The organism is Arthrobacter sp. LjRoot14, assembly GCF_964253905.1.
GTDB lineage: Bacteria > Actinomycetota > Actinomycetes > Actinomycetales > Micrococcaceae > Arthrobacter.
Genome location: NZ_CAXURL020000001.1, coordinates 2,447,411 through 2,503,830, shown reverse-complemented (window position 1 = coordinate 2,503,830; position 56,420 = coordinate 2,447,411). Strand labels below are relative to the sequence as shown.

The following is a 56,420-nucleotide window of genomic DNA, read 5'->3' as shown; positions in this document are numbered from 1 at the left end:
CCAACGCCACATGGGATCCGAAAACCGCTCCCATCTCCACATCAGTGCGGCCGTACGGGCCCGCAGTGGCGTCCCGGACGAGGAGGAGCAGGCCGTGGTGGGCTCCTTGGGTGCTGAGCGCCACTGCAAGCAGCGGACCGGCCACGGTCCCCTCCAGCACTCCCAGCACGTCGGCGGCGTTGTCCACGAGTAGCGGGTCCCCGCCGGCAAGCACCCCCTGGAGGACTTCCGAATCCAGGCACAGCGTCAGGCCGGCGAACAACTCCGAGCCTTCACCGTCAGCGCCGGCAACGACATATCCCACGCCGTCCGCGGCGGGTTCCACTATCAGGGCCAGTCGGGACCCGGACTCCCGCAGCGCCCTGCCTGCAATTGGATCAAGGCCGGCAGACGACGACGGTTCGGTCCCCAGCATCAGCCCGGAGACATCCATGCAGGCCTCAAGCCATTGTGCGCGCCGGCGGGCGTCATCATATAGCCGTGCGTTCTCGATGGCGACACCGGCAGCGGCCGCCAGGGCCACGGCCAGCTCCTCGTCCTCGACCGTGAAGTCGCCGCCGCCCTCCTTCTCCGTCAGATACAGGTTTCCGAAAACAACGTCCCGTACCCGGACGGGAACGCCAAGGAACGACTGCATGGGCGGGTGGTGCTCGGGAAAGCCGTACGCCTCGGGGTGGCTCCGCAGGTCATGGAGCCGCAGCGGCCTCGGATCGGTGATCAACAAGCCCAGCACCCCATGGCCGGTAGGGAGGGGGCCGATCCGTGTGGCCAGTTCGCCGTCAATCCCTACCGTGATGAAGTGACTGAGGGCCCGGTCATCGCCAATGACGCCCAATGCCCCGTAGCGGGCGCGCAGCAACTGGCAGGCGGACTGAACGACACGCTCCAGGACGGCGTCGAGACTCAAATCCTCCGCGACTGCCACGACCGCTTCAAGCAGGCCGCCCATTCGCTCCTGGAACTGGAGGAGTTCGCCGGCCCGGGCGACGAAATCCTTCAGCAGATCTTCAATCCTCGTACCGCTCGCAGCCGTGTACCGTTCGGGACTGTCGCCATCAGCATGCATATCCACAACCCAACTCCTGAGCGCGTACGGCCGCTCCGGCGGCGTGAGGCCAGAATACCGTTAAGCAGTTCGTCCCGGGGCAGAGGTCGTCGGTTTTCCGCGGCATGGGGACCTTGGGCCCTAGCTTTCCGAAGGTTCCCTGGCTTAGGCTCGGCGTCATGAGCACTGATCCGAAACCCGGCGCCGAGCACCCACACGAAGTCGAAAACCTCGACAATCACGAATGCTGGCGCTTGCTGCGCAGCGTCTCCGTGGGCCGGCTGGCCGTCTGGGTCGAAGACCACCCGGACATTTTCCCCATCAACTACAAGGTGGACCACGGGACACTGGTGTTCCGCACGGCCGACGGCACCAAGCTGCAGGCAGCCACCGGCGACACCCCTGTAGCCGTCGAGGCCGACGGTGTGGACGCGGACAGCGGCGTCGCCTGGAGTGTCGTCATCAAGGGGCAGGCAGCTCCCGTCAAGAACCAGCAGGAAGTTCTGGACACGGTGGGGCTACTGCTCTTCCCGTGGCAGGCCGGCAAGAAAGAGCACTTCGTGCGCATTACCCCGGATGTTGTCACCGGTCGGCGTTTCAAGGTCACTCCCCCGTTGACCTGGTGGACGCCGCTGGACGACGCCACCAGGTCCGGCTACGAGTAAAGCGTGCCGGCCTAAGCCAGACGGGTGATTTCCACGCTCACGTTCAACGCGGAACCGCCGCCGCCCGACAGGATGCCCTTAAGCGGCGGCACATCCCGGTAGTCGCGGCCACGTGCCACAGTGACGTGGAAGTCACCAGCGGGTTTGTGGTTGGTCGGATCCCAGCTGCGCCATTCACCGTCCCACCATTCCAGCCACGCATGCGACTGGCCGGCCACCGTCTCGCCGATGTCCGCCGTCGAACGCGGGTGAAGGTAACCGGAGACATACCTGGCGGGAATTCCGCAGCTGCGCAACGCACCGACGGCGAGGTGCGCCAGGTCCTGGCATACCCCCTGGCGCTGGCCCCAGGCCTGCGCCGCGTTGGTGGTGACCCCGGTGGAGCCCTTCATGTAGGTCATCTCTCCGCGCATCCATTCGAAGATGGCCATGGCGGACTCGTAAGGGTTCCTGCCTTTGACGATCCCCGGAATGATGCCGAGGACTTCATCCCCCGGACCACTCAGCCGGGACTGCGGGATCCAGTCGCTGAACTGGTTGAGCGTCTCAGGCGCCTGCAGCACCTCCCAGGAGACGATGTCACCGTCGGCCGGAACGCGCTCCACGCGGTGGACTTCCACCGTAGTGGTGGCGACCACCTCAAGGTACTCATGCGGCATCTGCATGTCGAAGGCAGTGACACGCGTGCCCCAGTAGTCGCGGTAGCTGCTTACTGCGGCCTGCGACGGCGCAACCTTCATGGACGATTCCAGCACCACCTGCTGCGGATCCGTCAGCGGTGTCATGCGGGCCTCGTTGTACGAGAGCGTGACGCGCTTGTTGTACTTGTAGCCGGTTTTGTGAATGATGCTCAGCCGGGTCATGAAACTTCTCCCACCCAGGCCAGTTCGTCCGCCTGATTGAAGTACTTACGGGAAATGGCGTCGGACGCCTGCGACACGGCCTTCTGTACGCGCTCCATGTGCTCCGGCAGTTCGGACATGAGGTCGTCCGTGCGGTGGAACTCCAGGAACGTGCGGGCCTGGCCCACAATCCGGCGTGCATCATTGATGAACCCCACGCGCTGTGCGGACGGGTCAAGCTTTGCCAGGCACTCGTCGGCGTCCCGCAGGGCGTAGACAATGGAGCGCGGAAACAGCCGGTCCAGCAGCAGGAATTCTGCGGCGTGCTGGTCGCCGAATGCAGCCCGGCGCGTCCGGAGGAACGACTCGTAGGCACCGGCACAACGGAGCATGTTGACCCATGACATGCCGGCGGAAAGCACATCGCGGGTGGAAAGCATGCGGGCCGTCATATCGGCGCGCTCCAGGGAGCGCCCCAGGGCGAGGAACAGCCAGCTGTCATCGTGGCTGACGGTAGTATCCGCCAGGCCGCTCACCATGGCCGTGCGCTCCAGCACCCAGTGGCAGAACCGGTAGGTGCCCACCACATCCTTGCGGTGCTGGTTCAGGCCGTAGTAGGTCGTGTTCAGGCTCTCCCAGAGTCCGGAGGAAACCGTTTCGCGGGCGCGGCGGGCGTTTTCACGGGCAGCACCGAGCGAACCGGCGATCGACGTTGCACTTTGTTTGTCGTAGGCGAGGGCGTGCAGCAGTTCCTCAAGGCCGAACTCATCGCTCTCGGGCCGGGCTCCCATGACAGCCAGGAGTTCCCGGGCAACGTTGTCCCGCTCTTCCGTGGGCAGGTGGTTGAGGCGCTCAAGGTGGACATCCAGGATGCGCGCGGTGCCGTCCGCGCGCTCCACATAGCGGCCGATCCAAAATAGGGACTCGGCAATACGGCTAAGCATTTGCGGCTACCTCCTGCGGGTCCGAAATCTGCATGAACATAAAGGGGCAAACTGATGCGGGCTGCACCGGCGGGCGGCGGCTCACTGCTGCTGCTCCGTCTGGCGGTCGCGCCAGTTGCTTTCGACCGGCCACACTGAAACGCGTTCCCGGACGGTGACGGACGGCCTTGGCAGGGCTTCCACCGGAACCTCCGGAGAGTCAGAGAGCACCCAGGTGTCCTTGGACCCGCCGCCCTGGCTGGAATTGACGATCAGCGAACCCTCCTTGAGGGCCACGCGTGTCAGTCCGCCGGGGAGCACCCAGACGTCGTCGCCGTCGTTGACGGCAAACGGCCGCAGGTCAACGTGCCGAGGGCCAAACTTATCACCGCTGAGGGTGGGAACCGTAGACAGCTGCAGGACCGGCTGGGCAATCCAGCCCCGGGGGTCGGCGATGACGCGCTTGCGCAGCGCGTCGAGTTCCTCCTTGGACGCATCGGGCCCGATGACCAGGCCCTTGCCGCCGGACCCGTCCACCGGCTTGACCACCAGTTCATCCAGCCTGTCCAGGACGTGCTCGCGCGCCTCCTTCTCCTCCAGCCGGAACGTGTCCACGTTGGCGATCACGGGTTCTTCGTTGAGGTAGTAGCGGATGAGGTCCGGCACGTAGCTGTAGACGAGCTTGTCGTCAGCCACGCCGTTGCCCACGGCATTGGCGATGGTCACGCCTCCGGCACGGGCCGCATTCACCAGGCCCGGGCAGCCCAGCATGGAATCGGCCCGGAACTGCAGCGGATCGAGGAAGTCGTCGTCGATCCGCTTGTAGATGACGTCAACGCGCTGTTCGCCGGCGGTGGTCCGCATGTACACCCTGTTGCCACGGCAGATCAGGTCACGGCCCTCCACAAGTTCAACGCCCATGAGACCGGCAAGCAGCGTGTGCTCGAAATATGCGCTGTTGAACACGCCGGGGGTAAGGACCACTACCGTGGGGTCGTCGACGCCGGAGGGCGCCGTCTTGCGCAGGGCGGAAAGCAGCCGGCGCGGGTACTCCTCCACCGGACGGATCAGCTGTTGGCCGAAAGCCTCAGGCAAGCCCTTGGCCATGGCCCGGCGGTTTTCCAGCACATAGCTGACGCCGGACGGGACGCGCACGTTGTCTTCGAGCACCCGGAATGTTCCTGCAGCGTCGCGGACGACGTCGATGCCGGAGATGTGCACGCGGACGCCGCCGGCCGGCTCGAAGCCGTGGACCTGGCGGTGGAAGTGGGCACTCGTGGTGACGAGCTGGCGCGGAATGACGCCGTCAGCCACCACGGTCATCTTGTCGTAGACATCGTTGAGGAAGGCCTCCAGGGCGCGGACCCGCTGGGCCACACCCTTCTCCAGGACGGTCCATTCGTCGGCCGGGATCACGCGGGGGACGATATCCAGCGGAAACGGGCGTTCCTCCCCTGCGAAGTCGAAGGTGACACCGCGGTCCAGGAAAGTCCTGGCCATCGAATCGGCCCGGGCGGTCACATCGGTGAGGGAAAGCTCACGGAGAGCCCCGGCGACCTGCCCGTAGGACTTCCTGGCTTCTTGGCCGGGGGTGAACATCTCGTCGTAGGCACCGGTGCGGCCGGCGGCCTCGGAGTAATCCTGGAATAGGTCAGACATGGTCATTAGCCAACCACCTTTTTGTTTCGAATTCATTACTGATGCCCATTGTGGCGTGTTGGCGCCACCCCCGCCGGTTCGTGTTTTTCCGCACTGTTCCGGCAGAGTATGTGAGTGCCCTTGCCCAGATTCCCCGCCGCCCCTGAGGGACGGATCTCCGCACGGATCCCACCCCTGGTGCCGGGACTGCTCGCTGCCGTTCTCGCCGTCGGGGTGGCCTTTACCGTACACGCAATGGTGCCGGTCCTGCCCGCCATGACCGCCGCCGTCGTCCTCGGCCTGCTCGCCGCGAATCTCCCCGGCACGGGAACGTGGACGGCGGGACGTGGGCGCGCCGGGCTCGACTTCGCCGGCAAGCACCTGATGAGGGCCGGAATTGTGTTCCTGGGGCTAAAAGTCAGCGTGATGGATGTCCTGGGCCTCGGCTGGCAGTCGCTGCTGCTGATCACGGGCGTGGTTCTGGCAAGCTTCGCCGGAACCTACGGGATATCGCGGGCGTCCCGGCTGACCCGCGACACCTCCCTGCTCATCGCCACCGGCTTCTCAATCTGCGGGGCCTCGGCTATTGGTGCGATGGCGGCGGTCCGCAGGATCCGCCACGTGGACACAGTCCTCCCGGTAGCTCTGGTCACGCTGTGCGGCACGCTCGCCATCGGCGTCCTGCCGCTCCTGCTGCACCCCTTGGATCTAACTCCTGAGGTTTTCGGTGCCTGGACCGGGGCGTCGGTGCATGACGTCGGCCAGGTGGTGGCCACCGCGCAGACCGCCGGAACCGGGGCCCTGGCCATCGCCGTCGTGGTCAAGCTGACACGGGTGATCCTCCTGGCCCCCATTGTGGCGGCAGCGGGCATCCACCAGAGGGCGGCCCTCAGCCGCGGAGCGAACGCAGCCGCCCGGAACGGAGCCGCCCGGAACGGAGCCGAGCCTGCCCGTGCAGCCGAGCCCTTATCCGACATCGACGGCGCGGACGTCAGGATGCCGCCGATTGTTCCGCTGTTCGTCATCGGCTTTGTGGCCATGGTGGGTTTGCGGTCAACCGGCTGGCTGTCCCCCGGCTGGCTGGAAGCGGGGGCCGCCCTGCAGGACGTTCTGCTGGGCATGGCACTCTTCGGCCTGGGCTCTGCGGTTCGAGTGCAAACCCTGCTCCACACCGGTGCCAGGGCGCTGCTGGCAGCCCTGTCGGCATGGCTTCTTATTGCCGCACTGGGCCTTGGGGCAGCCGTGCTCATCATTCAGCCGCACTGATCGCCCGGCCGCAGGGACGGTCGGGCCCGGCCCATGATTCAATAGCGTGGTGTCGAATGAGAACCTGCAACGCGATGAAGCGGCAAACCGCTCAGCCCTGATCACTACCCACAGCTATGACGTGTCCCTTGACGTCCGCCAGGCGCAGGATCCGGGGGTCACGGGTTACACGAGCCGCAGCATCATCACGTTTTCGGCCCGGGAACCCGGCGGGTCCACTTTCCTGGACTTCATCAGCAGCGAGGTGCACAGCGTCTTCCTGAACGGCAAGGGGCTTTCGGTCACCGACGTGGTGGACGGCTCCCGCATCCGGCTGGACAACCTGCAGGCAGAAAACCAGGTGACCGTCACGGGAACAGCCCTCTACAGCACCTCCGGCGAAGGCATGCACCGTTTCTTCGATCCGGCCGACGGCCAGTGCTACCTCTATACCCAGTACGAACCGGCCGACGCCCGGAGGGTGTTCGCAAACTTTGAACAGCCGGACCTCAAAGCTGAGTTCACCTTCCACGTGATGGCTCCGTCCGACTGGCAGGTGGTCTCGAACGGCGCCGAGGCCGGCCGCACGCAACTCACGAGCGACCCCGCAACGAGCCGCTGGGACTTCGCGCCGACGCAGCGGATGTCCACATACATCACCACGGTGCTGGCGGGACCGTACTTCAAGGCGGAGGACCACTGGAGCGGAACACTGGAGGACGGCACCGCACTCGAGGTCCCGCTGGCCCTGTACTGCCGCGCCTCCATGGCCGGATCCTTTGACACCGGGCACCTCTTCCAGCTCACCAAGCAGGGGCTCGGCTTCTTCAACGGCCTCTTCGACTATCCGTATCCGTGGGGCAAATACGACCAGGCCTTTGTGCCGGAGTACAACCTCGGCGCCATGGAGAACCCCGGGCTGGTCACCTTCACCGAAAACTACGTCTTCACGTCCCGGGCAGCCGATTCCCAGTACCAGGCCCGCGCCAACACCCTGATGCACGAAATGGCGCACATGTGGTTCGGCGACCTCGTCACCATGCAATGGTGGAACGACCTCTGGCTCAAGGAGTCCTTTGCCGACTACATGGGCACCCTCGGCGTTGACCGCGCCACGGACTGGGATACGGCCTGGGTGAACTTCGCCAACAACCGCAAGGCCTGGGCCTATGTCCAGGACCAGCTGCCCACCACCCACCCGATCGTGGCCGACATTCCGGACCTCGAGGCGGCCAAGCAGAACTTCGACGGCATCACTTACGCCAAGGGTGCGTCCGTTCTGAAGCAACTGGTGGCCTACGTCGGCTTCGAAGCATTCATAGCCGGCTCGCGCCGGTACTTCCGGGACCATGCGTACGGCAACACCACGCTCACCGACCTGCTGGCGGCCCTGGGCGAGGCGTCAGGCCGCGACCTGGCACTCTGGGCCCGGCAGTGGCTCCAGACCTCGGGGATTTCCACCGTATCTGCCGAGATCAAGGAGCACGACGGCGTGCTGGGCCCGGTAACCCTCGTCCAGGACGCGGTGGACCCCGCCACGGGACGCCAGGAACTGCGCCCGCACCGGCTCCGCGTCGGCCTCTACGATTTCGATGCCGACGGCCTGCTGGTCCGCGTGGACAGCGTGGAAACTGACCTGACCGGCCGGAGCACGGTCGTCCCGGAGCTTGAGGGCAAGCCGGTGCCGGCGCTCCTCCTGGTCAACGACGACGACCTCAGCTACGTGAAGGTGCGGTTTGATCCGCGCTCCGAGGCGACGGCGCGCGCGTCCCTGGGCGCCCTGCAGGATCCGATGGCGCGGGCGCTGTGCTGGACGGCACTCTGGGACGCGGCACGCGACGCTGTGGCACCGGCGGACCGCTACGTTGCAGCCGTGGAAGCCTTTGGTCCTGCCGAAACGGGCATCGGTGTCCTGCTGAACGTGCTGGGCAACGCTTCAACCGCCATCGACCGGTATGTCCCCGCGTCCCGGCGGGCTGCCGTCAGGGACGGTTTCCTGGAGGTGGCTGCCTGGGAACTCAGCGCAGCCCGGCCCGGTTCGGACCACCAGCTGGCCTGGGCAAGGAGCCTCGCCAGTACAAGCAGGAAGGCAGCAGGGCGGCTTGACCTCGTAAGGGGAATCCTGGACGGCACAACCGTGCTCGAAGGCCTTGCCGTCGACCCGGAGCTGCGCTGGAGCCTGTGGCACGCCCTGGCAGCGAACGGACAGGCAACCGAGGCCGAACTGGACGCCGAACTTGGCCGTGACACGACCGCCTCCGGCCGTGCCGGCCATGCCACTGCGCTGGCAGCCCGCCCCGAGGCCGCGGTCAAAGCCGCTGCGTGGGACGCCGCCGTCAGGGGCACCGCGCTCTCCAACCAGCTGCTCAGCGCCACGATCGCAGGCTTCAACACGGCACCTGACGGCCTGCTGGAGCCGTTCGTGGAACCCTACTTCGAATGCCTGGAAGGCGTCTGGGCGGAGCGCAGCATAGAGATCGCCAGCCGGATTGTCCGCGGGCTCTACCCGGCAGGACAAGACCTCGACGGCGGCAGTCCGGACACGAATGCCGTGATTGTCCTGACGGACGGCTGGCTCGCGGGGCATCCGGATGCCCCGCGCGCGCTGCGCCGGATCATCATTGAGCAGCGGAGCCACCTGCACCGTGCCCTTTCGGCACAGGCAGCCGCGCCGCACGCCTCCTAGTTCTTCCGGATCCGGAGAGCTCTAAGGCACCCGGTGCAGCCACTCCTCGGTGCCGAACTTGGCCGCCACGCGCTCATGGGCGGCGGCAAGTTCGGCCTCCGTCAGGACTGATGGCGTTGCCCCGTACCGGCCGCTGAAGACATCCATCATGGCCTCCACGATGTCAGCCCGGGCCAGGCCGGTCTGACGGCGCAGCGGATCCACCCGCTTCTTGGCACTGGTGGTGCCTTTATCCGAAAGCTTTTCCTTGCCGATCCGCAGCACCTCCACCATCTTGTCGGCATCGATGTCGTAGCTCATGGTCACGTGGTGCAGCATGCCACCGTTTGCGAGGCGCTTCTGGGCCGCACCGCCGATCTTGCCCTGCTCCGTGGCAATATCGTTAAGCGGTACATAGAAGGCGTTGATGCCCAGTTTCTCCAGTGCAGCCATGACCCACGCGTCCAGGAACGCGTAGGAATCGGCGAAGCTGATGCCGTCCACCAGGGTCTGCGGAAGGTACAGCGAGTAGGTAATGCAGTTGCCTGCTTCCATGAACATGGCTCCCCCGCCGCTGATGCGGCGGACCACGCTGATGCCGTGACGTGCCACGCCGTCGGGGTGGACCTCATTCCGGACCGACTGGAAACTGCCGATCACCACGGACGGCTCCTCCCAGTCCCAGAAGCGGAGCGTGGGATTCCGGCGCCCTGCGCCCACTTCCTCGGTGAGGACCTCGTCCAGGGCGACATTGACGTGCGTCGGCAGCACGGACGGGGCAATGACGTTCCAGTGGTGGTCCCCCCAGCCTGTCGCCTTCGCCAGCGCACGGCGTACGGCGATGGACACGGCATCGGCGGAGAAACCAAAAAGGACGGCATCCTCGGGCAGGGCCGCGGTCACAGCGGCCGAGATATCCGCGACCGTGGCCGTTTCCGGTAGGCCCGTCAGGGCACGGTTGATGTCGAGCAGCGCTTCGTCGGGTTCCAGGAAGAAGTCACCACTGACGGAAACATGTGAGAAGTGTCCGCCCACGACGTCGAAATCCACCACCACAAGCTTCCCGCCAGGAACCTTGTACTCACCATGGCGACGGCCGCCGTCGTCGTGCGTGCCGTCCGCCGGACGGGTCTCAAAAGGAGGAATTGTCATGCAACCCATCCTGCCCCAACAACGCAAAAGCCCGCATCTTCCAGAAGTTCCGGAAGATGCGGGCTTTCCAATTGACCTTGGGGAGAAGTTGTTACTTCTTGCCGCCGAAGCCCTTGAAGCGAGCGTTGAAGCGCTCGACGCGGCCTGCAGAGTCCATGATGCGCTGCTTGCCCGTGTAGAACGGGTGGGACTCGGAGGAGATTTCGACGTCGATGACCGGGTAGGTGTTTCCGTCTTCCCACTCGATGGTCTTCTTGGAAGACACGGTGGACTTGGTCAGGAACTTGACGCCGGAAGCCAGGTCGTTGAATACAACAGCTTCGTACTTCGGGTGGGTATTGGACTTCATAATTGGACCTTTGTTCGCACAACTGGATTTTGCCAGTTGCCAGGTATGAATGGGATGGGGCCGCAGGACAACGATGAATGCCACAAGCTTGCAAACACCGGGAGTCCGGACCAACACTCAATCCTAGCCTAAACAGGCTCCCGGCACGAAACGGGTGGAAAGCGCGGGCGGGCGGCGTCAGTCCTTCGGGCGCAGTTCCCAGAACGCGACGGCGGAAGCAGCCGCAACGTTGAGCGAGTCAACCCCGGCCCGCATGGGAATCCTGACGGCGAGGTCCACGGCGGAAAGCGTCTCCGGGCTCATGCCCGCCCCTTCCGTGCCGAGAACCAGGGCTAGCTTGTCCAGATTCCGGGCGGCAAGTTCGTCGACGTCCACGGCGTCGTCGGTGAGCTCCATGGCCGCCACGGTGAAACCCTGTTCCTGAAGCACGGCAAGGTCGCCCGGCCACGACTCCAGCCGGGCCCACGGGACCTGGAACACCGTGCCCATGCTCACGCGGACACTGCGCCGGTACAGGGGGTCGCCGCACCGCGGCGAGACCAGAACTGCGTCCACGCCCAAGGCGGCCGCGGACCGGAAGATGGCACCGACATTCGTGTGGTCCACGATGTCCTCGAGGACAGCCACCCGGCGCGCGCCGGCCAGCAGTTCGGGCAGCGGCACGGGCGACGGACGGTGCATGGCCGCCATGGCCCCGCGGTGCAGGTGGAATCCGGTGATGTCTTCCAGCAGGGCGGCGCTGCCTATATAGACCGGAACGTCCGGGAACCGGTCGAAGACGTCGGTGAGGTCCTCAAGCCATTTCTCCGCAAGAAAGAAGGACCGCGGCTGGTGGCCGGCCGCCAGGGCACGCCGGAGCACACGCGACGATTCCGCGATGTACATGCCTTCAGCGGGCTCCCGGAGCTTGCGGAGGTGCACGTCCGTCAGCCGGGTGTAGTCGGAGACACGCGGATCGTCAGCGGATTGGAGATGGTGGAAAGTCACTGGACATCATTTCGGCCGGTCATTTGAGCAGGTTTGCGATCATGAAGCCCAGCGCCACAAGGCCGAGCGCAAAGATGACGCCACGCAGCACCGGCGGTGACAGCCTTCGGCCCACTTTGGATCCGACAACGCCTCCGATCAGGGAGCTTACCGCGATGATTCCCACGACGGCCCAGTTGATGCGGCCAAAAGCGAAGAGCAAGTAGGACGCTGCGGCCACAATGTTCACGCCCAGCACAAGGATGTTCTTCATGGCATTGGCGTTCTGGATGGTTCCGGTCATGAATACACCCAGAATCCCCACCAGCAGGATGCCCTGTGCGGCCACGAAATAGCCGCCGTAGACGCCTGCCAGATAAACCAGCACGATCAGCAGCACGCCGTGGCGTTTGTCCCTGATGGCGTGCTCCGGGTTGGCTTCCCGGTTCCTTACCCACTGCTGGAGCCGGGGCTGGAAGACCACCATGAGGAGGGCGAGCACAATCAAGGCAGGGGCGGCGTAGTGGAACACCTTTTCCGGGAGGTGCAGGAGCAGCCAGGCGCCACTGATGCCGCCCAGCAGCGATGCAGGCAGCAGGCGGAGCAGCTGCTTGCCCCGGCCCGCGAGTTCCTTCCGGTAGCCCCAGGCGCCCGCGGCGTTTCCTGCCACCAGGCCCATGGCATTGCTGATGGAGGCTGTTACCGGGGCAATTCCCAGGGCAATAAGGACAGGAAACGTGACAAGGGTGCCGGAACCCACAACACTGTTGATGGTTCCGGCCCACAGCCCCGCAAAGAAAATGAAGACGCCGTTGAGTAACTCCACGCTCGGATGCCCGCCGGGTTAGCGGCGTGCGGTGGCGGCGTAGCGTCCCGCGTTGACCGTGACGTCGAGGGGCAGCCCGAAGGTGTCACTCAGGTGTTCGGACGTCAGGACGTCGGCGATGGGCCCTGCGGCCACCACCTGGGCGTCCCGCATCAGCATTGCGTGGGTGAAGCCGGGCGGAACTTCCTCCAGGTGGTGCGTCACCAGCACAATAGCCGGGGCAGTTTCGTCGCGCGCCAGTTCGCTGAGGCGGTGCACCAGGTCTTCGCGGCCGCCAAGGTCCAGGCCCGCGGCGGGTTCGTCCAGGAGGAGCAGTTCGGGGTCGGTCATCAGGGCCCGGGCAATCTGGACCCGTTTCCGTTCGCCTTCGGAGAGGGACGCGAACGAACGGTTGAGGAGCGGACCCATCCCCCAGTCGTTCAGGAGCCGGAACGCACGGCGTTCGTCGTCCTTTTCATAGCCTTCGCGCCAGCGTCCGGTCACTCCGTAGGCGGCTGTCACCACAACGTTGAGCACTTTCTCGTGCTCGGGAATCTGGTTGGCCAGCGCGGCGGAGGACAGGCCGATGCGGGGCCGGAGTTCAAAAACGTCAACAGCCCCCAGCATTTCTTCCAGGATGCCGGCCATGCCGCTTGTGGGGTGGAGCCGTGCCGCCGCAATCTGGAGCAGAGTGGTCTTGCCGGCGCCGTTGGGTCCGAGGATTACCCAGCGTTCGCCTTCCTTGACCTGCCAGTCCACTTTGTTGAGGAGCGTTTTGGCTCCGCGGACAACGCTGACGCCAGCCATTTCAAGAACATCACTCATAGGAGTAGACACTAGGACAAAACAGGGCGCGACTGATAACTGATACACCGCCTGACCGATCGCCGTCGGCGACGCCGCACCGGCCGCGATGAAACGAATTCGGGCGCCGCGAAAGCGCTGGCTAAGATTGCAGCCATGAGTTCGAACGTGACTGCGGTCAGCTACGGCGTGAAATTGTCCCCTTCGGAACTGGAACACCTCCGGTCCCTGCTGACCGGATCAGGCGCTTCCTTCTCTGCCGAATCCCGCACCGGCGACCACCGATTTGAGGTGTACACGGTGGATTTCTCGGTGGAATCCTGCACGGCTGCCGAGATCGCCGCACTGCGCCATGAGGTGGCCTCTGCCGGCTTCACCGGAATGGACACGGCAATCGTCCCCGCGTCCCTCCGCGAGGCGCCCCGCAAGTTCCTCATCATGGACGTCGATTCCACGCTGATCCAGCAGGAGGTCATTGAGCTCCTGGCCGCCTACGCCGGCAAGAAGGAAGAGGTCACGGCGGTCACCGAGGCGGCAATGCGCGGCGAACTCGACTTCGCCCAGAGCCTGCATGCGCGTGTGGCGGTCCTCGCCGGGCTGCCGGCCGACGTCGTCGATTCAGTGCGTGCCGAGGTGGAACTCAGCGAAGGCGCCGCGGACCTCGTGGCGGCGTTCCAGGCTGCCGGCCACGCTGTTGCCGTGGTATCGGGAGGGTTCAACCAGATCCTGCGCCCGATCGCGGAGGACCTCGGGATGAATTACTGGATCGCCAACGAACTGGAAATCGTCGACGGCGCACTGACGGGCAAGGTCCTCGGCGCGGTGATCGACCGCGCGGCCAAGGAGAAGTACCTCCGCGAGTGGGCTGCCGCCGAGGGCATCCCCATGGAGCACACCATAGCCGTGGGTGACGGCGCCAACGACCTGGACATGCTCAGTGCCGCCGGGATCGGCGTCGCTTTCAACGCCAAACCGGCCGTGCGCGCAGCCGCCGATGCGGCGGTCAACCTGCCCTACCTGGACGCCGTACGGCACATCGCCGGGGTCTGAGGGAGCGGCGGAGCACCGTCATCAGCGGGGCTCCCGCTTCGACGAAGAGCTTGACGCGACACAAAACTTGCCATGACACAAAGAAGGCCGGGCATCTGCCCGGCCTTCTTTCATGCTTCCACTGGCGGCTGTCTCAGCCTTCCTGGCCGGTGCTCTTGCCGAAGTAATCGGCTCCGCCGGCGTACTCGGTGTGGCCGGTCTCGACGTCGGCGGTGACCATCTTGGCGATCTCCGCGGCGAACTCCGCCACTGAATACAGTTTGCCGGCCTCGGCCCTGCGGGCTTCGATGGCGCCCGGGTTGGACCGGTCAAGCAGCGTGGCGGTGACGGTCCCTTCGATCATGTCCCCCGAAACCACCACGAAGGAAATGCCCTTGTCCGCAAGGTTCGGGATGAGGGCGCGCAGGGCGTCCTCGCCTGCGCGCTTGCTGCGTGCCACCGGTTCGTACTCCGGCATCGTGGGCACGGTATCGATGAAGTGCGCCTGGTGGCTGGTGACGAACACCACGCGGGAACCTTCGCGCATCAGCGGCACTGCTGCATTCAGCATGTTGACCTGGGCATCACGGTTCAGCTTCAGGGCGTAGCCCTCTTCCATGCCCGATTCCATGCCGCCGGAGGCGTTGAGGACCAGGACGTCGAGCGAGCCGAAGTTTTCCATGGCCGCGCTGGCCAGTGCCTGGACACCTTCCTGCGTGGTGAGGTCGGCGCCTACCGCTGCGGCCCGGCCGCCGGCGGCCTCGATTTCAACCACGACCTTGTTGGCCCGCGGGGCCTTCTGGCGGTAGTTCACTACGACGGCGGCACCTTCGGCCGCGAGGAGCTTGGCGACGTCAGCGCCGATCCCCCTTGACGAACCGGTCACAATGGCAGTCTTGTTGTCCAGCAATCCCATTCGAGCTCCTTTGTTCCAAACGTCCAAAATCTGTGGGTCTGCCATCCATCATGCCAGCGGACGGGGAGATTTCAGTTGTTTGACGTCAACAAAGAAGCTGACCCCGGCTAGTTCCGGCCGGTCGCCGGTCATTGCCGGGGCGACGGGCCAGGCCTTTCCGGCCGGCCCGCTGCGCCTCGCTTTAGACGGGGTTCTGCGGTGGTTCGTCGGAGCGGGTTCCCGGCTCAGTGGTGATCTGGATCTTGCGTGTCCCGGCGGCCGGTGGCGCCTGCTCGGGCGCCGGCGCCCGGACTTCGAGAACGCCGTCCTTGTAGGAGGCCGTCACGTCTTCCTCCCGGGCACCCGGGGGCAGCGAGACACTTCGTGCGAACGAGCCGTAACGGAACTCCGAACGGTAGCCGGCCTTGCTCTTATGCTCGGTTTTTTCCTCGCGCTCCGCTTTGATGTGCAACATGCCGTCTGCCACGGAGACGTCCACGTCCTTCTCGGGATCGAGGCCGGGCACCTCAGCCCGCACCACGAGCGTGTTTCCGTCCAGAAACTGTTCCACGCGGATTGACGTCATTGTCAGGTCTCCGTCGAGGAAGCGCCGGATGGGTTCCAGGACGTCCGACGGCGTCCATTTGTTGAGATCGGCCATGATAGCTCCCTAGTCTTGTTCCCCGTGATCTGTGGCCGGTCCGGGTGCGGGTCCGGCCGGTATGCCCATTACACACCCGGCGGCGGGGTGTGTAATGGGCAAAAGGTCCCCTTCATGGCCAGGGGTTTGGAGCGGGTCGGGGTGGCGCGCGTAGGGTTAGTGGCCCATGCCAAGGCCGCCGTCAACGGGGATGACGGCGCCGGAGATGTAGGACGCTTCATCACTGGAAATCCAGCGCACCACGTTCGCCACTTCGGCGGCTTCCGCGAAGCGTCCCGCCGGTACCTTGGACAGGTAGTCCTTCTGCGTGGCCTCCGGCAACTCCGCCGTCATGTCGGTGTTGATGAAGCCCGGTGCCACCACGTTGGCCGTGATGCCGCGGCCGCCGAGTTCGCGGGTCAGCGAGCGGGCAATTCCCACCAGCCCTGCCTTGGAGGCGGAGTAATTGATCTGGCCCGGCGCGCCGTAGAGCCCCGAAACGGAGGAAATCAGCACAACCCGGCCTTTGCGCATCCGGATCATGCCCTTGGACGCCCGCTTGATGACACGGAATGCTCCGGTGAGGTTGGTGTCGATGACCGAGGTGAAGTCGTCTTCGCTCATCCGCATCAGCAGCGTGTCCTTGGTGATTCCGGCGTTGGCGACCAGCACCTCCACCGGCCCGTGCGCAGCCTCGACGGCTGCGAAGGCGGCGTCGACGGAGGCCTCATCAGTGACGTCGGCCTTGACGCCCAGGATTCCCTCCGGGAGCGCCGACTCGCTGCGGTACGTCACGGCAACCTTGTCACCGTTGGCCAGGAATGCCTCGGCAATGGCGAGGCCGATGCCGCGGTTGCCGCCGGTGATCAGGACGCTGCGGCCGGTCGATGCTGCTTCAGTCATAGTTTGCTCCGGGATTCTGCGGCATGGGGCACCGCGGTAAGGGGCGGGATTTTTACTGCCTCCGATCTTAGCCTCCGTTTGGGCGGCACTGGCGAGGGTGAGAGAATTGGGTTAAGCCTTGGGAGCGTGATCAAACAGCCGTGACACTTGCAAAACGACCCGGACCTTCGACGTCCGGTGAACCGGACGTTGTCTCCGGCGATGCCCAGGTGCACAGCATCACGGATGCGGCCAGTGCCCACTCGGAAGAGATGCGCGTACGGATGATCAAGTACGCGGTGGCCATGGGCATCCGCATGGTATGCCTGATCCTGGTGTTCGTTGTTGATGGCTGGTTCAAGGTCCTGCCGATTGCCGGTGCGGTGTTTCTTCCGTGGATTGCGGTGGTCATAGCCAACGGCAGCGACAAAGCTGAGATCCACAGCGATTACCTGTTGGACGCCGCACCGCTTGCAGAGCTCGAAGCACCGGACTCGCCGGCTGCCGTCGCGGACGACGGGCCCACGGTTCTCCAGGGCGAACTCATCGAGGACGAAGACGATATCGACGGCCAGGAACGGGCAGCTTCATGAACATTTTTGACCTGGCCGGCGGCGACGCCGGGCCTGCGGAAACCGCTGCACCGATGTGCTCGCGGAAGGCCTGCCGGGCGGGGGCAACCTGGCAACTGCTGTGGAACAACCCGAAGATCCACACGCCCGAACGCCGCAAGACCTGGCTGGCCTGCGATGACCACCGGCCCTGGCTCGAAGACTACCTCCAGACCCGGGGCCTCTGGAAAGAGACCCTGCCGCTGGATCTTGCCACTGCCTCAGGCAGGGACAGCTGAATGTACCGTTTCCTCTTCTCCAGCAAATGGCTGGGTTATCTGTTGCTGGCTGCGATCTTCGCCACTGCCTGCGTGTTCCTTGGCCGCTGGCAGATGGACCGCAGGGCCGAAACCCTGGCCGAGATTAACCGGGTCACGTCCAATTACTCGGCAACTCCCCTGCCCTTCGCAGCTGCGGAAGCCCAGTTTTCCCGGCTGGATGCCGACAAGGAATGGACCCAGGTGGAGTTGATGGGCCGCTACGACGTCAGCGGCCAACGCGTGGTGCGTAACCGGCCACTCAACGGCCAGCCCGGCTACGAAGTGGTGGTCCCCTTCACACTCACCACAGGACAGACGGTTATTGTGGACCGCGGCTGGCTCCCGATCGGAAACAACACCCCCGGCCGCCCGGATTCCGTGCCGGAACCGCCTGCGGGCGAAGTCACCGTCGTAGTGCGCCTGAAACCAGGCGAGCCGGAGCTTCAGCGTGGCGCTCCCGACGGGCAGCTTGCCTCCATCGATCTCCCGGCCTACGCCGCCCAGCTTGGGTACCCCGTGCTGACCGGCGCTTACGGGCAGCTTGCCTCCGAAACGCCTGCCGCCGCCACCATGCCGTACCCGTTCCCGAAGCCCTCCGTGGAAGAAGGCACACACTTGTCCTATTCCCTGCAGTGGTTCGCTTTCGGCGTCCTGATGTTTGTTGGCTTCGGCTACGCGGCGCGGCAGCAGGCGCGCAATGCGGAGATCGATGCCCAGGACGCCGCCGAGGATGGCGCGCCCGAGTACGCCGTGGCTGCGAACCGGCGCCGCCCGGCTCCCCGGAAGCGCAAGAATCCGACGGCGGAGGAAGAGGAAGACGCCATCCTGGATGCCCAGGGGTACTGACCGATGGGTTTTGACACGATTCCGGAACCGGTGGCCAACGTCAAGCGCACCCTCACCGCGCTTGGCGCCGACGACACCGTGACGGTGTTCGACTCGAAGGTCCCGACGGCGGCAGCTGCCGCCGCCACGCTGGGCTGCGACGTCGCGGCTATCACCAACAGCCTGGTGTTCGACGTCGACGGCGCCCCGCTGCTCATCCTGGCCAGCGGCGCCGCCAGGGTAGACGTCCGCAAGGTCGCCGAACAACTGGGCACGGGCAAGATCCGCCGGGCCTCCCCCGAGTTCGTCTTGCAGCACACAGGGCAGGAAGTCGGAGGCGTGGCCCCGGTTGGCCACCCGGAGAAGATCAAAACCCTGCTGGACGAGTCGCTCAAAACCCATGAGCTTCTCTGGGCAGGAGCGGGAGACCACAACTCGATGTTCTCCATCACCTACCAGGACCTGCGCAGGATCACCGGCGCAGAAGAAATGCCCGTCCGCTAAGCAGCGACGAAGGCAGCCTAAGCCAGCGTAATGAGGTCCAGGTAGTCTTCGTTCCAGTGGTCCTCGACGCCGTCGGGCAGCAGGACAACGCGCTCGGGGTTGAGGGCTTCGACGGCACCCTCATCGTGGCTCACCAGGACGACGGCGCCGGTGTAGTTGCGCAGGGCGCCCAGGATCTCGGAGCGGCTGGCGGGGTCGAGGTTGTTCGTGGGCTCATCGAGAAGCAGCACGTTCGCGCTCGACGCCACGATCGTGGCCAGCGCAAGGCGCGTCTTCTCGCCGCCGGAGAGCACGCCGGCGGGCTTGTCGACGTCGTCGCCGGAGAACAGGAACGAACCCAGGATGCCACGCACCTCGGAGTCGTTCATGTCCGGCGCGGAAGAGCGCATGTTCTGCAGCACGGTTCGGTCGACGTCGAGCGTCTCGTGCTCCTGGGCGTAGTAGCCCACCTTGAGCCCGTGGCCGGCGATCACTTCGCCGGTGTCCGGCTTGTCAACGCCGGCAAGCATCCGCAGCAGCGTGGTCTTACCGGCACCGTTGAGGCCCAGGATGACCACCTTGGAACCGCGGTCGATGGCCAGGTCCACGTCGGTGAAGATTTCCAGCGAGCCGTAGGACTTGCTGAGTCCGTCCGCGGTGAGCGGGGTCTTTCCGCAGGGCGAGGGATCCGGGAAGCGCAGGGCTGCGACGCGGTCATTTTCGCGCACGGCCTCCAGCCCGCTGAGCAGGCGTTCGGCGCGCTTGGCCATGTTCTGCGCTGCGACGGCCTTGGTGGCCTTCGCCCGCATCTTGTTGGCCTGGTCGAACAGGACCTGGGCTTTCTTTTCAGCGTTGGCGCGTTCCCGCTTGCGGGCACGTTCGTCGGTTTCACGCTGCTGGAGGTAGCGCTTCCAGTCCATGTTGTAAAAGTCGATCTGGGCGCGGTTGGCGTCCAGCAGGAAGACTTTGTTGACGGTGGCTTCGAGCAGTTCCGTGTCGTGGCTGATCACGATCAGGCCGCCCTGGTGGTTCTTCAGGAAGTCGCGCAGCCAGGCGATGGAGTCGGCGTCGAGGTGGTTGGTGGGCTCATCGAGGAGCATGGTCTCGGCATCCGAGTAGAGGATGCGGGCGAGTTCCACGCGGCGGCGCTGCCCGCCGGAGAGCGTCTTGAGCGGCTGGTTCAGCAGGCGGTCCGGGAGGGCGAGGTTCGAGCAGATCGCGGCTGCCTCGGCTTCGGCAGCGTAACCGCCTGCCGCCAGGAACTCGGATTCAAGCCGGTCGTAGCGGTTCATCGCCTTGCGCTGGACGGCGGCGTCCTCGCTGGCCATTTCTTCGTGGGCCAGGCGGAGCTTGCCGACGGCGATGTCCAGGCCGCGGACGGACAGAATCCGGTCGCGCGCGAGCTGTTCCATGTCCGGCGTGCGGGGGTCCTGGGGAAGGTAGCCGATCTCGCCGCTGCGGGTGACCTTGCCGGCAGCCGGCAGTCCCTCGCCGGCGAGAACGCGGGTCAGAGTGGTTTTACCTGCACCGTTACGGCCCACCAGGCCGATCTTGTCTCCCTTGTCGATCCGGAAGCTCACCTGGTCCATGAGGAGGCGGGCGCCGGCGCGCAGTTCGAGATCCTGGACGGTAATCAATGCAGCTAAAGCCTTTCACAACAGGGAACGCCGCGGCACAACGGATGGAATCTGGGCGGGGCCGGGGCAGTGTGGCCGAGAGAACGGCCTCTACCAGTCTACCGGCACCGCTCCTTCCGGATTACCTCGGCTGCAGGCACCCGCCGCCATCCATTGGCCATCTTGTCCAGAGCCAGCTCGCTCCGTTAGTGGATCCCCTACAAAATAGGCCCGGCGCCGGAGACGTATCGTCGGAATTGACGGGAATCGGCCGCCGGCGTGCGGCCTCCCCTCCCCGTTGCTTCGCACTTGCACTCACTGACAGGACCTCCCCATGACCAAGACTGACAACGCCGTCACCGGCCAGGCTGCAGCCGGCCGTCAGCCCGGCGGCAAAACGGCCCGGAACCGCTGGAATGCCACGGATCTCGGCCTCATCGCCGTCTTTGCCGCCCTCGTGGCCGGCTCTGCGCTCATCGCGGCCATTCCGGTGGGGGGACTTGGCGTCCCCATCACCCTGCAGACCCTCGCCGTGATGCTTACCGGACTGGCGCTGGGCCCCGGACGGGCGTTCGCCGCCGTCGGCCTGTACACCCTGCTGGGGCTGGCCGGCCTGCCGATCTTCAGCGGCGGACGCAGCGGGCTGGGGATCCTGGCCGGCCCCTCCGCCGGCTACATCATCGGGTTCCCGCTCGCTGCCTTGGCGGTCGGCTGGCTGACCACCATCGTGCTGCGCCGCACCGTGAAATACCGCGGGCTGTTCCTCTTCGCCGCGGCCATGGCCACGAGCATCGTAGTGGTCCACGGCCTGGGCGTGCTGGGCATGATGGTCAACGGCAAGCTGGACCTTTCCAAGGCGTTCGTCCTTGACCTTGCCTACTACCCCGGCGACATCATCAAAAACGTCCTGGCTGTCACCATCGCACTCGCCCTGCACAAGGCATTCCCGGATCTCCTGATCCGCCGTCCCGGTATCCGTAACCCCGGGGCAGGCCAGGCCGGCCACTAGCATGGGCTGCATCCTGCTGGACGCAGTCGACGTCCTTGTGGCGGTGGATGGACGGCCGCAGCCCAAGACACTCCTCGACGGAATCTCGCTGAACCTCACCGAACAGCGGATCGGCGTGATCGGAGCCAACGGATCGGGGAAGTCCACCCTCCTGCGGCTCCTGAACGGACTGGTTGCACCGAGCCACGGAACAGTCACCGTTGACGGTGATGATACGGTCCGGTCCGTCCGTGCAGTGCGCCGCAAGGTCGGTTTTGTGTTCACGGACCCGCTCTCCCAGCTCGTGATGCCCACCGGCCGGGAAGACGTGGAACTCTCGCTGCGTCGTTCCATCCGAAACACGCGGGAGCGCCAGGACGCTGCCGCGGCCATCCTCAACCGCTTCGGGCTGATGCCGCTGGCCGACCAAAGCATCTACGAGCTGTCCGGCGGCGAACGGCAGTTGATGGCCCTGGCAGCCGTCCTTGCCGTTGAGCCTGCGGTACTGGTGCTGGACGAGCCGTCCACGCTGCTGGACCTTCGGAACCGCGAGCTTCTCCGCCGCACCATTGCCGGCCTCAGCCAGCAGATCGTGATGTCCACGCACGACCTCGATCTCGTCCGGGACATGGACCGTGTCCTGGTGGTGGAGTCCGGACAGGTGGTATTCGACGGCGCTGCCGACGCCGCCGTCGAACACTACCGGGCGTTGTCCTCAGCAGGCCTCCCGCCGGTGGACACTGCCGCTCCGCGGGTCAGTGCCGCTGCGGTGCCGCACAGTGCGGAGGGCACGTGAGCGGCCACGGATTCCTGCTGGTCAACTACGTTCCCGGCACATCACTGGTGCACCGGGCACCGCTCTGGCTGAAGTTCGTCCTGGTGGTCGGCTGCGGCATGGCCTCCTTCCTGGTGGTGGACTGGGTGGTTGCCGCAGCGGCGCTGGGCCTGATGTCCGCACTGTTCCTCGCCAGCGGCGCCGGCCCGGCACGTCTGTTCAAAGCCGTCCGACCCATCCTTCCAGTGATGGCGGCCATCGGGTTGTTCCAATGGTGGCAACTGGGCGGCCCCGTCGCGGCGCGGATCGTCCTCAACGTCCTGGTCTGTGTGGTGGCCGCGTCCATACTGACCGCCACCACGCCGATGCAGCGGCTCCTCGACGGCGTCGTCTCCCTGGCTGTGCCGTTCCGGCGGTTTGGCGCGGATCCGGAACGCTTCGCACTGACCATCGCCATCATGCTCCGCAGCATTCCGTTCATCGCCGGTGCCTACTCCGAGGTCAGGGATTCGGCCCGCGCGCGCGGGCTCGAACGCAACCCCCGGGCACTGGTCCTACCGGTCTTCATCACTACGGTGGCCTATGCGCGCCAGACCGGCGATGCCCTCGCTGCCCGGGGCCTGGGCGAGCCCGGCACGGCTGACGACGACGATCAGCCAAGCCGCTAAGCGCTGTCCAGCCGTTCGTACCGGAAGAGGACAGCGGTTCCCATGCCGCCGGCAATGCTGATCATGGCCAGCGCGAGCTGCCCGGCCCGGCGGCCCGGTGCAGAATTCCTGCGCGCCTGTGCGAGGAGCCTCGTCACAAGCACAGCCCCCGAGGCACCGTACGCATGACCCAATGCCAGCGCACCGCCGTCGAGGTTTGCCCGCTCCGGGTCGATGCCTAGGGCGTCGAGGCAGGCGAGCGTCTGAGAAGCAAAGGCCTCGTTGAATTCCACCAGGTCAAGGTCGGGAGCCCGGATGCCGCGCTCCGCAAGCAGGCGGCCGGCCGCTGCCGCGGCACCCATGCCCAGCACACGCGGGTCCACGCCCGCGGTATCGGTGCCGAGGACAAGGAGCCCGTCCGTTGCGCCCAGCTCCCGCGCACGCTGCAGGGAAGTGACCACGACGGTGGACGCCGCGTCCGCGTCGAAGCATGAGTTCCCGGCGGTGACGGTGCCGCCCTCGGCGAACGCCGGCGGGAACCGCGAGACCAGGTCCGACATCCCGGCCCGCGGACCGTCGTCGGATGCCACGGTCCCGGACTTGGCCTGCAGCGGCACCGTCTCGCCGGCGAAGCGTCCGGCGGATGCGGCTGCCAGGGCCAGGCGGTGGCTGCGCAGCGCAAACCGGTCCTGCCGGTCGCGGCTGATGCCGAAATCGGTGGCCACGTTTTCCGCGGCGCTCCCCATGTCCGGATCGCCGAAACTAAGCGGGACGAACTGGGCGCGGCGGAAAAAGGCGGGACTGCCGTCGGCGGACCTGTTCGCACGCAGCGGCGCGGTGCTGATGCTCTCCACGCCGCCCGCGAGGAAGGCGCCGTTGCCTCCTGCTGCGACGAGCCGCGACGCGAGCACAATCGCGTCCAGCCCCGACCCGCACTGCCGGTCCACGGTCACGCCGGGAACGCTGACCGGCAAACCCGCTTCAAGGGCGGCAAGGCGCGCGACGTTACCCCCTCCCCCCACGGCGTTACCGATCACCACGTCCGAAACAGCGCTTGCCGGCAGGCCGGTATCCGTCAGGAGGCGGCGCAGCACAGGGGCCAGGAGCTCATGCGCGCGGAGCTCCTTGAAGGCGCCGTTGACCCGCCGGACAGGAGTACGCAGGGCTGCAATGACCACCGGCTGCCGGTCCGCCGGCAGCTCTTCGCCGGCGGCCTTAGCCAAGGCGGCGCACCCTGGTATCCCCGCGTTCGATCCAGTCCAGCAGAAGCTGCCTGCTGACTTTCCCGCGGTCCGTCACCGGCAGTTCCGTGAGGGCAAAATACTGCAGCGGCCTCTTGTCCCGTGGCAGCACATCGTCAAGCCCGGCCTTCAGCTGGGTTGCCGTGACACCGCCGTGGGACGGGACCACCCCGGCAACCACCCGCTGCCCGCGGACATCGTCTGCCATGCCAGACGCCACGGCGGCAGCAACGCCGGGGACGGACGCGAGGGCGAGTTCCACCTCGTGCGGGTAGACGTTCTTTCCGGAGGTGATGATCATGTCGGCCCGCCGGCCCAGGATATGGAGTTCACCGTCCAGCAGGTAGCCCTGGTCCCCTACGGTGTACCAGCCCTCGAAGCAGCGCAGCGCCTGCCCGTCGTCGCCCCACAGATAGCCGTTGCTGACCATGCCGCTGCGGACGCAGATGTTACCGTCCGTGCCGTCGGGAACCTGCTCGCCCGCGTCGTTAAGGATTCGGACGTCGACGCCGGGGAAGGGTCTGCCGATTCCGGTTCCTCCGGCGTCCAGCGGCGCACCGGAGCGCAGGCCGGCCCCGGAGACGAAGCTCAGTTCGGAGGCGCCGTAGTACTCGAAGATGGTGGCTCTCGGTGCCCAGCGGCGGGCGGCTTCCAATGTCCGGGCATCCAGCTTGGACCCGGCGCAGATGATGGACGTGATGCCGGAAGCGTCCACGCACCCGGACAGTCCGCGCTCACTCAGCAACCGGAGCATGGTGGGAACCAGGACAAGGCGGGTGATGCCGTCGTGCGTGATGGCGGCGTGCACCTCGCCAACGTCGAACGATTCCAGCGTGTGGAATTCGGAGCCGGCATAGAGGCACTCAGAGAGCGCGTACAGGTTAAGGCTGGCCGCCAGCGGGCCCGGGGCGAGGGTCTTGTCCTGCTGGGTCAGACCGAAGAACTCAATGGACGCATCGAAGGAAAGCTGCCACGAGCGCCGGGACCTCGTGAACGCCTTGGGCACGGAGGTGGTGCCGGAGGTCAGTCCGACCAGGAAGGGGGATTCAGGGGTGCCGTCGCGGAGTTCAACCGAAGCCGGCCGGCCGGATTCGGCCGCGGGGCCAGTGTGCAGCCGCGCCGCGATGTCCGCTTTAAGCTGCGCGGGCCAGGTGGGGTCGAGGACAGCACATTGCCTGGCGCCGGCAACCGCGGCAGCGAAGGATATGGCGAAGTCCACGGAATTGGGCTCGGCCAGCACGGTTACCGGTCCGGTGTCCGGGGTCCGGGCTGCTGCAGCGTCCCGAAGTGCGCCCCAGCTGAGGTGCCGGCCTGCCACGACGACGGCGGTGTCGTCGGGGCGGTCATCGGCCCAGCGTTGGAGTCTGTTGAGGAAAGGCATCGGATCAACTTTACCGGCGTCCAAGGGTACTGGCGGGGCCCGTACGGCTATTGTGACTTTATGAGTTTCAATGACAACGTTCAGCTGGATCCGTCGCAGGTCCAGGACCGGCGCGGGATGGGCCGCGGAACCAAGATCGGCGGCGGGATCGGCGGCGGAATCATCCTCCTGCTGGCCGCCTTGTTTGGGGTCAACCCGCAACTGCTGGAAGGACTGACCGGCACGGTGCAGGAGCCGCAGAGCACGGGCAGCGCGCCTGCCTGCCAGACCGGCGCCGACGCTGATGCCCGGCTCGACTGCCGCATCACCGGAACCGTGAACAGCCTCAATGCGTTCTGGCCCGCCTACCTCGCCCAGTACAACACGGAGTATCCGCGTCCCACGACGGTGATCTTCAGCCAGGCCACCAACACCGGCTGCGGCGGGGCAACCTCCGAGGTGGGTCCGTTCTATTGCCCGGCCGACACCACCGCCTACTTCGACCCCGGCTTCTTCCAGGACCTGGTGGACCGGTTCGGATCTTCAGGCGGCCCGCTGGCCCAGGAATACGTTGTGGCGCACGAGTTCGGCCACCATGTCCAGAACATCATGGGCAACCTTGACCGCGCCCAGCAGGATCCGCAGGGCCCCGAATCCGGTGCCGTCCGTGTCGAACTGCAGGCCGACTGCTACGCCGGCCTTTGGGTCCGGTACGCCACAACGCAGAAGGACCCGAACACCGGTCAGCCGTTCCTTGAACCGCTGACCCAGCAGGACCTGAACGATGCGCTCTCCGCGGCATCCGCCGTTGGTGACGACCGCATCCAGAAAGCGGCAACCGGCCGGGTCTCCCCTGAGGCCTGGACGCACGGCTCCAGCGCCCAGCGGCAGAAATGGTTCTACCAGGGCTACCAGACCGGCGACATCAACAAGTGCGACACCTTTAGCGCCGCCACGCTCTAATTAGACGAAAAAACGACGGCGGCCGGTCACCTTCCCCGGGAAGGTGACCGGCCGCCGTCGTATGTTAACGGGTGCTAGATATTGAAGCCCAGCGCACGCATCTGGTCGCGTCCGTCTTCGGTGATCCGTTCCGGACCCCATGGCGGCATCCACACCCAGTTCAGCCGCCAGTCGTCCACGACGCCGTCGAGGGCCTTGCCGACCTGCTCCTCGATGACGTCCGTGAGCGGGCAGGCCGCCGTGGTGAGCGTCATGTCGATCAGGAGGGCGCCGTCGTCGTCCGAGTACTTCAGGCCGTAGAGCAGCCCGAGGTCAACGATGTTGACGCCCAGCTCGGGGTCGATGACGTCTTTCAGTGCCTCTTCGACATCTTCGAGGCCCGTGCGGGCCGCTTTGATTTCGGTCATGGCGTTGTCCTAACTAGCCCTGGACTGCAGCGTCGGCTGCAGCGATGGTGGCTGCGCCCGCACCCTTGGCGTAACGGTCGTAGCCTTCTTCTTCGAGGCGGTCGGCAAGTTCCGGGCCGCCCTCTTCGACAACCTGGCCGTCGACGAAGACGTGGACGAACTCAGGCTTGATGTAGCGCAGGATCCGCGTGTAGTGCGTGATGAGCAAGGTGCCCATGTTGCCTTCGGCGTGGGCGCGGTTGACGCCTTCGGAAACGACCTTCAAGGCGTCGACGTCCAGGCCGGAGTCGGTCTCGTCCAGGACGGCGAACTTCGGCTTGAAGAGCTCCAGCTGGAGGATCTCCACGCGCTTCTTCTCGCCGCCGGAGAAACCTTCGTTGACGTTGCGCTGGGTGAAGTCGGCGTCGATGCGCAGCTTCTGCATGGCAGCCTTGACGTCCTTGGTCCAGGTACGCAGCTTGGGAGCCTCGCCGTCGATGGCGGTCTTGGCGGTCCGCAGGAAGTTGGTCATGCTGACGCCGGGAACCTCCACGGGGTACTGCATGGCCAGGAACAGGCCGGCGCGGGCGCGCTCGTCCACGCTCATGGCCAGGACGTCTTCACCGTCGAGCGTGATGGTGCCGCTGGTGACGTTGTAGCGCGGGTGGCCGGCAATGGTCGACGCCAGCGTGGACTTGCCCGAGCCGTTGGGGCCCATGATGGCGTGGGTCTCGCCGGTCCTGATGGTCAGGCTGACGCCCTTCAGGATCTCCTTGGTGCCCTGCTCCGTCTCAATGCTGACGTGCAGGTCCTTGATCTCAAGAGTTGACATGCTCTTCTTTCTTTCGTTCGTAAGTCTTGTGAAGCCGGGCGCTCAGTAGTTGTTGACCGTGGCGCCGTTCAGAACATTGGTCACATCCACGTAGACGTCGTCACCGTGAAGCTGGACGGCGAAGACCGGTACGGGATCGTAGGCAGGAAGCTGAAGAGGCTGGCCGTTGCGCAGATCGAACTGGGAGCCGTGGCCCCAGCACTCGATCGCACAGCCTTCCACTTCGCCTTCGGACAGCGAAATGTCCGCATGCGAGCACGTGTCTCCGATGGCGTGGATTTCGCCCATCGAATCCTTGACGATGGCTACCGGGTAGTCATCGATCAGGATCCGCAGCGCCTGTTTCACCTGGATGTCGTTGGCATTGCATACCAGCTCACCCTTGGGTTGTTCACTCATGCGTTCCTGCCTGCCTGTTTCAGTTCTCGCTCGCGGCGAGCTCGCGCTCAACAGCGACAGTCAGGCGCTCTTCGAGTGCCGGAACCTTGATCTTCTGGATGATCTCGTTGAGGAAGCCGCGGACAACGAGACGGCGGGCAACATCCTCGGGGATGCCGCGGGCCATGAGGTAGAACAAGTGCTCGTCATCGAAACGTCCGGTGGAGCTGGCGTGGCCGGCACCCTCGATGAGTCCCGTTTCGATCTCAAGGTTCGGAACCGAGTCGGCACGGCAGCCGTCCGTCAGAACCAGGTTCTGGTTCTTCTCGTAGGAGTCGGTGCCGACGGCCTGCTTCTGGATCAGGACGTCGCCCACCCATACGGTGTGTGCGTCCTTGCCCTGCAGGGCGCCCTTGTAAAGCACGTTGGACTTGCAGTTGGGCACGTTGTGGTCAACGAAGGAACGGTGCTCCAGGTGCTGTCCCGCGTCGGCGAAGTAGAGGCCCAGCAGCTCGGCCTCGGCACCCTCGCCCGAGAAGCGCACGTTGGAGTTCAGGCGCACGATGGAGCCGCCCAGGGAAACGGCGATGTGCTTGTACACAGCGTCCTTGCCCACCTGCGCGTCGTGCTGGGCCAGATGCCTGGCGTCGTCTTCCCAGAGCTGCACCGAGATCACGGTGAGGTGCGCGCCCTCGCCGACGATGACTTCCAGGTTGCCGTTGTGGTCGGCAGCACCGGTGTGCTCCAGGATCACAACGCTGCGCGAGTTGGCGCCCGCTTCCAGCACATAGTGTGCGTTCGAGCGGCGGCCTGCGGCTGCGCCGTGGACCAGGATCCGCAGCGGCTCGGCCGGCTCGGCTTCAGCCGGGATGACCACGTGCAGTGCCTCGTCCGTGTTGGCGGACGCGACGGCGGCGGCCCGGTCGGCCGGGACCAGGACGGTTCCGCGGGGCGCGGCACCGGGGGCCAGCGTGCCGCGGACGTAGCCTTCCGGCGCTTCGACCGTGAAGTCGGCGGCCGGAACGGGTTCGAGGTCCGTTGCGGTGTCGGAGAGCAGGTTGGCCAGGGCGCGGACGGGGCTGAAGCGCCACTCCTCCTCGCGGCCCGTGGGCAGCGGGAAGTCGGCAACGTTGAAGCTCGTGAGGCGTTCGGCGCGGGAGGACATCACGGTCACGCCGTGATTGTGGCTGTGGTCCACCTTGGCGGCGACCAGCCCCTCGCCTTCCTCGGTGAAGCCGGCGATGGAAGGCGCTCCGATGCGGGCCTTTTCAGTAGTAATTTCGGCAGTCATTAACCGACGGATCCTTCCATCTGGAGTTCAATGAGGCGGTTCAGCTCGAGGGCGTATTCCATCGGCAGCTCACGTGCAATCGGCTCAATGAAGCCGCGAACGATCATCGCCATGGCCTCGTCTTCGCGCATGCCGCGTGACATCAGATAGAAGAGCTGCTCTTCGGAAACGCGCGAGACGGTTGCCTCGTGACCCAGCTGGACGTCATCTTCACGGATGTCGATGTACGGGTAGGTGTCCGACCGGCTGATCGTGTCGACGAGCAGGGCGTCACAGCGGACGGTGTTGGCCGAGTGCTTGGCGCCTTCGCGGACCTGGACCAGGCCGCGGTAAGCGGCACGGCCGCCGCCGCGGGCCACGGACTTGGAAACGATGGAGCTCTTGGTGTTCGGCGCAATGTGCACCATCTTCGATCCCGTGTCCTGGTGCTGGCCTTCGCCGGCGAACGCGATGGAAAGAGTCTCACCCTTGGCGTGCTCGCCCACGAGGTAGACGGCCGGGTACTTCATGGTGACCTTGGAGCCGATGTTGCCATCGATCCACTCCATGGTGGCGCCCTCTTCGCAGATGGCGCGCTTGGTGACCAGGTTGTACACGTTGTTGGACCAGTTCTGGATGGTCGTGTAGCGGACGCGGGCGCCCTTCTTCACGATGATTTCCACAACGGCGGAGTGCAGCGAATCCGAGGTGTAGATCGGCGCCGTGCAGCCTTCGATGTAGTGGACGTAGGAGTCCTCGTCGGCGATGATCAGCGTGCGCTCGAACTGACCCATGTTTTCCGTGTTGATGCGGAAGTACGCCTGCAGCGGGATGTCCACGTGGACACCCTTCGGAACGTAGACGAAGGATCCGCCGGACCATACGGCCGTGTTGAGCGACGCGAACTTGTTGTCGCCCACGGGGATGATGGTGCCGAAGTACTCCTGGAAGATCTCCGGGTGCTCGCGCAGGGCGGTGTCCGTGTCCAGGAAGATGACGCCCTGGGCTTCCAGGTCCTCGCGGATCTGGTGGTACACAACTTCGGATTCGTACTGCGCCGCCACGCCTGAAACCAAGCGGCTGCGCTCGGCTTCCGGGATGCCCAGCTTCTCGTACGTGTTGCGGATGTCCTCGGGGAGGTCCTCCCACGTGGCGGCCTGCTTCTCGGTGGAGCGCACGAAGTACTTGATGTTGTCGAAGTCAATGCCGGAGAGGTCTGCACCCCAGGTGGGCATGGGCTTGCGGTCGAAGTACTTCAGGCCCTTCAGGCGGAGATCCAGCATCCACTCCGGCTCGTTCTTCTTGGCCGAAATGTCCCGGACAACTTCGTCGTTGATGCCACGACGCGCGTTGGCTCCGACATCATTCTTGTCGGCCCAGCCGTACTCATAGGTGCCGATACCGTGGAGCTCGGGGTTCTTCTCCAGAATCTCCGAAATCACAGTAGTTTCAGCAACCTTATTCTCTGATAGTTGGTCCGTCATCACGGCCTTTCTTGCAGATGGTTGGATACTTCGCCCAGGCTGTCCGTGGTGTGTCCGGGACCCGAGGGCCCCTTGGCGGCCGGACGGCCTGTAGGTATGTGGGTAGTGCAGACGTGCCCGCCCCGTGCAAGGGTGGACAGCCTGCGCACGTCAACGCCGACGAGCCGGGAAAATACTTCGGTCTCGACGTCGCAGAACACGGGGAACTTGGTGGCCAGCTGCTGGATGGGGCAATGGCCCTGGCACAGCTGAACGCTGGAGAGCGCGGCAGGCAGTGGCGCTTTGGCTTCGATGGAGGCTGCGGAGGCCACGAACCCGTCTCGGCTCAACGCTGCGGACAGGGCCTGCGCCCGCGCAGTGATGTCCGTTCCGGCGGCTTCGATCTCCGGGGCATAGCGACGCTCCATGTCGGCAAAGCGCTCGACGGCGAACTCGCGGACGGCGTCGGGTCCGGCGATCTCGCCCAGTCGCTGGAGGGCCTGGCCCGCAATGTCGAGGTAGTCGTCTCCCAGGCTGGACTGGCCCTGGGAACTGAGGACGTAGCGCCGGGCGGGGCGTCCGGCGCCGGCACCCGCTTTGGCGACGCGCTTGACTTCAATAACGCCGTTGCGGGAGAGGTGGTCCAGGTGGCGTCGCACGGCGGCGGGAGTGAAGCCGAGCAGGTCGCCGAGTTCGGCAGCGCTGACAGGCCCGTGCTCCAGTACGGCATTCAGTACACGGTCGCGGGTGCGCTCGTCGGAGTCCGCCGGCAACGTGTGCGGCGCGGGCGCCTGGCGTGATGCAGGCGCAGACGTCCCGCGCCGGAACGAACCGGCGGCGCCGTCAGGCGCGGCTTGCCCGGTCCGGGGCGCAGAAAGTCGAGTGCTCATGGAATACACAACACAATCATGTCGTAATTTACTCCCCCGTTCCAGTAAGGCGAGGCTGACCTGCGGTCACATCCGGTCGGGTGGCGTGCGTACTACATCCCGTAGAATGCTTTGGTGCGATCTCCCGATTCCCCCGTCCTGTCCATTACGGGACTCATTAAGGACGTTGGCCCGCTGGCCTCCCTTGACGGCAAGATGCTCCGGGTGGTCAGCGGCGTATCCCTCACCGCGGAACGCGGACAGGTCACTGCCCTGCTGGGAGCCAACGGTGCCGGTAAAACGACCACCATCGAATGCGCCCAGGGTTTGCAGCGGCGGTCCGGCGGTGCGGTGTCCCTGCTGGGCCAGGATCCGGACGCCTCGGGGGCGTCCCTCCGTTCCCGCGTTGGCGTGATGCTGCAGGACGGCGGGTTGCCGCCGTCGGCCCGTCCCATCCCCCTGCTGAAGCATATCGCCGGAATGTACCAGGATCCATGGCCGGCGGATGATTTGATCGGACGCCTTGGCATTGACACTTTCAGCCGGACCACGGTCCGGCGCCTCTCGGGCGGCCAGCGGCAGCGGCTGGCCCTTGCGGCGGCCCTGGTGGGAAACCCCGAGGTCCTCTTCCTGGACGAGCCGAGCGCCGGGCTGGATCCGCAGTCGCGCCAGCTTGTCTTCCAGCTCATTTCCGAATTGCGGGACGCCGGCATGGGAATCATCCTGACGACCCACCTCATGGACGATGCCCAGCGGCTCGCCGACTACGTGTACATCATCGATGCAGGCCGGAACGTCGCCGAAGGTACCGTGGCCCAATTGCTCCAGCGGAACATCGGTGCTGACTCCGCCCAGGAACATGTCCGGACGCTGCTCTTCGAGGCGCGGCCCGGACTCGACTTCGCGGGCGTGCTGCCTGCCGCCGTCGACGTCCGCGAGACCCGCGCGGGGAGCTATGCCGCAACCGGCGCGCTGACACCTGACGACCTGGCAGCGCTGACAGCCTGGTGGGCCGCGCACGGCATCATGCCCGGTTCCATGAGCCTGGAGGCCCGAAGCCTCGAAGACGTATTTTTGGACATTTCGGGAAGGGAGATCCGATGAGCCGGGTTCTCGGCAGCGCTCCTGCCCCGCTGCTTCGCCGCATTCTGCTCCAGGGCAAATACGAAGCTCTCACTATGCTCCGGAACGGCGAGCAGCTCATTCTGGCAATCGTGCTGCCCCTGCTGGCATTGGTGGGCCTGACCGTCACTCCGCTGCTGGACGGCCTCGGCGGCAGCCGCGTTGATGTGGCGGTACCGGGCATCCTCGCCCTGTGCGCGATGTCCACTGCCTTCACCGGGCAGGGCATCTCCACCGGCTTCGACCGCCGTTACGGGGTGCTGCGCTTCCTGTCCACCACTCCCCTGGGCCGCACGGGCCTGATCGCAGGAAAGATCCTGGCCGTGCTGGCCGTACTGGTCCTTCAGGTACTCGTGGTGGGCACAGTTGCTTTCGTGCTCGGCTGGCAGCCGACGACGGCGGGCTGGGTGCCGGCGCTGGTACTGCTGGTTCTGGGGGCGGCAGCGTTCACGGCCCTGGGGCTTCTGGTCGCAGGCACAGTCCGGCCGGAGGCGACCCTGGCCATCACCAACCTTCTGTGGATCCTGCTCGGAGCCCTGGGCGGCATCGTACTGCCCGCCGAACGGCTGCCCGGCCCGGCCCGGGAATTGGTGCACTTCCTGCCCTCCGGGGCATTGGGCGAGGCGCTGAGGGACGCCTTCCTTGCCGGCAGCTTCAATGGAGGCGCCACCCTAATCCTGCTGCTCTGGACGGCAATCGCCGGCGCAGCGGCCATCCGTTGGTTCAAGTGGAATTGAGAAAAACGTGAGTACGGCATCGCGCCTCCCCCAGATACTCGGACGCATGACGTCCAAGCTGCCAGTCACAGTGGACTCGACCGTCCGCAGGCTGGCCGTCCTCTCCCTCATCGGACAGACGGTGCTCGTGGTGACCGGCGGCGCAGTCCGCCTCACTGCGTCCGGGCTCGGCTGCCCCACCTGGCCGCGCTGTACTGATGCGTCCCTGGTCAACACTCCGGAGATGGGCATCCACGGTTTCATCGAATTCGGCAACCGGCTCCTGACGTTCGCGCTGGCGGCGATTGCGGTGCTCATGCTGGTGTATTTGTGGAACCTCCGCAAAGAGCGCAGGGACCTCTTCCTGCTGGCACTGGGCCTGCTGGCAAGCATCCCGGCCCAAGCGGTCATCGGCGGCATCACGGTGCTCACCCAGCTCAACCCGTGGGTCGTCGGTCTCCACTTCCTGGTCTCGATGGCCCTCGTTGTTATCGCCACGCTGCTGGTCAACCGGGCCTACGGGCGTACGGGACGGTTCCCCGCCGTCGCGCTTCCCGCCCTTCCCGGCGCCGCCCGCCCGGTGATGGCCGCCGTCGCGCTGTTTTCCGCCGTCGCCGTGATGCTCGGGGTGGTGGTTACCGGAGCGGGGCCGCACGCGGGTGACGCCGACGCTCCCCGGAACAATCTCGACTGGGATCTCTTCTCGCACATCCACGCCGTGCCCGCCTACCTGGTCACCGCCGGGGCACTGTTCGGCGTGTTCCTCGTATTCCGCGGCCGAATCACAGGACCGTTCCGCCCCGCTGTCCTGATGCTGCTGGGTGTCACGGTGATCCAGGCAATCATCGGCTTCACACAGTATTACAGCGGCATTCCCGCGCTGCTGGTTGGCACCCACATGCTCGGTGCGGCTCTCCTCATGAGTGCCGCCACCAACGCGGCGGACCTCGCACGGTTCAGCATGGTCAAGTAGGGCTTACCGGCCGGCAAGACTGCCGGGCCCGGTTATGCGGTGCCATTCGAGCAGACGGCTCGAAAGAAGCACCCCGGTCCGCATGGTCCGGGGTGTTTCTTAACCCCCGGAAAGTAACACCACCCCTTCCCCCTCCCCGACGCTCTCTCAGATCCTGCAGGTTTTCCCCCGACGCTCTCTCAGATCCTGCAGGTTTTCCCCCGACGCTCTCTCAGTTGTGGCGGCAAAGCAGAACGCTCCCTCACCTGTGCGGTTCCACAGTGAACTGGTCCCCGATAGTTGGACTGGCTAAATCGGATTCTAGGCCGCAAGGGTCTGGGCTCGGTATTGCACCGGGCTCAGGCCCTTGAGCCTTGTGGAGATTCTTTCGTTGTTGTACCAGCGGATGTACTCGGGAAGTGCCGAGGCCAGGGCGTCGGTGCTGAGGAAGCGGACGTGGTGGAAGAGCTCTTCTTTGAGGTGTCCGAAGAAGTTTTCCATGACGGCGTTGTCGTAGCAGTTGCCCTTGCGGGACATCGACTGCGCGGCGCCGGCATCTTTGAGAAGGATCCGCCATGAGGCGTGTTGGTATTGGACGCCTTGGTCCGAATGCACCAGCGGCTGCTGCCCCGGCTCAAGACGGGCGAGGGCGCTGCGGAGCGAACTGTTGGTCAGTTCCAGGTTCGGCGAGCTGCCAACGGAATAGGAGATGATCTGTCGGTCGAAGAGGTCCATGACTGGTGAGAGGTAGAGCTTCCGGTCCCCGACGCGGAACTCCGTCACGTCCGTGACCCACTTCTGGTTCGGAGCGTCAGCATCAAACTTCCGGTTCAGCAGATTCGGGGCAATAGCGCCCTGCTCACCTTGGTAGGAGTTATAGCGCTTCCTTCGGCGGACCTTACAGAGCAGCTGCAGTGAGCGCATCAGTTTCAGCACGGTCTTCTTCGCAACCGCCCACCCTTGCTTGGTTAGCTCGCTGTGGATGCGGCGATGGCCGTAGCGGCCATGGTTTGTCGTGAAGATCTCCGTGACTGCGGCCTTGAGTGCTTCCTTGGGGTCTGGAGATCGAAGCCGGGCCTGGTGGTAGAAGAACGTCGAGCGGGCCAGGCCCGCGACCGGCAGCAGGACCGGGAGAGGGTAGTCAGCCTTGAGGGCAATGAGGGCCTGAACCTTCACTGTCGTTCCTGAGCCCTCAAGGCCCGCAATTTTCCCAGATATGCCACCTCCGCGCGGAGTCGTTCGTTCTCCCGGCGCAACCGTTCCAGTTCGGTTAACTCGGCCGGTGGAGGTGGAGCTGCGGACTTCGCGGGCCTGCCTTTGGCCCTGGGACGTAATGCCTCCGCACCATCACGGCGATACGCCCGGACCCACTTTTGCAGCAACTGACGCGAGGACAAGCCGGCCTCCACAGCCAGGTCCTGGCCGGCCTCGCCCGCGAGGAACCGCTCCACTAAGGCCAGCTTGAACTCGAACGAGTACGACTTCGCCGGTTTGCTCACCAGCACTCCTTGCCCATGAATCCTCCACCGCCCATACAGCGCCCTAACGGGCACCCACGGCGCATCCAGCAAACGCGCCGCTGCCCGATACCCGATGCCTTTCTCAAACCACGCTACCGCCGCCTCGCGCTGGACCTCAGACAACAAACTATTTGCACGCATAAAACTGCTCCCCGGAAGTCGGAACTGAATTTCTCAGTCCAACTTCCGGGGAGCAGTTCACAGAGTGAGAGAGCGTCCGGGTTTAGGCGGCAGGAAGTGAGAGAGCGTCTAGCCCATGATGGCTGAACCCACGAAGGGGTCGACAGCCAGTGCAATGAAGAGCAGGGTCAGGTAGCTGATGGAACCGTGGAAGACCTTCATGGCCCCCTTGTTGGAGACGTCGCCGCCCTGGGCCCGGTTATAGAGGGCATGCGATTCGTACAGGAACCAGGCGCCGGCCACGACGGCGGTCACCGTGTAGACCCAGCCGGCCCCGCCGGCGGGGATCAGCAGCAGCGAGCAGGCAACCATGGCCCACGCGTACAGGACGACCTGGACCGAGACTACCTTTGCGCCGGCGATTGCCCCGAGCATCGGCACGTTGGCGTTGCGGTAGTCCTCGCCGTAGCGCATGGACAGCGGCCAGTAGTGCGGAGGGGTCCACAGGAAAATCACCATGAACAGGACGATGGCCGGCCACTCCACCGTGTTGGTCACGGCGGCCCAGGCGATCAGCACCGGGAAGCATCCGGCCGCTCCGCCCCAGACGATGTTCTGGGCCGTGCGGCGCTTAAGGATCATCGTGTAGATGACAACGTAGAAAACGATGGCGCCGAGGCCTAGCCACGCCGAGAGGGGGTTGGCGCCGAACCAGAGGATCGCGATGGCGGCCGCACCCAGCAACCAGGAGAAGACCAGCGCCTCGCGCGGAGTCACTTCACCGGTGACCAGGGGCCGGTTCTCGGTCCGGTGCATCAACTTGTCGATGTCGCGGTCGATATAGCAGTTGAATGCACCGGCACTGCCGGCAGCGAACGCTCCGCCCACGAGCGTTGCAAGGATCAGCCCGATGGAGGGGAATCCGCGTTCAGCGTAGATCATGGTGGGCAGCGTGCTCACCAGCAGGAGCTCGATGACCCGCGGTTTCGTGAGGGCAAGGTACGCCTTGGCTTTGCGGGCTATCCCGATCTTTCCGGGGAGCCGGGAGGCGTTCAGCGGCGTATCTGTTGTGCTCACGGTGGCAGTCACTCTGTTCTGTCTGGCTGTTCAGTCCGGCTGGTTCTCGCAGCGGCGGCGGCCCAAAAAGGGCCCGCTCCTTCCGGCGGTGGCCTCCGAATATCATACCGTGGCTCTCCGGCGCCCAAAGCCCCCATGATTCCGGCAGGTTAACCGATCCTCACGGCAGCGGCGCAGCGTGGTGATTCATATAAGGAAAATTCAGTCCACTTAGTGAGATATACGCTGACCAGCCCTTGGAATGGGGCTAAGCTGTCTGCAGATCAGCACGCAAGGAATGCCAAAGGAATGCGCATTCCCGGAATCTCGAACGCGACTGAATGAAGATCAACGTTTCAATGGTGAACGGCTGGTACTAACCGCAGCGGGCGCCATTATGTGTGTCCCCGCTCCGGCCTGTTCGTACCACCTGCCGTCAGCACAGAGAGGGGCCCGGTTTTCGTGCCACATTTGGAAGAGCAAGAACTGTCATGGACCAGTTTGGACCAGCGAGCCGTTGACACGGTCCGCATTCTGGCCGCGGACGCGGTCGAAAAGGTAGGCAACGGCCACCCGGGCACCGCGATGAGCCTCGCCCCGGCCGCGTACCTTCTCTTCCAGAAGCTGATGCGCCACGATCCGAAGAACCCGGACTGGATCGGCCGCGACCGGTTCATCCTCTCCCCCGGCCACACGTCCCTGACGCTGTACATCCAGCTGTTCCTCTCCGGCTACGGCCTGGAACTGAAGGACCTGAAGGCGCTGCGGACCTGGGGTTCGCTGACTCCGGGACACCCGGAGTACAAGCACACCGCCGGCGTGGAAATCACCACCGGCCCGCTGGGCCAGGGCCTGGCGTCCTCGGTCGGTTTCGCGTACTCCCAGCGCCGCCAACGCGGACTGTTCGACGCCGATGCTCCCGCCGGCACCTCACCGTTCGACCACACGATCTGGGTCATTGCCTCCGACGGCGACCTCCAGGAAGGCGTGACCTCCGAGGCTTCCTCGCTGGCCGGCCACCAGGAACTCGGCAACCTCGTCGTGGTGTACGACGAGAACCACATCTCCATTGAAGACGACACCGACGTCGCGTTCACCGAGGACGTCCTCAAGCGCTACGAAGCCTACGGCTGGCACGTCCAGCGCGTGGACTGGACGAAGACCGGCGAATACAAGGAAGACGTGCAGGAACTGTACGCCGCCCTCCTCGCTGCAAAAGCGGAGACCTCCAAGCCCTCGATCGTGTCGCTGCGAACCATCATCGGCTACCCGGCGCCGAAGAAGCAGAACACCGGCAAGATCCACGGCTCCGCCCTGGGTGCCGAGGAAGTCGCCGCGCTGAAGAGCGTGCTGGGCTTTGACCCCGCGAAGACGTTCGAGGTTGACGAAGAGGTGCTGGCCCACGCCCGCGCCGTCGTGGACCGCGGTGCGGCCGCCCGCAGCGAATGGCAGGACTCCTTCGAAGCATGGCAGGCATCCAACCCCGACGCCGCCGCGCTGCTGGAACGTGTCGAGGCCCGCAAGCTCCCGGTGGAACTCGATTCTGCCCTGCCGGTGTTCGAAGCAGGCAAGGACGTCTCCACCCGTGCCGCCTCCGGCAAGGTCCTGAACGCGATCGGGCCGGTCATGCCGGAACTGTGGGGCGGCTCGGCCGACCTCGCCGAATCAAACAACACCACCATCGAAGGTTCGCCCTCGTTCATCCCCGTGTCCCGGTCCACCGATGCGTGGAAGGGCAACCCGTACGGCCGGGTGCTGCACTTCGGCATCCGTGAGCATGCCGCCGCCTCGATCGTGAACGGCATCGCCCTGCACGGCAAGACACGCGCGTTCTCCGGTACCTTCCTGATCTTCTCCGACTACCAGCGCCCGGCCATCCGCCTCGGCGCACTGATGGGTGTCCCGTCCCTGTACGTCTGGACGCACGACTCCATCGGCCTCGGCGAAGACGGCCCCACCCACCAGCCGGTGGAGCAGCTGGCCTCCCTGCGCGCCATTCCGGGCCTGGACGTTGTCCGCCCCGGTGACGCGAACGAGGTTTCCGCCGCCTGGAAGGCCATGCTCGAAAACCACGAGAACCCGGCCGGCATCGTCCTGACCCGCCAGAATATCCCCACCTACGCCCGCGGCGAAGGCGACGCCGAGGGTGACACCTTCGGTGCCGTCTCCGGCGTGGCCAAGGGCGGCTATGTCCTGGCCGAAGCCTCCAAGGACGGCAAGACCGCCGACGCCCAGGTCATCCTGATCGGCACCGGTTCCGAGGTCCAGCTGGCCGTGAACGCCCGCGAAGCCCTCCAGGCCGAAGGCATCCCCACCCGTGTGGTGTCGATGCCGTGCGTGGAGTGGTTCAACAAGCAGGACGCCACCTACCGTGACGCCGTCCTGCCCCCGGCCGTGAAGGCGCGCGTGTCTGTCGAAGCAGGCCTGGCCCTGGGCTGGAAGGAATTCGTCGGCGACGCCGGCCGTTCCATCAGCCTGGAGCACTTCGGCGCCTCCGCCGACTACAAGCGCCTCTTCCAGGAATTCGGCATCACGGCAGAAGCAGTAGCCGCCGCGGCCAAGGAATCCCTCGCCGGCCTCTCCAACTGATCAACCCCCACGGTTCCGGGGGACGTTGCGCCCCCGGAACCCCTGATTTCCAGGAGTTATGACATGACTACCCCCACCCAGCAGCTCTCGGACGCCGGCGTCTCGATCTGGCTCGACGACCTCTCCCGCGGCCGCCTGCAGACCGGCACCCTGCGCAAGCTCATCGAAGAGAAGAACGTCGTTGGTGTCACCACCAACCCGTCCATCTTCCACGCCGCCATCACCTCCGGCACGGACTACGACGCCACCATCGCTGAGCAGGCAGCAGCCGATGCCACCGTTGAAGAGACCGTCTTCGAAATCACCACCACTGACGTTGCCGACGCCTGCGACCTGTTCGCCCCCGTCGCCGCAGCCACCAAGGGCGTTGACGGCCGGGTGTCCATCGAAGTGGACCCCCGCCTCGCCTGGGACACCGCCGGCACCATCGCCGAAGCGAAGCACCTGTACAAGAAGGTCAACAAGGACAACGTCCTCATCAAGATCCCGGCAACCCTCGAAGGCCTCGAGGCCATCACGGCCACCCTGGCCGAGGGCATCAGCGTCAACGTGACCTTGATCTTCTCGCTGGAACGCTACCGCGCAGTCATCAACGCGTTCCAGTCCGGCCTGGAACAGGCCAAGGGCAACGGCCACGACCTTTCCAAGATCCACTCGGTCGCGTCCTTCTTCGTCTCCCGCGTCGACGCCGAAATCGACAAGCGCCTCGACGCCATCGGCACCGACGAAGCCAAGGCACTCAAGGGCAAGGCCGGCCTGGCCAACGCCCGCCTGGCCTACCAGGTGTACGAGGAGCTCTTCTCCACCGAACGCTGGGCACTGCTCGCCGAAGCCGGCGCCCTCCCGCAGCGCCCGCTGTGGGCCTCGACCGGAGTGAAGGACCCGGCCTACCCGGACACCCTCTACGTCACCGAACTCGTCGCACCCGGCGTAGTCAACACCATGCCGGAGAAGACCCTCGACGCCACGTTCGACCACGGTGTGGTCACGGGCGACACCGTCACCCGCGGCTACGACGACGCAAACGCGACGCTGAACGCCCTCGACGCGCTGGGGATTTCCTACAACGACGTCGTGGCACTGCTTGAGTCCGAGGGCCTGGATAAGTTCGTGGCCAGCTGGAAGGAACTGCTGGGTGACGTCGAAGGCGCCCTGGCCTCTGCACGGAAGGCTTCCTAACCCACCATGAGCACACTCAGCTACGACGCCACCGGCGCAGCCCGTGAGGCACTTGAGCAGCACCTCCCCGCGCTGCTGGAAGACCGCATCGCCACCAGGATTTTCGCGAAGGACCACACCTTGTGGGGGCCCGACGCCGAACAGGAATCCGCTATCCGGCTGGGCTGGGTCGAGGCGGCCACCGTCTCGCAGCCGCTGGTCAGCGACATCCTGGAACTCCGCGACGCACTGAAGGCCGAGGGCGTCACGCGCATTGTCCTCTGCGGCATGGGCGGATCCTCGCTTGCGCCCGAGGTCATTGCGGGCACCGCTGGCGTCGAGCTGACTGTGCTTGACAGCACCGACCCCGAACAGGTCAGTGCTGCTTTGGTGGACCGCCTTGCCGAAACCGCCATTGTCGTTTCGTCCAAGTCCGGCTCCACCGTCGAAACGGATTCCCAGCGGAGGATCTTCGAGCAGGCCTTCACCGATGCCGGAGTTGACGCGAAGAGCCGCATCGTCATCGTCACCGACCCGGGTTCGCCGCTGGACAAGGCATCACGGGAGGCCGGCTACCGCGCAGTCTTCAACGCCGACCCCAACGTCGGCGGACGCTTCTCGGCACTGACCGCCTTCGGACTGGTCCCCTGCGGGCTGGCCGGCGTGGACATCCAGGCGTTCCTGGACGAGGCCGAAGAGGCAGCAGAGATCCTTAACGAGGACGCCCCCGAGAACATCGGCCTCGCCCTGGGCACCGCGCTGGGCGGCACCAACCCGCTGCGGAACAAGATCGTCATTGCGGAGGACGGATCCGGCATCGTCGGTTTCGCCGACTGGGCCGAACAGCTCATCGCCGAATCCACCGGCAAGCTCGGCACCGGAGTTCTGCCGGTCGTCGCCGGTCCGTCAGCACCGGAGGTCACCTCCGGCGCTGCCGACGTCCTGGTGGTGCGTCTGGTAGCTGCCGACGCCGACGACGTCCGGCTCGGTGATAACGAGGTTGCCATTGCCGGCGGCCTGGCGACGCAGATGATGGTGTGGGAATTTGCCACCGCCGTCGCGGGACGCCTGCTGGGCATCAACCCGTTTGACCAGCCCGACGTCGAAGCCGCCAAGGTGGCCGCACGCGGCCTGCTGGACGCTCAGCCGGAACCGACCCCGGCCAACTTCGTCGACGGCGCCGTAGAGGTCCGCGGCGGCGACTGGCTGGGAGATGCCTCGACGGCGTCTGCCGCAGTGTCCGCGCTGCTCGCCCAGCTCGCTGACGACAGCTACCTCAGCGTCCAGGCCTACTTCGACCGGCTGGCGTATGCCCCGGTCGAAGGTGTCCGTGACCAGCTCGCAGCAGTCAGCGGACGTCCTGTGACGTTCGGCTGGGGTCCGCGCTTCCTGCACTCCACCGGCCAGTTCCACAAGGGCGGACCCGCCATCGGTGTGTTCCTGCAGGTCACTGCCGAGTCCGCAACGGACCTGTCCATCCCGGAGCGGCCGTTCACGTTCGGTGAGCTGATCTCGGCCCAGGCCGCCGGCGACGCCCAGGTTCTCAGCGACCACGGCCGTCCGGTCCTCCGCCTGCACCTCACAGACCGCGCCGCCGGCGTCAAGCAGCTGCAGGATATTGTTTCAGAGCTTGCCGGCCAGGCAGCATCCCACACTGAAAGCTAAGGCACCGAACCAACCATGCCAGAAACTGAAAACGGCAGCAGGAAGTCAGCAGGGCGGGGACGCAACCCGTTGCGGGATCCCCGGGACCGCCGGCTGAACCGCATCGCCGGTCCCTCCTCGCTGGTCCTCTTCGGAGTGACCGGCGACCTTGCCCGCAAGAAGCTCATGCCTGCCGTCTACGACCTGGCCAACCGCGGCCTGCTGCCGCCGAGCTTCGCCCTGGTGGGCTTCGCCCGGCGGCAGTGGGAAAACGAGGATTTTGCCGCCGAGGTCAAGGAGTCCGTCAAGGCCTACGCACGTACGCCGTTTGATGAGGCTGTGTGGAACCAGCTCTCCGAGGGCATCCGCTTTGTCCAGGGAGAGTTCGACGACGACGAAGCCTTTGAGCGGCTCGGCGACACGATCGACGAGCTGGACGAGCAGCGCGGAACGCGCGGCAACCACGCGTTTTACCTGTCGATTCCGCCGAAAGCGTTTGAACAGGTCTGCCGGCAGCTGTCGAAGCACGGCCTGGCCCAGGCTGAGGGTGACAAGTGGCGCCGTGTGGTCATTGAGAAGCCGTTCGGGCACGACCTCGAGTCCGCCCGGCAGCTCAACGACATCGTGGAGTCTGTCTTCCCGCCCGACGCGGTCTTCCGGATCGACCACTACCTGGGCAAGGAAACAGTCCAGAACATCCTGGCTCTGCGTTTTGCGAACCAGCTGTTCGAACCGCTCTGGAACGCGAACTATGTTGACCACGTCCAGATCACCATGGCCGAGGACATCGGTACCGGCGGCCGGGCAGGCTACTACGACGGCGTGGGCGCGGCCCGCGACGTCATCCAGAACCACCTGCTCCAGCTCCTGGCGCTGACGGCCATGGAGGAACCCATTTCCTTCAACGCCGATGACCTTCGTGCCGAGAAGGAAAAGGTCCTGGCAGCGGTCAAGCTCCCGGAGGACCTGTCGACGCACTCGGCGCGCGGTCAGTTCGCCGGCGGCTGGCAGGGCGGCGAGCAGGTCCTTGGCTACCTGGAGGAGGAAGGCATCCCTGCCGACTCCACCACGGAAACCTACGCCGCCATCCGGGTGGACATCCACACGCGCCGCTGGGCCGGTGTGCCGTTCTACCTCCGTGCCGGAAAGCGGCTGGGACGCCGGGTGACGGAAATCGCCGTCGTCTTCAAGCGCGCCCCCAACCTGCTGTTCCGCGATCACGGCGAGGACGACTTCGGCCAGAACGCCGTGGTGATCCGTGTGCAGCCTGACGAGGGCGCCACGATCCGGTTCGGTTCGAAGGTTCCTGGGACGCAGATGGAAGTCCGCGACGTCACGATGGACTTCGGCTACGGGCATTCGTTTACCGAGTCCAGCCCCGAAGCGTACGAACGGCTCATCCTGGACGTCCTGCTGGGCGAACCGCCGCTGTTCCCGCGTCACCAGGAAGTGGAACTGTCCTGGAAGATTCTGGATCCCTTTGAAGAATACTGGGCCGGCCTGGGCGAACAGCCTGAGCCCTATGCCCCCGGAAGCTGGGGCCCCGCCTCGGCCGATGAGCTGCTTGCCCGCGACGGACGAACCTGGAGAAGGCCATGATCGTAGATCTTCCCGACACAACAACCTCCGCCATCTCCAAGAAGATCATGTCCCTGCGCGAGCAGGGCGGCGTGATCGCGCTCGGCCGGGTGCTCACCCTTGTGGTGGTCACCAAGTCCGGGCTGGAGGAGGAGGCTATTGAAGCGGCCAACGAAGCCAGCCGGGAACACCCCTGCCGGATCATCGTCCTTGCCGATGCCGGAGCCAACTCCCCCACCCGGCTGGACGCCCAGATCCGCGTGGGCGGCGACGCCGGCGCGTCCGAAGTGATCGTGCTCCGCGGGTACGGCGAGCTTGCCGAGGAAAGTGAATCCCTCGTTGCCGCCCTCCTGCTCCCCGATGCTCCGATCGTGGCCTGGTGGCCGCACGGTGCGCCCAAGAGCGCCTGTGAGACGTCCATCGGGCGGATAGCGCACCGCCGCATCACCGACTCCGCCAATGAGGAGGACCCGCAGAAGGCACTGGACAACATCCGGAACACGTACAAGGCCGGCGACACCGACCTCGCCTGGACCCGCCTCACCAACTGGCGGATCCAGCTGGCCGCTGTCCTGGACCAGGTCGACTCTTCGCCCGTCACGGCCGTCGCCGTGGAAGGCGCCTCGGACTCCCCCAGCACCCTCCTTCTTGCAGCCTGGCTGACACTGGCCCTCGACGCCCCGGTGACCATCGTGGCAGACCCCGCCGGGACCGGCATCCGGCGCGTCCGGCTGAGCCGCGCCAGCGGCGACGTCCAGCTGTTCCGCCCGGGATTGTCCGTGGCTGAACTGACGCAGCCGGGCCAGCCCGCACAGCGCATCTCGCTGCCGCGCCGCAGCCTCAGGGACTGCCTCGCCGAAGAACTGCGGCGGCTGGATCCCGACGAAGTCTTCGGTGAAGTGATTACTATTGGACTGCCCCGTACAAATCTAAGGAGTGTCCGTCCCAGTGAGCGCTGATCCCAGAGTAAGCATCCACCCTGACTCATCCGTATTGATGGCTGCCATCGCGGCCCGGCTCATTACCAAACTCGTGGACGTCCAAGACAAACACGGTGAGGCAACGGTGGTGCTCACGGGTGGCACTGTGGGCATCGGAACCCTCAGGGCGGTTGCTGACTCGGCGGCCTCTCCGGCAGTGAACTGGTCCAAGGTCAACTTCTGGTGGGGCGACGAACGCTTTGTCGGCAGCTCAGACAGCGACCGCAACACCCTCCAGGCGCACGAGGCGCTGCTCTCGCACATCCCCGTGGACCCGGAACGGGTGCATGAACCCGGCTCCACGGACCATTTCGACAGTCCGGAAGATGCCGCTGCTGACTACGCGCGGCGGCTTGCCGAGGCAGCCGCGGCGGAGCATGCAGCGGACATGTCCGATGACCGTCCCGAGAACCCGGGGACGCTTCCCCGCTTCGACGTGGTCCTCCTTGGCGTAGGCCCGGATGCCCATGTGGCCTCGCTCTTCCCCGAACAGGCAGGCATCAGGGAGAAGGAGCTCACGGTTGTGGGCGTCCGGAATTCCCCGAAACCGCCGCCCGAACGCATTTCGCTGACGTTGCCGGCGATCAACACGGCGAGTGAAGTGTGGATGGTCGTTGCGGGCGAGGATAAGGCAGGTGCCGTGGGCCTTGCCCTGGCAGGCGCAAACCCCGTACAGGTCCCCGCGGCGGGACCTACCGGCCGCTCACGGACGCTGTGGCTGATCGATGAGAATGCCGCGTCACGGGTTCCCGAGCAGCTAGTCCGAAAAGGTCCCGCGGGCTCGTAGCCGCTCCAGCGCTCCGGCCAGTACGTCTTCGGCGTCCTGGCTGGAGCGTCGCTCTTTAACGTACTCAAGGTGGCTTTTATAGCCTTCGTCGGAATGGTGCGGCAGCTCGACGCGGGCCTCGTCCCGTGACGCAGTGCCGCCGCAGCGGCGGCAGTCCCAGACCACGGGGATCTGGTCTTCCGGGAGCTTAATGAAAACAGGCCGCGTCTCGTGTCCTTTGGCGCACCAATAGGAAACACGAATACGCGGCAAGCGTTCACCGACTACGTCGTTTGGCTGAATTTTCGGGGCTGACCCTTCGGCCACCCCCACACGGGTTCCCCGGAACCCAGAAGCAGCATGCACCATCGGGAACTCCTGGCTACTCGACTGACCGGTTGTTGGAAGCCAACAGCCACAGTTTAGTGCGGAGTTCCCGACGGCGGCAGGGCCGTTAGTACCGGGCGTGTCAATTCCGGGAAGACTCCCGGCCGGTGTTGTTCAGGCGGACTGCTAGGAGTCGCCGCCTCCGGAGAAGCGCATCAGAAGGCCAAGGGCGATGATGACGACGCCCCAGGTGACGCCGAGGATGACCGTGAACCTGTTGAGGTTGCGTTCCGCCACGCCGGACGAGCTGAGGCCGGAGCTCATGCCTCCGCCGAACATGTCCGACAGACCGCCGCCCCGTCCCTTGTGGAGCAGGATGAGCAGCGTCAGCAGGAGGCTGGTGATGCCCAGGAGGATCTGCAGAATGACATGAAGAACGTCCACGACGGCCTTTCAGAAGTTGATGATTGCGGGGGTCAAGGCTGTGTCCGGACTAATCCGTCAGCAGGTGACTCTCGAACCTGACAATATTAGCAAACTCGGCGGGATCGAGGCTGGCGCCGCCTACCAACACGCCGTCGACGTCGCGTTCGTTCAGGATGGCGGCCGCATTGTTGGCCTTGACCGAACCGCCGTAAAGCAGGCGGACCTTCGCGGCAACCTCGTCACCGAACAGGGTGGTGAGCTCGGCGCGGATGGCGGCGCACATTTCCTGTGCATCCTCCGGTCCTGCCACTTCACCGGTGCCGATGGCCCAGACGGGCTCGTAGGCGACCACGAGCTCGGCCGCTTCGTCGGCGCTGAGGCCTTCGACGTTGGCACGGAGCTGGTCGAGCGTGTGCTGGACGTGCGTGCCGGCCTGCCGGATCTCGAGGCCTTCGCCGACGCAGAGCACCGGGGTGACTCCGTGGCGGTAAGCGGCCTTCACTTTAGCGTTGAGGACCTCGTCGGTCTCGTTGTGGATGGTGCGCCGTTCGCTGTGGCCGACCAGGACGTACTTGCAGCCCAGCTTGTTCAGGAACTGGCCGGAGATGTCACCGGTGTAGGCACCGGAATCGAACTGCGAAAGGTCCTGGCCGCCGTAGACGACTTCCAGTTCGTCGCCCTGGACGAGGGTCTGGACGCCGCGAAGGTCGGTGAAAGGCGGGAAGACAGCTACCTCGGCGCGGCTGTAATCGTGCTTGGCATCGGACAGGGTCCAAGCGAGTTTCTGCAGCAGCGTGATGCCCTGGACGTGGTCCATGTTCATCTTCCAGTTGCCGGCAATCAGGGGCGTGCGGTCGAACTTGCCATTCGTTGACGTAGTCACGTGTTCTCCAAAAAGTGCGTGTGATATGAACAGCCGGCAGGGCCCCGACTTTTCAGTGCGGTGCCCTGCCGGCCGGAGGATCTAGCGGTCCAGAACGCTGAGGCCCGGCAGTTCCTTGCCTTCAAGGTACTCCAGGCTGGCGCCGCCACCCGTGGAGATGTGGCCGAACTGGTCGTCGGCGAAGCCCAGGGTGCGGACGGCAGCTGCGGAGTCTCCGCCGCCGACCACGGTGAACGCATCCGCTTCGGTGAGGGCCTGCGCGATGGCACGGGTGCCGCCGGCAAAGGCGTCGAACTCAAAGACGCCCATGGGGCCGTTCCAGAACACCGTCTTGGCGCCCTTGATGCGGGCGGCGAACGCAGCCGCCGATTCGGGTCCGATGTCCAGCCCGATGCCCTGCGCGCCGAAGCTGCTGCCTTCGATGGCGTCGGCGCTGACCGTCTCGTGGTCAGCGTCAGCAGCGAACTTGGCCGCGACCACAACGTCCGTGGGCACAACGAACTCAGTGCCTGCGTCCGCCGCGCGCTTCAGGTAGTCCTGGACCACGGGGATCTGGTCTTCCTCGAGCAGGCTGCCGGCAACCTTGTGGCCGGCCGCTGCCAGGAACGTGAACAGCATGCCGCCGCCCACCAGGATGGTGTCGGCCTTGCCAATCAGGTTGTCGATGACCGCGAGCTTGTCCGAAACCTTGGAGCCGCCGAGCACCACCACATAAGGCCGTTGGGTCTCCGTGGTGAGCTTGCGGAGCACCTCCACTTCGGTGTGCACAAGGTCGCCCTGGTACGACGGCAGCCGGGTGGCGACGTCGTACACGCTGGCGTGCTTGCGGTGGACGGCGCCGAAGGCGTCATCCACGAAGGCGCCGTTCCCGCCCGTCAGCGACACCAGTTCGTCCGCGAAGGCGCCGCGCTCGGCGTCGTCCTTGCTGGTCTCACGGGCATCGAAACGAACGTTTTCAAGGACCAGGACTTCGCCGTCCTGCAACGCAGCGGCATGCTCCTTTGCCGAGGCACCGACGGTGTCTCCGGCCAGGGTGACCTTGAAAGGAGCCAGCTCGGCCAGCCGCGTTACGGCAGTCTTGAGGGAGTATTTTTCCTCCGGGGCGCCCTTGGGTCGTCCGAGGTGGGCTGTGACCAGCACGCGGGCACCGGCGTCCGTGAGCTTCGTCAGTACTGGCAGGGACGCTTTAATGCGGCCGTCGTCAGTCACGTCAGAGCCGTCGAGCGGCACATTCAGGTCACTTCTGACCAGAATGTACCGCCCGCGGACACCATCAGCGATCAGTTCGTTGAGGGTGTGGAATGTCATGTGTCTAACCCTAGCCCAGCTTGGATGCGACGAGCTCCGTGAGGTCGACCAGGCGGTTCGAGTAGCCCCATTCGTTGTCATACCAGGAAACAACCTTGACCTGGTTGCCGATGACCTTCGTCAGGCCGGAGTCGAAGATCGACGAGGCCGGGTCGCCCACGATGTCGGAAGAGACGATCGGCTCATCCGTGTAGGTCAGGAAGCCCTGGAGCGCCTCAGACTCGGACGCCTTCTTGAGCGCTGCGTTGACTTCCTCAACGGTGGTCTCGCGGGAAACGGTGACCGTGAGGTCGGTTGCGGAGCCGGTGGGGACGGGGACGCGGATGGCGTAACCGTCCAGCTTGCCCTTGAGTTCCGGAAGCACCAGGCCGATGGCCTTGGCCGCACCGGTGGAGGTGGGGACCATGTTGATGGCGGCGGCGCGGGCACGGCGGAGGTCGCTGTGCGGGCCGTCCTGCAGGTTCTGGTCGGCCGTGTAGGCGTGGACCGTCGTCATGAGGCCGCGCTCGATGCCGAACTCGTCGTTGACGACCTTGGCCAGCGGGCCGAGGCAGTTGGTGGTGCAGGATGCGTTGGAGATGATGTGGTGCTTGGCGTTGTCGTACAGCTCGTGGTTGACGCCCATCACGATGGTGATGTCCTCGTCCGAGGCCGGGGCGGAGATCAGGACCTTCTTGGCGCCGGCGTCGATGTGCTTCTTGGCAGCAGCGGCCTTGGTGAAGAAGCCGGTGGACTCGATGACGATGTCAACGCCCAGCTCTCCCCAGGGGAGGTTCGCGGGGTCGCGCTCGGCGAGAACCTTTACGACATTGCCGTTGACGACGATGTTGCCGTCCTTGACCTCGATGGTCTCCTTGAGGCGGCCGCCTACGGAGTCGTACTTGAAGAGGTGGGCCAGCGCTTCGGGGCTGGTGAGGTCGTTGACTGCAACGATCTCGAGGTCAGCACCCTGTGCCAGTGCAGCACGGAAGTAATTGCGGCCAATGCGGCCAAAGCCGTTGATACCAATACGGGTCGTCACTTTTTCAGTCTCCTTGGTGCTTGTTGAAGCACAACTAGTTGAGCGGGCGTTCAAGCCAACTAACAGATCCCGCACGCCATTGGGCAGAGATGATTACCAGATCGGAGGGCGACCAGCCACATTGCTGAAGGCTAACCGCCTTCCGTGATCCATCTTACGTTTAAGAAGGTCCGCCCCCGCAAGTGCGGGGGCGGACCGTCCACGATTCGGCCCGAAACGGACTAAATGTGAAGTTTGTTACAGGGTGATGTCTTGCCCGTCACACCTGAACGGCGTTACAGGGTAATGAGGCCCGTGGCGTTCTTGCGTGCACCGTCGAAGCGCTTGGCGACGTCGGCCCAGTTCACGATGTTCCAGAAAGCCTTGACGTAGTCAGCCTTGACGTTGACGTAGTCCAGGTAGAAGGCGTGCTCCCACATGTCGAGCATGAGCAGCGGCGTGGTGCCGAGTGCAACGTTGCCCTGCTGATCGTAGAGCTGCTCGATGACCAGGTTTCCGCCGATGGGCTCGTAGGCCAGGAATCCCCAGCCGGAACCCTGCAGGCCCAGCGCGGCAGCGGTGAACTGCGCACGGAAGGCGTCGAAGGAACCAAAAGCGTCATCGATGGCTGCGGCCAGCTCACCTTCGGGCTTGTCGCCGCCGTCCGGGGACAGGTTGTTCCAGAACACGGAGTGGTTGACGTGGCCGCCGGTGTGGAACGCCAGGTCCTTCGAAAGCCGGTTGATGTTGGCGAAGTCGCCCTTTTCGCGTGCCTCAGCCAGCTGGGCCAGCGCGTTGTTGGCACCGGTCACGTAGGCAGCGTGGTGCTTGCTGTGGTGCAGCTCCATGATGCGTGCGGAGATGTGGGGCTCCAGCGCTGCGTAGTCGTAGCTGAGTTCAGGCAGTACGTACTCGGTCACAAAATCCTCCAATGTCGTGGACAGGTTGTCCGGTTTGGTAACTCTCGGATTGTGCATCCGGATGACAGGTCACCCGGAAATCTATAGGGACGGAATCCAGGCGGAGCGGTGGCTCCCTTGGGGCACAACCTCCGGCCGCCGCGAGGTATTTCCGTTACCCGGTCTCGATTCTAGGGGCGCCGTTACTCGTCCAGCATTTCCGGCGTCACATTGGCCTCGGTCCCGGGGATCCCCAGGTCCAGCGCGCGTTTGTCCGCCATCGCCAGGAGCCTGCGGATCCTGCCGGCGATCGCATCCTTGGTCATGGGCGGATCGGCCAGCCGGCCAAGTTCGTCCAGGCTCGCCTGCTTGTGGGCAACGCGGAGTTCACCCGCATACTTCAGGTGGTCCGGGACGTCGTCGCCGAGGATCTCCAGTGCGCGGTCCACCCGGGCGCCGGCGGCAACTGCTGCCTGGGCCGAACGGCGCAGGTTGGCGTCGTCGAAGTTGGCCAGCCTGTTGGCCGTCGCCCGCACCTCCTTGCGCATGCGGCGTTCTTCCCAGACCATCAGCGCGTCATGGGCACCCATCCGGGTGAGCAGTGCGGCGATCGTGTCGCCGTCGCGGATGACCACCCGGTCCACTCCCCTGACTTCGCGGGCCTTGGCCTGGATGCCGAGGCGGCGGGCCGCGCCCACCAGCGCCAGGGCCGACTCGGGCCCCGGACAGGTCACTTCCATGGCGGAGGACCGGCCCGGCTCCGTCAGCGATCCGTGGGCAAGGAAGGCGCCGCGCCACACGGCTTCGGCGTCGGCGGCGGAACCGTTGACCACTGCCGACGGCAGGCCCCGGACAGGGCGGCCGCGCGCGTCCAGCAGCCCGGTCTGGCGGGCAAGGGCTTCGCCGTCGCGCACCACCCGCACCACATACCGGTTTCCGCGGCGAAGCCCGCCGCCGGAGACAACGATGATCTCGCTTTGGTGGCCGTATACCTCGGCGATCGCGGCCCTGAGGCGGCGTGCCGTGGACGCGAGGTCAACCTCGGCCTCAATCACGATGCGGCCGGAGATGATGTGCAGTCCGCCGGCAAATCGCAGCATCGCCGAGACTTCTGCCTTGCGGACCGAGGACTTCTTAATGTCCAGGCGGGACAGTTCTTCTTTGACTGATGATGTCAGTGCCATGGCACCTTCCTAACTGTTCCCGAAAATATCGTGGTACGCCGTTGCCAGACGCAGTGGGTCGTGGATCGGACGGCGGCTCGACGCCCCTACTTTACCCAAGACCACCTCGGCACCGAGCATCCCTGCGGCCCGCTTGAACTCCTCGACGTCCGGCACGGACACAGGGTCAGCAAGCACGACGTCGATACTGAAGTCTGGAGCGTAGCTGCGCAGCACATGCAGGTGGTCGGCAGCGGACATCCCGGAGGTTTCCTTGGTGTCCGTTGCCAGGTTCATGGTGAGGCACCGTTTGGCGGGGGTGTCGGAGAGAGCCTGCCGCATTTCGGGCAGCAGGAGGTGCGGCAGGACGGAGGTGTACCAGGACCCCGGGCCGAGGATGACCCAGTCGGCCAGTTCGATGGCCGTCAGGGCTTCGACGCATGCACGTGCCGACTCCGGCAGGAGCCGGACGCTTTCCAGCGAACCTGCCACGGCGCACTTGGCCTGCCCCCTGACCGTCTCCAGGGTGTACGTGCCGTCGGGGCCGGGTACCCGGACGTCACCCTCGATCGTCAGTGCCTCGCCGGACATGGGCAGGACCTGTCCGCGTGCGCCGAGCAGGGCGCCGGCCCATTTCAGGCCGCCCACGGTGTCTCCCAGCAGTTCCCAGAGGGTGACGATGAGCAGGTTGCCCATGGCGTGGTCATCGAGCGAGCCGCCGCGGCCCGCGCCCGGCTTGAACCGGTGCTGCATGACGTCCCGCCAGGTCCGCCCCCAGTCGGTGTCGTCACAAAGGGCCGTGAGGGCCATCCGCAGGTCGCCGGGCGGCAGGACGCCGTACTCCTCGCGGAGCCGGCCGGAGGATCCGCCGTCGTCCGCTACGGTGACGATCGCCGTCAGTTCGGAGGTCAGCAGCCGAAGGGCCGACAGCGAGGCGGAGAGCCCGTGGCCTCCGCCGAGGGCGACGACGGACGGACCTTTGTCCAGTTGCCCGCCGCCGGTGCCGGCTGCCGGCGGAACCAGGGGCAGGGGCCCGGTAAGCAGTCCCATTACTCGCGGCCCAGGTCCCGATGGGTGGTGGTCACCGTGACTCGGGGATACTGCGCCAGCTTCTTGGAGAGTTCCATGGCGACGGCCACCGAGCGGTGCTTGCCGCCGGTACAGCCCACGGCAATGGTGGCGTAGTGCTTGTTTTCGCGGCGGTACCCGTCCAGGACCGGCTCAATGGCCAGCACGTAGCGGTCCACGAAGCTCTTGACGCCTTCGGCCTCCAGTACGTAATCGCTCACGTCCTTGTCCAGGCCGGTGTGCGGACGAAGCTGCGGGACCCAGTGCGGATTCGGGATGAAGCGGGCATCGACCACAAAGTTCGCGTCCACCGGCAGCCCGTACTTGAAGCCGAAGCTCATGACGTTCAGCCGCAGGGCGACGGGACCGGTTTCACTGAAGAGCTCGGTGATGGCGGTGGCAAGGGCGTGGACGTTGAACTCTGACGTGTCCAGCACGATGTCCGCGGAATCCCGGAGTTCATGCAGCAAATCCCGCTCCGAGGCGATGCCGTCGAGGATCCGCCCGCCTTCCTGGAGCGGATGCGGACGGCGGCCCTGCTCGAAGCGGCGCACCAGGACGTCGTCGTTGGCGTCCAGGAACAGGACACGGAACGTGACGCCGCTGGCCTCGAGGGTTTTCAACGCCGCCCGGATGTCGGCGAAGAGAGCCGTGCTGCGCACATCGACCACCACGGCGAGCTTGGGTATGGACTGCGGGGCGTGGGACACAAGTTCGGCCAGGGTGCCGAGCATCTGCGGCGGAAGGTTCTCAACGACATACCAGCCGTGGTCCTCAAGGGCGTCCGCAGCGGTACTGCGCCCCGCCCCGGACATACCCGTCACCACGAGCAGTTCCGCTTCAACGGGCCTGACGGGCGTCATGCCGTCCTGTTCCGCTTCGGATCCTGCCGTTGACTCTGCCATGAGTAAAGCCCCATTCCTGCTATGTAATTCGACGCAACCGCGCGTTCCGCTTCAGGTCCTTACCCTAGCTAAGTTTCAATGATTTCGCCGGTCGTCATATTGATTGACGGCGCTTCCGCATCGGAGGCCGCGGCGCCGTTGCTGAAATGACTGACGATTGCGTCTGCAAGCGACGGGCCGATGCCCTTGGCCGTCGCTAGTTCGGCCGCGCTGGCGGTCCGGATGCTCCTAACCGAGCCGAACTGCGCAAGCAGCGCTTTGCGCTTGGCCTCGCCCAGGCCGGGAACGCTGTCCAGGGCGGAGACCGTCATGGCCTTTCCGCGCTTCTGCCGGTGGAAGGTGATGGCGAAACGGTGGGCTTCGTCGCGGATGCGCTGGAGCAGGTAGAGGCCCTCGGACGTCCGCGGCAGGATCACCGGAAAGTCGCTGTCCGGCAGCCAGACCTCTTCGAGGCGCTTGGCCAGGCCAACGACATAGACATCATCAATCCCGAGTTCCGCCAGGGCGCGCGCAGCCGCGTTCACCTGGGGCTTTCCGCCGTCCACCACTACGAGGTTGGGCGGGTAGGCGAACTTTGCGCGCGGCGCGGGCGTGGTGGTGTCCTGCATGGAGGCCACCGCCATGGCCTCGAGCGCTGCCTGATGTCCGGGAAGCTGAGCCGCTTCCGCCTGGGAGGCCTTCTCCTGCAGATAATTCCGGAAGCGGCGGGTGAGGACATCATGCATGGCAGCTGTGTCGTCCACGGCCGCGGCGCCGGTGATGGAGAACTTGCGGTAGTCGGACTTTTTCGGAAGACCGTCTTCCACCACCACCATGGACGCCACCACATTCGTGCCCTGCACGTGGGAAATGTCGAAGCACTCGATACGGAGCAGCGCGACAGGCAGGTCCAGGGCCTCCTGGAGCTCCTGCAGCGCGAGGGACCGGTTAGTCAGGTCCCCGGCGCGCCGCGATTTGTGCAGCTTGAGTGCGTGCTCGGCATTTTCCCGGACCGTGGACATAAGTGCTGCCTTGTCCCCGCGGCGCGGCACCCGGATGTCCACTTTCGCACCCCGCAGGCCGGCAAGCCACTGGGCAAGCTCGGCAGCGTTGCTCGGCTCCTCGGGGACCAGGACCTCGCGGGGCAGCCGCCCCTGCGTTTCGCCTTCCTCGCCATAGACCTGCTGGAGCAGGTGCTCCACAAGGTCCGGCGTGGTGAAGTCCTCGACCTTTTCCACCACCCAGCCGCGCTGGCCGCGGACCCGGCCGCCACGGACATGGAAGACCTGGACGGCGGCCTCCAGCTCATCCTCATGCAGCGCGAAAACGTCCGCGTCGGTGTCTTCCGCCAGCACCACGGCGTTGCGTTCGAAGACTTTTCGCAGCGCAATGATGTCATCCCGGACGCGGGCGGCCCGCTCGTAGTCGAGCTCGGCAACTGCCGCGGCCATATCCTTTTCCAGCCGTCCGATGAAGCGCTTGGCTTCACCGCCCATGAAGGAACAGAAGTCCTCCGCCAGCGCCCGGTGCTCCTCCGGCGTGACCCGGCCGACGCACGGTGCGGCGCATTTGTCGATGTAGCCAAGCAGGCAGGGCCGTCCGCTGGCCTGCGCCCGCTTCAGGACCCCCGGGCTGCAGCTTCGGACGGGGAAGACGCGCAACAGCGTGTCCATCGTTTCGCGGATGGCCCCGGCTGTGTACGGGCCGAAGTAGCGGGTGCCTTTGCGGCGTTCGCCGCGGAGCACCTGGACACGCGGAAACTTCTCCCCCATAGTGACGGCCAGGTAGGGATAGGTCTTGTCGTCGCGGAAGACGACGTTGAACCGCGGCTTGAACTCCTTGATCCAGGTGTATTCCAGCTGCAGCGACTCCAGTTCGCTTCCGACGACGGTCCACTCCACGCTGCTGGCGGCGTGGACCATGGCGTAGGTCTTGGGCAGCAGCCCGCCGGGATTGGCGAAGTACGAATTCAGGCGGGACCGCAGGCTTTTTGCCTTGCCGACGTAGATGACGCGGCCGTGCGGGTCCCGGAAACGGTACACGCCGGGGTTGGTTGGAATCTCACCCGTTTGGGGTCGGTAACTAGCTGGATCTGCCACGATTCAAGTCTACTGACGCTGCAGGGAACATCCGGACAGGGGGTCCCCCGGCGCCCTACTCAGCGGCTTTGCTCTGGTTGTAGCTCGTTGATCGCTCCTGGCCGCTGAGCTCCGCAATGGCGTCCATGATGCGGTCCGTCACCTGGCGGCGTGCGGGCAGGGAGTGGTCCGGTCCGGTCTTCTCAAAATACAACGGCTCGCCGACCTTCATGGTGAAGTGCTGCGGCTTCACGCCGTTCTGGCCGGCCGGCTGGAGGTTTTCGGTCCCGATGAGGCCTACGGGAATGACCGGCGCCCCCGTGGTCAGCGCGAGCCAGCCGACGCCGGTGCGGCCCCGGTAGAGGATGCCGTCCCGGGAGCGGGTGCCCTCCGGATAGATGCCGATGCCTTTTCCGGCCTCGAGGATGTCCAGCAGCGTCTTGAGGGCCGCCACGCTGGCAGCCTGTTCCCCGCGTTCCACCGGAATGGATCCTACGGATTCGAAGAAGGACTTCATCACCTTCCCCTTGACGCCCCCGGTGGTGAAATATTCGGCCTTCGCGAAGAAGGCCACCGACCGGGGCATCAGCGCCTGGACAATGACGCTGTCCAGGAAGGACAGGTGATTGGGCGCGACGATGAACGGGCCTTCTTTGGGAACGTTCTCCAGC

At 65.4% G+C, this 56,420-nt stretch carries 56 protein-coding genes (2 of these 56 running past the window's edge); 21 read left to right on the top strand and 35 right to left on the bottom strand.

Features of this window, described 5'->3' with window-relative positions; genetic code table 11:
- On the bottom strand, positions 1-1,066 hold the 5' portion of the coding sequence (locus ACSQ12_RS11145) for a GAF domain-containing sensor histidine kinase (protein WP_436066987.1). 632 nt of this gene lie to the left of the window's left edge; 1,066 of the gene's 1,698 nt are visible here — the first part of the coding sequence; the start codon lies at positions 1,064-1,066; the stop codon falls past the left edge of the window.
- A gap of 158 nt (positions 1,067-1,224) precedes the next feature.
- On the opposite strand from ACSQ12_RS11145, the gene ACSQ12_RS11140 reads away from it, so the two are divergent.
- Positions 1,225-1,710: a pyridoxamine 5'-phosphate oxidase family protein gene (locus ACSQ12_RS11140; RefSeq protein ID WP_436065444.1), complete on the top strand. Its 486-nt coding sequence runs from the start codon at positions 1,225-1,227 to the stop codon at positions 1,708-1,710.
- Between the two features lie 11 nt (positions 1,711-1,721).
- Here the strand turns inward: ACSQ12_RS11140 and ACSQ12_RS11135 are convergent, their stop codons facing one another.
- From ACSQ12_RS11135 to ACSQ12_RS11125, 3 genes are all read right to left on the bottom strand, one after another.
- A complete protein-coding gene (locus ACSQ12_RS11135; protein ID WP_436065443.1) occupies positions 1,722-2,573 on the bottom strand; it encodes a transglutaminase family protein in 852 nt (283 codons plus the stop codon).
- Positions 2,570-3,496, bottom strand: coding sequence for an alpha-E domain-containing protein (locus ACSQ12_RS11130; protein WP_011691978.1), 927 nt, complete (start codon positions 3,494-3,496; stop codon positions 2,570-2,572). Before ACSQ12_RS11130 ends, ACSQ12_RS11135 begins: the two co-directional genes overlap by 4 nt.
- 81 nt (positions 3,497-3,577) lie before the next feature.
- Positions 3,578-5,134: a circularly permuted type 2 ATP-grasp protein gene (locus ACSQ12_RS11125; RefSeq protein ID WP_209748386.1), complete on the bottom strand. Its 1,557-nt coding sequence runs from the start codon at positions 5,132-5,134 to the stop codon at positions 3,578-3,580.
- Between the two features lie 234 nt (positions 5,135-5,368).
- On the opposite strand from ACSQ12_RS11125, the gene ACSQ12_RS11120 reads away from it, so the two are divergent.
- On the top strand, positions 5,369-6,379 hold the full coding sequence (locus ACSQ12_RS11120; protein WP_436066986.1) for a YeiH family protein: 1,011 nt from the start codon (positions 5,369-5,371) through the stop codon (positions 6,377-6,379).
- Between the two features lie 49 nt (positions 6,380-6,428).
- Entirely contained in the window at positions 6,429-9,044 is a 2,616-nt protein-coding gene (gene pepN, locus ACSQ12_RS11115) for an aminopeptidase N (RefSeq protein ID WP_436066985.1), read from the top strand.
- 21 nt (positions 9,045-9,065) lie between these two features.
- On the opposite strand, the gene ACSQ12_RS11110 is transcribed toward pepN, so the two are convergent.
- The 5 genes from ACSQ12_RS11110 to ACSQ12_RS11090 form a co-directional block, all read right to left on the bottom strand.
- Positions 9,066-10,175 (bottom strand): lipoate--protein ligase family protein, encoded by a 1,110-nt coding sequence (locus tag ACSQ12_RS11110; RefSeq protein ID WP_436065442.1) that lies wholly within the window; start codon positions 10,173-10,175, stop codon positions 9,066-9,068.
- A gap of 91 nt (positions 10,176-10,266) precedes the next feature.
- Entirely contained in the window at positions 10,267-10,524 is a 258-nt protein-coding gene (locus ACSQ12_RS11105; RefSeq protein ID WP_011691973.1) for a type B 50S ribosomal protein L31, read from the bottom strand.
- Between the two features lie 177 nt (positions 10,525-10,701).
- Positions 10,702-11,511: a TrmH family RNA methyltransferase gene (locus ACSQ12_RS11100; protein ID WP_436065441.1), complete on the bottom strand. Its 810-nt coding sequence runs from the start codon at positions 11,509-11,511 to the stop codon at positions 10,702-10,704.
- 19 nt (positions 11,512-11,530) lie between these two features.
- Positions 11,531-12,316, bottom strand: coding sequence for a sulfite exporter TauE/SafE family protein (locus ACSQ12_RS11095; RefSeq protein ID WP_209744744.1), 786 nt, complete (start codon positions 12,314-12,316; stop codon positions 11,531-11,533).
- Between the two features lie 18 nt (positions 12,317-12,334).
- Positions 12,335-13,120, bottom strand: coding sequence for an ABC transporter ATP-binding protein (locus ACSQ12_RS11090; RefSeq protein WP_209744747.1), 786 nt, complete (start codon positions 13,118-13,120; stop codon positions 12,335-12,337).
- 135 nt (positions 13,121-13,255) lie between these two features.
- On the opposite strand from ACSQ12_RS11090, the gene serB reads away from it, so the two are divergent.
- A complete protein-coding gene (gene serB, locus ACSQ12_RS11085) occupies positions 13,256-14,149 on the top strand; it encodes a phosphoserine phosphatase SerB (protein WP_436065440.1) in 894 nt (297 codons plus the stop codon).
- 133 nt (positions 14,150-14,282) lie between these two features.
- On the opposite strand, the gene ACSQ12_RS11080 is transcribed toward serB, so the two are convergent.
- The 3 genes from ACSQ12_RS11080 to fabG all read right to left on the bottom strand — a co-directional run bounded on the left by ACSQ12_RS11080 (position 14,283) and on the right by fabG (position 16,566).
- Positions 14,283-15,044, bottom strand: coding sequence for an SDR family oxidoreductase (locus tag ACSQ12_RS11080; RefSeq protein WP_436065439.1), 762 nt, complete (start codon positions 15,042-15,044; stop codon positions 14,283-14,285).
- Between the two features lie 181 nt (positions 15,045-15,225).
- Positions 15,226-15,684, bottom strand: coding sequence for an Hsp20/alpha crystallin family protein (locus ACSQ12_RS11075; RefSeq protein WP_436065438.1), 459 nt, complete (start codon positions 15,682-15,684; stop codon positions 15,226-15,228).
- A gap of 156 nt (positions 15,685-15,840) precedes the next feature.
- A complete protein-coding gene (gene fabG / locus ACSQ12_RS11070) occupies positions 15,841-16,566 on the bottom strand; it encodes a 3-oxoacyl-ACP reductase FabG (protein ID WP_043481540.1) in 726 nt (241 codons plus the stop codon).
- Between the two features lie 140 nt (positions 16,567-16,706).
- Between fabG and ACSQ12_RS11065 the strand changes: the two genes are divergently transcribed.
- The 4 genes from ACSQ12_RS11065 to ACSQ12_RS11050 are packed head-to-tail and all read left to right on the top strand — an operon-like array spanning position 16,707 to position 18,745.
- Positions 16,707-17,138: a DUF3099 domain-containing protein gene (locus tag ACSQ12_RS11065; protein WP_436065437.1), complete on the top strand. Its 432-nt coding sequence runs from the start codon at positions 16,707-16,709 to the stop codon at positions 17,136-17,138.
- Entirely contained in the window at positions 17,135-17,395 is a 261-nt protein-coding gene (locus ACSQ12_RS11060; RefSeq protein ID WP_436065436.1) for a hypothetical protein, read from the top strand. Before ACSQ12_RS11065 ends, ACSQ12_RS11060 begins: the two co-directional genes overlap by 4 nt.
- The gene (locus tag ACSQ12_RS11055) at positions 17,396-18,262 is read left to right on the top strand and encodes an SURF1 family cytochrome oxidase biogenesis protein (protein ID WP_436065435.1); all 867 of its coding nucleotides are present in this window, start codon (positions 17,396-17,398) and stop codon (positions 18,260-18,262) included.
- A 3-nt stretch (positions 18,263-18,265) separates the two neighbouring features.
- Complete coding sequence (locus ACSQ12_RS11050) at positions 18,266-18,745, top strand: YbaK/EbsC family protein (RefSeq protein WP_436065434.1); 480 nt, start codon at positions 18,266-18,268, stop codon at positions 18,743-18,745.
- Positions 18,746-18,762: 17 nt separating this feature from the next.
- Here the strand turns inward: ACSQ12_RS11050 and ACSQ12_RS11045 are convergent, their stop codons facing one another.
- Complete coding sequence (locus ACSQ12_RS11045) at positions 18,763-20,361, bottom strand: ABC-F family ATP-binding cassette domain-containing protein (protein ID WP_043481529.1); 1,599 nt, start codon at positions 20,359-20,361, stop codon at positions 18,763-18,765.
- Between the two features lie 313 nt (positions 20,362-20,674).
- On the opposite strand from ACSQ12_RS11045, the gene ACSQ12_RS11040 reads away from it, so the two are divergent.
- From ACSQ12_RS11040 to ACSQ12_RS11030, 3 genes are read left to right on the top strand one after another with little or no spacing between them, the layout of a single operon-like run.
- Positions 20,675-21,349, top strand: a complete 675-nt coding sequence (locus tag ACSQ12_RS11040; RefSeq protein ID WP_209744772.1) for a biotin transporter BioY — start codon at positions 20,675-20,677, stop codon at positions 21,347-21,349.
- Position 21,350: 1 nt separating this feature from the next.
- On the top strand, positions 21,351-22,124 hold the full coding sequence (locus ACSQ12_RS11035; protein WP_436065433.1) for an energy-coupling factor ABC transporter ATP-binding protein: 774 nt from the start codon (positions 21,351-21,353) through the stop codon (positions 22,122-22,124).
- The gene (locus ACSQ12_RS11030) at positions 22,121-22,771 is read left to right on the top strand and encodes an energy-coupling factor transporter transmembrane component T family protein (RefSeq protein ID WP_436065432.1); all 651 of its coding nucleotides are present in this window, start codon (positions 22,121-22,123) and stop codon (positions 22,769-22,771) included. Before ACSQ12_RS11035 ends, ACSQ12_RS11030 begins: the two co-directional genes overlap by 4 nt.
- Here the strand turns inward: ACSQ12_RS11030 and ACSQ12_RS11025 are convergent.
- On the bottom strand, positions 22,768-23,973 hold the full coding sequence (locus tag ACSQ12_RS11025; RefSeq protein WP_436065431.1) for a thiolase family protein: 1,206 nt from the start codon (positions 23,971-23,973) through the stop codon (positions 22,768-22,770). The genes ACSQ12_RS11030 and ACSQ12_RS11025 overlap by 4 nt on opposite strands.
- Positions 23,966-25,372 carry a class I adenylate-forming enzyme family protein gene (locus ACSQ12_RS11020; RefSeq protein WP_436065430.1) on the bottom strand — a complete coding sequence of 469 codons (1,407 nt, stop codon included), beginning with the start codon at positions 25,370-25,372 and terminating at the stop codon, positions 23,966-23,968. Before ACSQ12_RS11020 ends, ACSQ12_RS11025 begins: the two co-directional genes overlap by 8 nt.
- A 60-nt stretch (positions 25,373-25,432) precedes the next feature.
- On the opposite strand from ACSQ12_RS11020, the gene ypfJ reads away from it, so the two are divergent.
- Positions 25,433-26,314 (top strand): KPN_02809 family neutral zinc metallopeptidase, encoded by an 882-nt coding sequence (ypfJ, locus tag ACSQ12_RS11015; protein ID WP_011691954.1) that lies wholly within the window; start codon positions 25,433-25,435, stop codon positions 26,312-26,314.
- A 74-nt stretch (positions 26,315-26,388) separates the two neighbouring features.
- On the opposite strand, the gene ACSQ12_RS11010 is transcribed toward ypfJ, so the two are convergent.
- Genes ACSQ12_RS11010 through ACSQ12_RS10985 form a run of 6 tightly spaced genes read right to left on the bottom strand, consistent with a single transcriptional unit; the run spans position 26,389 to position 31,542 of the window.
- Complete coding sequence (locus ACSQ12_RS11010; protein ID WP_011691953.1) at positions 26,389-26,721, bottom strand: metal-sulfur cluster assembly factor; 333 nt, start codon at positions 26,719-26,721, stop codon at positions 26,389-26,391.
- Between the two features lie 13 nt (positions 26,722-26,734).
- On the bottom strand, positions 26,735-27,532 hold the full coding sequence (gene sufC / locus ACSQ12_RS11005) for a Fe-S cluster assembly ATPase SufC (RefSeq protein ID WP_209744785.1): 798 nt from the start codon (positions 27,530-27,532) through the stop codon (positions 26,735-26,737).
- 42 nt (positions 27,533-27,574) lie between these two features.
- Positions 27,575-27,931, bottom strand: a complete 357-nt coding sequence (locus ACSQ12_RS11000; RefSeq protein WP_209744787.1) for a non-heme iron oxygenase ferredoxin subunit — start codon at positions 27,929-27,931, stop codon at positions 27,575-27,577.
- A 19-nt stretch (positions 27,932-27,950) separates the two neighbouring features.
- Complete coding sequence (gene sufD / locus ACSQ12_RS10995) at positions 27,951-29,201, bottom strand: Fe-S cluster assembly protein SufD (protein ID WP_436065429.1); 1,251 nt, start codon at positions 29,199-29,201, stop codon at positions 27,951-27,953.
- A complete protein-coding gene (gene sufB, locus ACSQ12_RS10990; RefSeq protein WP_011691949.1) occupies positions 29,201-30,664 on the bottom strand; it encodes a Fe-S cluster assembly protein SufB in 1,464 nt (487 codons plus the stop codon). Before sufB ends, sufD begins: the two co-directional genes overlap by 1 nt.
- Positions 30,664-31,542: a helix-turn-helix transcriptional regulator gene (locus ACSQ12_RS10985; protein WP_436065428.1), complete on the bottom strand. Its 879-nt coding sequence runs from the start codon at positions 31,540-31,542 to the stop codon at positions 30,664-30,666. The genes sufB and ACSQ12_RS10985 overlap by 1 nt, the downstream gene beginning before the upstream one ends.
- Before the next feature lie 105 nt (positions 31,543-31,647).
- Between ACSQ12_RS10985 and ACSQ12_RS10980 the strand changes: the two genes are divergently transcribed.
- Genes ACSQ12_RS10980 through ACSQ12_RS10970 form a run of 3 tightly spaced genes read left to right on the top strand, consistent with a single transcriptional unit; the run spans position 31,648 to position 34,323 of the window.
- The gene (locus ACSQ12_RS10980; RefSeq protein WP_436065427.1) at positions 31,648-32,616 is read left to right on the top strand and encodes an ABC transporter ATP-binding protein; all 969 of its coding nucleotides are present in this window, start codon (positions 31,648-31,650) and stop codon (positions 32,614-32,616) included.
- On the top strand, positions 32,613-33,371 hold the full coding sequence (locus tag ACSQ12_RS10975) for an ABC transporter permease (protein WP_209744799.1): 759 nt from the start codon (positions 32,613-32,615) through the stop codon (positions 33,369-33,371). The genes ACSQ12_RS10980 and ACSQ12_RS10975 overlap by 4 nt, the downstream gene beginning before the upstream one ends.
- A gap of 7 nt (positions 33,372-33,378) precedes the next feature.
- The gene (locus ACSQ12_RS10970; RefSeq protein ID WP_436065426.1) at positions 33,379-34,323 is read left to right on the top strand and encodes a COX15/CtaA family protein; all 945 of its coding nucleotides are present in this window, start codon (positions 33,379-33,381) and stop codon (positions 34,321-34,323) included.
- 300 nt (positions 34,324-34,623) lie between these two features.
- Here the strand turns inward: ACSQ12_RS10970 and ACSQ12_RS10965 are convergent, their stop codons facing one another.
- The 3 genes from ACSQ12_RS10965 to ACSQ12_RS10955 all read right to left on the bottom strand — a co-directional run bounded on the left by ACSQ12_RS10965 (position 34,624) and on the right by ACSQ12_RS10955 (position 37,031).
- Positions 34,624-35,478, bottom strand: a complete 855-nt coding sequence (locus ACSQ12_RS10965) for an IS3 family transposase (protein WP_436065425.1) — start codon at positions 35,476-35,478, stop codon at positions 34,624-34,626.
- Complete coding sequence (locus tag ACSQ12_RS10960; protein WP_436065424.1) at positions 35,475-35,801, bottom strand: helix-turn-helix domain-containing protein; 327 nt, start codon at positions 35,799-35,801, stop codon at positions 35,475-35,477. The genes ACSQ12_RS10965 and ACSQ12_RS10960 overlap by 4 nt, the downstream gene beginning before the upstream one ends.
- 270 nt (positions 35,802-36,071) lie before the next feature.
- Positions 36,072-37,031 (bottom strand): heme o synthase, encoded by a 960-nt coding sequence (locus ACSQ12_RS10955; protein WP_209744804.1) that lies wholly within the window; start codon positions 37,029-37,031, stop codon positions 36,072-36,074.
- A gap of 438 nt (positions 37,032-37,469) precedes the next feature.
- On the opposite strand from ACSQ12_RS10955, the gene tkt reads away from it, so the two are divergent.
- The 6 genes from tkt (at position 37,470) to pgl (ending at position 45,734) form a co-directional block, all read left to right on the top strand.
- Positions 37,470-39,587: a transketolase gene (gene tkt / locus ACSQ12_RS10950; protein ID WP_436066984.1), complete on the top strand. Its 2,118-nt coding sequence runs from the start codon at positions 37,470-37,472 to the stop codon at positions 39,585-39,587.
- 63 nt (positions 39,588-39,650) lie between these two features.
- The gene (gene tal, locus ACSQ12_RS10945) at positions 39,651-40,766 is read left to right on the top strand and encodes a transaldolase (RefSeq protein WP_436065423.1); all 1,116 of its coding nucleotides are present in this window, start codon (positions 39,651-39,653) and stop codon (positions 40,764-40,766) included.
- A gap of 6 nt (positions 40,767-40,772) precedes the next feature.
- On the top strand, positions 40,773-42,410 hold the full coding sequence (locus ACSQ12_RS10940) for a glucose-6-phosphate isomerase (RefSeq protein ID WP_436065422.1): 1,638 nt from the start codon (positions 40,773-40,775) through the stop codon (positions 42,408-42,410).
- Between the two features lie 15 nt (positions 42,411-42,425).
- The gene (gene zwf, locus ACSQ12_RS10935) at positions 42,426-43,988 is read left to right on the top strand and encodes a glucose-6-phosphate dehydrogenase (RefSeq protein ID WP_209744813.1); all 1,563 of its coding nucleotides are present in this window, start codon (positions 42,426-42,428) and stop codon (positions 43,986-43,988) included.
- A complete protein-coding gene (locus ACSQ12_RS10930) occupies positions 43,985-44,926 on the top strand; it encodes a glucose-6-phosphate dehydrogenase assembly protein OpcA (protein ID WP_209744816.1) in 942 nt (313 codons plus the stop codon). The genes zwf and ACSQ12_RS10930 overlap by 4 nt, the downstream gene beginning before the upstream one ends.
- Positions 44,916-45,734 carry a 6-phosphogluconolactonase gene (gene pgl, locus ACSQ12_RS10925; RefSeq protein ID WP_436065421.1) on the top strand — a complete coding sequence of 273 codons (819 nt, stop codon included), beginning with the start codon at positions 44,916-44,918 and terminating at the stop codon, positions 45,732-45,734. Before ACSQ12_RS10930 ends, pgl begins: the two co-directional genes overlap by 11 nt.
- Here the strand turns inward: pgl and ACSQ12_RS10920 are convergent.
- The 11 genes from ACSQ12_RS10920 to ACSQ12_RS10870 all read right to left on the bottom strand — a co-directional run.
- Positions 45,705-46,082 carry an RNA polymerase-binding protein RbpA gene (locus ACSQ12_RS10920; protein ID WP_436065420.1) on the bottom strand — a complete coding sequence of 126 codons (378 nt, stop codon included), beginning with the start codon at positions 46,080-46,082 and terminating at the stop codon, positions 45,705-45,707. The genes pgl and ACSQ12_RS10920 overlap by 30 nt on opposite strands.
- A gap of 144 nt (positions 46,083-46,226) precedes the next feature.
- The gene (gene secG / locus ACSQ12_RS10915) at positions 46,227-46,484 is read right to left on the bottom strand and encodes a preprotein translocase subunit SecG (RefSeq protein ID WP_011691936.1); all 258 of its coding nucleotides are present in this window, start codon (positions 46,482-46,484) and stop codon (positions 46,227-46,229) included.
- A gap of 49 nt (positions 46,485-46,533) precedes the next feature.
- Complete coding sequence (gene tpiA / locus ACSQ12_RS10910; RefSeq protein WP_209744826.1) at positions 46,534-47,349, bottom strand: triose-phosphate isomerase; 816 nt, start codon at positions 47,347-47,349, stop codon at positions 46,534-46,536.
- Positions 47,350-47,430: 81 nt separating this feature from the next.
- Entirely contained in the window at positions 47,431-48,657 is a 1,227-nt protein-coding gene (locus ACSQ12_RS10905; RefSeq protein WP_436065419.1) for a phosphoglycerate kinase, read from the bottom strand.
- A gap of 10 nt (positions 48,658-48,667) precedes the next feature.
- The gene (gene gap / locus ACSQ12_RS10900; RefSeq protein ID WP_209744831.1) at positions 48,668-49,678 is read right to left on the bottom strand and encodes a type I glyceraldehyde-3-phosphate dehydrogenase; all 1,011 of its coding nucleotides are present in this window, start codon (positions 49,676-49,678) and stop codon (positions 48,668-48,670) included.
- Between the two features lie 275 nt (positions 49,679-49,953).
- Positions 49,954-50,577 (bottom strand): superoxide dismutase, encoded by a 624-nt coding sequence (locus ACSQ12_RS10895; protein WP_043430683.1) that lies wholly within the window; start codon positions 50,575-50,577, stop codon positions 49,954-49,956.
- A gap of 182 nt (positions 50,578-50,759) precedes the next feature.
- Positions 50,760-51,740: a DNA-binding protein WhiA gene (whiA, locus tag ACSQ12_RS10890; protein WP_011691931.1), complete on the bottom strand. Its 981-nt coding sequence runs from the start codon at positions 51,738-51,740 to the stop codon at positions 50,760-50,762.
- Positions 51,741-51,749: 9 nt separating this feature from the next.
- Entirely contained in the window at positions 51,750-52,769 is a 1,020-nt protein-coding gene (locus ACSQ12_RS10885) for a gluconeogenesis factor YvcK family protein (protein WP_436065418.1), read from the bottom strand.
- Entirely contained in the window at positions 52,769-53,692 is a 924-nt protein-coding gene (rapZ, locus tag ACSQ12_RS10880) for an RNase adapter RapZ (protein ID WP_011691929.1), read from the bottom strand. Before rapZ ends, ACSQ12_RS10885 begins: the two co-directional genes overlap by 1 nt.
- 68 nt (positions 53,693-53,760) lie before the next feature.
- Positions 53,761-55,770: an excinuclease ABC subunit UvrC gene (gene uvrC / locus ACSQ12_RS10875; protein WP_436065417.1), complete on the bottom strand. Its 2,010-nt coding sequence runs from the start codon at positions 55,768-55,770 to the stop codon at positions 53,761-53,763.
- Positions 55,771-55,825: 55 nt separating this feature from the next.
- On the bottom strand, positions 55,826-56,420 hold the 3' portion of the coding sequence (locus ACSQ12_RS10870; RefSeq protein WP_436065416.1) for a lysophospholipid acyltransferase family protein. The gene runs 74 nt beyond the window's last position; only the last 595 of its 669 coding nucleotides appear in the window; the start codon falls outside the window, past its right edge — the gene reads right to left on this strand; it ends in the stop codon at positions 55,826-55,828.

Excerpts from the sequence above, each read along its gene's own strand:
- ACSQ12_RS11140 (WP_436065444.1), top strand. The coding sequence starts at position 1,225 with ATGAGCACTGATCCGAAACCCGGCGCCGAGCACCCACACGAAGTCGAA.
- ACSQ12_RS11135 (WP_436065443.1), bottom strand. The coding sequence starts at position 2,573 with ATGACCCGGCTGAGCATCATTCACAAAACCGGCTACAAGTACAACAAG.
- ACSQ12_RS11130 (WP_011691978.1), bottom strand. The coding sequence starts at position 3,496 with ATGCTTAGCCGTATTGCCGAGTCCCTATTTTGGATCGGCCGCTATGTG.
- ACSQ12_RS11125 (WP_209748386.1), bottom strand. The coding sequence starts at position 5,134 with ATGTCTGACCTATTCCAGGATTACTCCGAGGCCGCCGGCCGCACCGGT.
- ACSQ12_RS11120 (WP_436066986.1), top strand. The coding sequence starts at position 5,369 with ATGGTGCCGGTCCTGCCCGCCATGACCGCCGCCGTCGTCCTCGGCCTG.
- ACSQ12_RS11110 (WP_436065442.1), bottom strand. The coding sequence starts at position 10,175 with ATGACAATTCCTCCTTTTGAGACCCGTCCGGCGGACGGCACGCACGAC.
- ACSQ12_RS11105 (WP_011691973.1), bottom strand. The coding sequence starts at position 10,524 with ATGAAGTCCAATACCCACCCGAAGTACGAAGCTGTTGTATTCAACGAC.
- ACSQ12_RS11090 (WP_209744747.1), bottom strand. The coding sequence starts at position 13,120 with ATGAGTGATGTTCTTGAAATGGCTGGCGTCAGCGTTGTCCGCGGAGCC.
- serB (WP_436065440.1), top strand. The coding sequence starts at position 13,256 with ATGAGTTCGAACGTGACTGCGGTCAGCTACGGCGTGAAATTGTCCCCT.
- ACSQ12_RS11080 (WP_436065439.1), bottom strand. The coding sequence starts at position 15,044 with ATGGGATTGCTGGACAACAAGACTGCCATTGTGACCGGTTCGTCAAGG.
- ACSQ12_RS11075 (WP_436065438.1), bottom strand. The coding sequence starts at position 15,684 with ATGGCCGATCTCAACAAATGGACGCCGTCGGACGTCCTGGAACCCATC.
- fabG (WP_043481540.1), bottom strand. The coding sequence starts at position 16,566 with ATGACTGAAGCAGCATCGACCGGCCGCAGCGTCCTGATCACCGGCGGC.
- ACSQ12_RS11060 (WP_436065436.1), top strand. The coding sequence starts at position 17,135 with ATGAACATTTTTGACCTGGCCGGCGGCGACGCCGGGCCTGCGGAAACC.
- ACSQ12_RS11055 (WP_436065435.1), top strand. The coding sequence starts at position 17,396 with ATGTACCGTTTCCTCTTCTCCAGCAAATGGCTGGGTTATCTGTTGCTG.
- ACSQ12_RS11050 (WP_436065434.1), top strand. The coding sequence starts at position 18,266 with ATGGGTTTTGACACGATTCCGGAACCGGTGGCCAACGTCAAGCGCACC.
- ACSQ12_RS11040 (WP_209744772.1), top strand. The coding sequence starts at position 20,675 with ATGACCAAGACTGACAACGCCGTCACCGGCCAGGCTGCAGCCGGCCGT.
- ACSQ12_RS11035 (WP_436065433.1), top strand. The coding sequence starts at position 21,351 with ATGGGCTGCATCCTGCTGGACGCAGTCGACGTCCTTGTGGCGGTGGAT.
- ACSQ12_RS11020 (WP_436065430.1), bottom strand. The coding sequence starts at position 25,372 with ATGCCTTTCCTCAACAGACTCCAACGCTGGGCCGATGACCGCCCCGAC.
- ypfJ (WP_011691954.1), top strand. The coding sequence starts at position 25,433 with ATGAGTTTCAATGACAACGTTCAGCTGGATCCGTCGCAGGTCCAGGAC.
- ACSQ12_RS11010 (WP_011691953.1), bottom strand. The coding sequence starts at position 26,721 with ATGACCGAAATCAAAGCGGCCCGCACGGGCCTCGAAGATGTCGAAGAG.
- sufC (WP_209744785.1), bottom strand. The coding sequence starts at position 27,532 with ATGTCAACTCTTGAGATCAAGGACCTGCACGTCAGCATTGAGACGGAG.
- ACSQ12_RS11000 (WP_209744787.1), bottom strand. The coding sequence starts at position 27,931 with ATGAGTGAACAACCCAAGGGTGAGCTGGTATGCAATGCCAACGACATC.
- sufD (WP_436065429.1), bottom strand. The coding sequence starts at position 29,201 with ATGACTGCCGAAATTACTACTGAAAAGGCCCGCATCGGAGCGCCTTCC.
- sufB (WP_011691949.1), bottom strand. The coding sequence starts at position 30,664 with ATGACGGACCAACTATCAGAGAATAAGGTTGCTGAAACTACTGTGATT.
- ACSQ12_RS10975 (WP_209744799.1), top strand. The coding sequence starts at position 32,613 with ATGAGCCGGGTTCTCGGCAGCGCTCCTGCCCCGCTGCTTCGCCGCATT.
- tal (WP_436065423.1), top strand. The coding sequence starts at position 39,651 with ATGACTACCCCCACCCAGCAGCTCTCGGACGCCGGCGTCTCGATCTGG.
- ACSQ12_RS10940 (WP_436065422.1), top strand. The coding sequence starts at position 40,773 with ATGAGCACACTCAGCTACGACGCCACCGGCGCAGCCCGTGAGGCACTT.
- zwf (WP_209744813.1), top strand. The coding sequence starts at position 42,426 with ATGCCAGAAACTGAAAACGGCAGCAGGAAGTCAGCAGGGCGGGGACGC.
- ACSQ12_RS10930 (WP_209744816.1), top strand. The coding sequence starts at position 43,985 with ATGATCGTAGATCTTCCCGACACAACAACCTCCGCCATCTCCAAGAAG.
- ACSQ12_RS10920 (WP_436065420.1), bottom strand. The coding sequence starts at position 46,082 with ATGGTGCATGCTGCTTCTGGGTTCCGGGGAACCCGTGTGGGGGTGGCC.
- ACSQ12_RS10905 (WP_436065419.1), bottom strand. The coding sequence starts at position 48,657 with ATGACATTCCACACCCTCAACGAACTGATCGCTGATGGTGTCCGCGGG.
- whiA (WP_011691931.1), bottom strand. The coding sequence starts at position 51,740 with ATGGCACTGACATCATCAGTCAAAGAAGAACTGTCCCGCCTGGACATT.
- ACSQ12_RS10885 (WP_436065418.1), bottom strand. The coding sequence starts at position 52,769 with ATGGGACTGCTTACCGGGCCCCTGCCCCTGGTTCCGCCGGCAGCCGGC.
- rapZ (WP_011691929.1), bottom strand. The coding sequence starts at position 53,692 with ATGGCAGAGTCAACGGCAGGATCCGAAGCGGAACAGGACGGCATGACG.